This is a genomic window from Microbulbifer marinus, assembly GCF_900107725.1.
In the GTDB taxonomy this organism is placed as follows: domain Bacteria; phylum Pseudomonadota; class Gammaproteobacteria; order Pseudomonadales; family Cellvibrionaceae; genus Microbulbifer; species Microbulbifer marinus.
The window spans coordinates 1769307-1826977 of the sequence record NZ_FNQO01000001.1; the positions used below are offsets into that span (position 1 = coordinate 1769307).

47 protein-coding genes and 1 tRNA gene (2 of these 48 cut by a window edge) are annotated in these 57671 nt (G+C 59.8%); 17 read left to right on the top strand and 31 right to left on the bottom strand.

All coding sequences use genetic code 11. The features are described 5' to 3' along the window. The 17 genes from BLW36_RS07590 to rlmE form a co-directional block, all read right to left on the bottom strand. A protein-coding gene (locus BLW36_RS07590) for an isopeptide-forming domain-containing fimbrial protein (RefSeq protein ID WP_170833153.1) crosses the window boundary here: on the bottom strand, positions 1–2212 show its 5' portion. The gene continues 6281 nt to the left of window position 1, outside the view; only the first 2212 of its 8493 coding nucleotides appear in the window; the start codon lies at positions 2210–2212; its stop codon lies beyond the left edge, outside the window. Positions 2213–2585: 373 nt separating this feature from the next. Then, entirely contained in the window at positions 2586–3962 is a 1377-nt protein-coding gene (locus BLW36_RS07595; RefSeq protein WP_091386679.1) for an AgmX/PglI C-terminal domain-containing protein, read from the bottom strand. A 9-nt stretch (positions 3963–3971) separates the two neighbouring features. Further along, a complete protein-coding gene (locus BLW36_RS07600) occupies positions 3972–4511 on the bottom strand; it encodes an ExbD/TolR family protein (RefSeq protein ID WP_244506162.1) in 540 nt (179 codons plus the stop codon). Continuing rightward, a complete protein-coding gene (locus BLW36_RS07605) occupies positions 4508–5098 on the bottom strand; it encodes an ExbD/TolR family protein (RefSeq protein WP_091386684.1) in 591 nt (196 codons plus the stop codon). The genes BLW36_RS07600 and BLW36_RS07605 overlap by 4 nt, the downstream gene beginning before the upstream one ends. Next, positions 5098–5880 (bottom strand): MotA/TolQ/ExbB proton channel family protein, encoded by a 783-nt coding sequence (locus BLW36_RS07610; protein WP_244506163.1) that lies wholly within the window; start codon positions 5878–5880, stop codon positions 5098–5100. Before BLW36_RS07610 ends, BLW36_RS07605 begins: the two co-directional genes overlap by 1 nt. 137 nt (positions 5881–6017) lie before the next feature. Beyond that, positions 6018–6326 (bottom strand): hypothetical protein, encoded by a 309-nt coding sequence (locus BLW36_RS07615; protein ID WP_244506164.1) that lies wholly within the window; start codon positions 6324–6326, stop codon positions 6018–6020. Next, a complete protein-coding gene (locus BLW36_RS07620; protein ID WP_244506165.1) occupies positions 6323–6922 on the bottom strand; it encodes a tetratricopeptide repeat protein in 600 nt (199 codons plus the stop codon). Before BLW36_RS07620 ends, BLW36_RS07615 begins: the two co-directional genes overlap by 4 nt. A gap of 9 nt (positions 6923–6931) precedes the next feature. Next, positions 6932–10075, bottom strand: a complete 3144-nt coding sequence (locus BLW36_RS07625; RefSeq protein ID WP_244506166.1) for a tetratricopeptide repeat protein — start codon at positions 10073–10075, stop codon at positions 6932–6934. After that, positions 10072–12105: a tetratricopeptide repeat protein gene (locus BLW36_RS07630; RefSeq protein ID WP_170833154.1), complete on the bottom strand. Its 2034-nt coding sequence runs from the start codon at positions 12103–12105 to the stop codon at positions 10072–10074. Before BLW36_RS07630 ends, BLW36_RS07625 begins: the two co-directional genes overlap by 4 nt. A 2-nt stretch (positions 12106–12107) precedes the next feature. Then, complete coding sequence (locus BLW36_RS07635; protein ID WP_091386686.1) at positions 12108–12617, bottom strand: hypothetical protein; 510 nt, start codon at positions 12615–12617, stop codon at positions 12108–12110. Positions 12618–13095: 478 nt separating this feature from the next. Continuing rightward, positions 13096–13181: transfer RNA gene (locus BLW36_RS07640), tRNA-Leu, on the bottom strand. A gap of 18 nt (positions 13182–13199) precedes the next feature. Beyond that, on the bottom strand, positions 13200–13646 hold the full coding sequence (gene secG / locus BLW36_RS07645; RefSeq protein WP_091386688.1) for a preprotein translocase subunit SecG: 447 nt from the start codon (positions 13644–13646) through the stop codon (positions 13200–13202). Positions 13647–13716: 70 nt separating this feature from the next. Then, positions 13717–14445 (bottom strand): triose-phosphate isomerase, encoded by a 729-nt coding sequence (gene tpiA, locus BLW36_RS07650; RefSeq protein ID WP_091386690.1) that lies wholly within the window; start codon positions 14443–14445, stop codon positions 13717–13719. 119 nt (positions 14446–14564) lie between these two features. After that, entirely contained in the window at positions 14565–15917 is a 1353-nt protein-coding gene (glmM, locus tag BLW36_RS07655; protein WP_091386692.1) for a phosphoglucosamine mutase, read from the bottom strand. Positions 15918–16003: 86 nt separating this feature from the next. Next, positions 16004–16852, bottom strand: coding sequence for a dihydropteroate synthase (gene folP, locus BLW36_RS07660; RefSeq protein WP_091386694.1), 849 nt, complete (start codon positions 16850–16852; stop codon positions 16004–16006). Positions 16853–16930: 78 nt separating this feature from the next. Beyond that, positions 16931–18850 carry an ATP-dependent zinc metalloprotease FtsH gene (gene ftsH / locus BLW36_RS07665; RefSeq protein ID WP_091387060.1) on the bottom strand — a complete coding sequence of 640 codons (1920 nt, stop codon included), beginning with the start codon at positions 18848–18850 and terminating at the stop codon, positions 16931–16933. Positions 18851–19008: 158 nt separating this feature from the next. Then, positions 19009–19629 (bottom strand): 23S rRNA (uridine(2552)-2'-O)-methyltransferase RlmE, encoded by a 621-nt coding sequence (gene rlmE / locus BLW36_RS07670; RefSeq protein WP_091386696.1) that lies wholly within the window; start codon positions 19627–19629, stop codon positions 19009–19011. Positions 19630–19769: 140 nt separating this feature from the next. Here rlmE and BLW36_RS07675 point away from each other — a divergent pair, with 140 nt between their 5' ends. Further along, positions 19770–20072, top strand: a complete 303-nt coding sequence (locus tag BLW36_RS07675) for a YhbY family RNA-binding protein (protein ID WP_091386698.1) — start codon at positions 19770–19772, stop codon at positions 20070–20072. Positions 20073–20109: 37 nt separating this feature from the next. Here BLW36_RS07675 and BLW36_RS07680 read toward each other — a convergent pair whose 3' ends face one another. From BLW36_RS07680 to BLW36_RS07695, 4 genes are all read right to left on the bottom strand, one after another. Then, positions 20110–20490 (bottom strand): hypothetical protein, encoded by a 381-nt coding sequence (locus BLW36_RS07680; protein ID WP_091386700.1) that lies wholly within the window; start codon positions 20488–20490, stop codon positions 20110–20112. A 2-nt stretch (positions 20491–20492) separates the two neighbouring features. Then, a complete protein-coding gene (locus BLW36_RS07685) occupies positions 20493–22124 on the bottom strand; it encodes a S41 family peptidase (RefSeq protein WP_244506167.1) in 1632 nt (543 codons plus the stop codon). A gap of 66 nt (positions 22125–22190) precedes the next feature. Then, positions 22191–23582, bottom strand: a complete 1392-nt coding sequence (gene pntB / locus BLW36_RS07690) for a Re/Si-specific NAD(P)(+) transhydrogenase subunit beta (protein ID WP_091386702.1) — start codon at positions 23580–23582, stop codon at positions 22191–22193. A 15-nt stretch (positions 23583–23597) separates the two neighbouring features. After that, entirely contained in the window at positions 23598–25148 is a 1551-nt protein-coding gene (locus BLW36_RS07695) for a Re/Si-specific NAD(P)(+) transhydrogenase subunit alpha (RefSeq protein WP_091386704.1), read from the bottom strand. A gap of 902 nt (positions 25149–26050) precedes the next feature. On the opposite strand from BLW36_RS07695, the gene BLW36_RS07700 reads away from it, so the two are divergent. The 10 genes from BLW36_RS07700 to BLW36_RS07745 all read left to right on the top strand — a co-directional run bounded on the left by BLW36_RS07700 (position 26051) and on the right by BLW36_RS07745 (position 38550). Further along, positions 26051–26635, top strand: coding sequence for an ANTAR domain-containing response regulator (locus BLW36_RS07700; RefSeq protein WP_244506168.1), 585 nt, complete (start codon positions 26051–26053; stop codon positions 26633–26635). Between the two features lie 7 nt (positions 26636–26642). Next, a complete protein-coding gene (locus tag BLW36_RS07705) occupies positions 26643–27707 on the top strand; it encodes a CmpA/NrtA family ABC transporter substrate-binding protein (protein WP_091386708.1) in 1065 nt (354 codons plus the stop codon). Between the two features lie 199 nt (positions 27708–27906). Further along, on the top strand, positions 27907–29370 hold the full coding sequence (locus BLW36_RS07710; RefSeq protein WP_091386709.1) for a NarK family nitrate/nitrite MFS transporter: 1464 nt from the start codon (positions 27907–27909) through the stop codon (positions 29368–29370). A 22-nt stretch (positions 29371–29392) separates the two neighbouring features. Then, on the top strand, positions 29393–31108 hold the full coding sequence (locus BLW36_RS07715; RefSeq protein ID WP_244506169.1) for a bifunctional protein-serine/threonine kinase/phosphatase: 1716 nt from the start codon (positions 29393–29395) through the stop codon (positions 31106–31108). 283 nt (positions 31109–31391) lie between these two features. Further along, complete coding sequence (gene nirB, locus BLW36_RS07720; protein ID WP_091386712.1) at positions 31392–33929, top strand: nitrite reductase large subunit NirB; 2538 nt, start codon at positions 31392–31394, stop codon at positions 33927–33929. A gap of 38 nt (positions 33930–33967) precedes the next feature. Continuing rightward, complete coding sequence (gene nirD, locus BLW36_RS07725) at positions 33968–34351, top strand: nitrite reductase small subunit NirD (RefSeq protein ID WP_211567148.1); 384 nt, start codon at positions 33968–33970, stop codon at positions 34349–34351. Between the two features lie 2 nt (positions 34352–34353). Then, complete coding sequence (locus tag BLW36_RS07730; protein ID WP_091386716.1) at positions 34354–37047, top strand: nitrate reductase; 2694 nt, start codon at positions 34354–34356, stop codon at positions 37045–37047. Positions 37048–37141: 94 nt separating this feature from the next. Next, positions 37142–37333, top strand: a complete 192-nt coding sequence (locus tag BLW36_RS07735; protein WP_091386718.1) for a hypothetical protein — start codon at positions 37142–37144, stop codon at positions 37331–37333. A 3-nt stretch (positions 37334–37336) separates the two neighbouring features. Further along, entirely contained in the window at positions 37337–37747 is a 411-nt protein-coding gene (locus BLW36_RS07740; RefSeq protein WP_091386720.1) for a VOC family protein, read from the top strand. A 74-nt stretch (positions 37748–37821) separates the two neighbouring features. Further along, positions 37822–38550 carry a dienelactone hydrolase family protein gene (locus BLW36_RS07745; RefSeq protein WP_091386722.1) on the top strand — a complete coding sequence of 243 codons (729 nt, stop codon included), beginning with the start codon at positions 37822–37824 and terminating at the stop codon, positions 38548–38550. Positions 38551–38663: 113 nt separating this feature from the next. Here BLW36_RS07745 and soxR read toward each other — a convergent pair whose 3' ends face one another. Then, entirely contained in the window at positions 38664–39122 is a 459-nt protein-coding gene (soxR, locus tag BLW36_RS07750; protein ID WP_091386724.1) for a redox-sensitive transcriptional activator SoxR, read from the bottom strand. Between the two features lie 297 nt (positions 39123–39419). Here soxR and BLW36_RS07760 point away from each other — a divergent pair, with 297 nt between their 5' ends. The 3 genes from BLW36_RS07760 to BLW36_RS07770 are packed head-to-tail and all read left to right on the top strand — an operon-like array spanning position 39420 to position 42436. Beyond that, entirely contained in the window at positions 39420–40652 is a 1233-nt protein-coding gene (locus tag BLW36_RS07760; RefSeq protein WP_211567149.1) for an MFS transporter, read from the top strand. Between the two features lie 60 nt (positions 40653–40712). Next, positions 40713–41678, top strand: coding sequence for an ABC transporter ATP-binding protein (locus BLW36_RS07765; RefSeq protein WP_091386728.1), 966 nt, complete (start codon positions 40713–40715; stop codon positions 41676–41678). Then, entirely contained in the window at positions 41675–42436 is a 762-nt protein-coding gene (locus tag BLW36_RS07770; RefSeq protein ID WP_091386730.1) for an ABC transporter permease, read from the top strand. Before BLW36_RS07765 ends, BLW36_RS07770 begins: the two co-directional genes overlap by 4 nt. A gap of 268 nt (positions 42437–42704) precedes the next feature. Here the strand turns inward: BLW36_RS07770 and BLW36_RS07775 are convergent, their stop codons facing one another. After that, entirely contained in the window at positions 42705–43340 is a 636-nt protein-coding gene (locus tag BLW36_RS07775) for a TetR/AcrR family transcriptional regulator (RefSeq protein ID WP_091386732.1), read from the bottom strand. 135 nt (positions 43341–43475) lie between these two features. Between BLW36_RS07775 and BLW36_RS07780 the strand changes: the two genes are divergently transcribed. Then, entirely contained in the window at positions 43476–44594 is a 1119-nt protein-coding gene (locus BLW36_RS07780; protein ID WP_091386735.1) for an efflux RND transporter periplasmic adaptor subunit, read from the top strand. Between the two features lie 197 nt (positions 44595–44791). Beyond that, positions 44792–47965 (top strand): efflux RND transporter permease subunit, encoded by a 3174-nt coding sequence (locus BLW36_RS07785; protein ID WP_091386737.1) that lies wholly within the window; start codon positions 44792–44794, stop codon positions 47963–47965. Here the strand turns inward: BLW36_RS07785 and BLW36_RS07790 are convergent. From BLW36_RS07790 to BLW36_RS07825, 8 genes are all read right to left on the bottom strand, one after another. Then, a complete protein-coding gene (locus BLW36_RS07790; protein ID WP_091386739.1) occupies positions 47907–48809 on the bottom strand; it encodes an MBL fold metallo-hydrolase in 903 nt (300 codons plus the stop codon). The genes BLW36_RS07785 and BLW36_RS07790 overlap by 59 nt on opposite strands. Continuing rightward, the gene (locus BLW36_RS07795) at positions 48806–49621 is read right to left on the bottom strand and encodes a glycerophosphodiester phosphodiesterase family protein (RefSeq protein ID WP_170833155.1); all 816 of its coding nucleotides are present in this window, start codon (positions 49619–49621) and stop codon (positions 48806–48808) included. The genes BLW36_RS07790 and BLW36_RS07795 overlap by 4 nt, the downstream gene beginning before the upstream one ends. A 197-nt stretch (positions 49622–49818) precedes the next feature. Then, positions 49819–50469: a vWA domain-containing protein gene (locus BLW36_RS07800; protein WP_091386743.1), complete on the bottom strand. Its 651-nt coding sequence runs from the start codon at positions 50467–50469 to the stop codon at positions 49819–49821. Then, a complete protein-coding gene (locus tag BLW36_RS07805; RefSeq protein ID WP_091386745.1) occupies positions 50469–51875 on the bottom strand; it encodes a hypothetical protein in 1407 nt (468 codons plus the stop codon). The genes BLW36_RS07800 and BLW36_RS07805 overlap by 1 nt, the downstream gene beginning before the upstream one ends. A gap of 248 nt (positions 51876–52123) precedes the next feature. Next, on the bottom strand, positions 52124–53875 hold the full coding sequence (locus BLW36_RS07810) for an FG-GAP repeat domain-containing protein (RefSeq protein WP_091386747.1): 1752 nt from the start codon (positions 53873–53875) through the stop codon (positions 52124–52126). A 153-nt stretch (positions 53876–54028) separates the two neighbouring features. Then, entirely contained in the window at positions 54029–55135 is a 1107-nt protein-coding gene (locus tag BLW36_RS07815) for an ABC transporter permease (protein ID WP_091386750.1), read from the bottom strand. Next, positions 55132–56088 carry an ABC transporter ATP-binding protein gene (locus BLW36_RS07820; protein WP_211567150.1) on the bottom strand — a complete coding sequence of 319 codons (957 nt, stop codon included), beginning with the start codon at positions 56086–56088 and terminating at the stop codon, positions 55132–55134. The genes BLW36_RS07815 and BLW36_RS07820 overlap by 4 nt, the downstream gene beginning before the upstream one ends. Continuing rightward, positions 56078–56866, bottom strand: coding sequence for an HlyD family secretion protein (locus BLW36_RS07825; protein ID WP_244506189.1), 789 nt, complete (start codon positions 56864–56866; stop codon positions 56078–56080). The genes BLW36_RS07820 and BLW36_RS07825 overlap by 11 nt, the downstream gene beginning before the upstream one ends. Positions 56867–57637: 771 nt before the next feature. On the opposite strand from BLW36_RS07825, the gene BLW36_RS17605 reads away from it, so the two are divergent. Continuing rightward, positions 57638–57671, top strand: partial view of a response regulator transcription factor gene (locus tag BLW36_RS17605; RefSeq protein WP_091387070.1) — the start only. The gene runs 560 nt beyond the window's last position; only the first 34 of its 594 coding nucleotides appear in the window; the start codon lies at positions 57638–57640; the stop codon falls past the right edge of the window.

A 57671-nucleotide genomic window follows, 5' to 3' on the forward strand; every position in this document is an offset into this window, starting at 1 on the left:
CGGTGATGGTTTCTTCCAGAATCAGGTCGGTGGCGGTGCCGCTGTTGCTCAGGTTGTAACTGGTAGTGCCACCGACAACGGCGCTGGCACTGACAAATTCCACATTGGGCGGCAGAGTATCGAGCACATGGACGTCATATAGCGCCACCGGCATCGACGTCGCCGGCACAGTGATGGTGTAGTTGAACACCTCACCAATCGTGACACTGGTATCCGACGGGTTTTGCTTTAGCAGAGGTTGCGGAGAAAAAATGATGACGTCGGTCGGGTCCGCCATCTTCCCCTGACGGTCTGCCTGGTTGAGCACCCCATTTACGTTGGGGTCATCACTGAGCGCTGACAGCGCGTTGCCGCCAGTATTCGCGTCTTGCGCGTCCATCTGCGCCTGGTTGCTGACCAAATCGCCTGTCGTCAGCGTGGCAAGCGTATCCACCTCGAAGGCCACCTCAATCGTAGCGAGGCTGGAACCCGGCACCACATCGAGATCACCGCTGATGGAAAGCAGGCCTGATGACGTATCTACTGTACAAGTGGCAACCGGCGGACAGGTAGTTTGATCGACAGCGGCGGAAGCCAGGTCAAACTTACTCGGATCAAGTTGATCAGTGATTTCGACGTTGTATATGTCCTGGTCGAGATTGAACAACCGCAATGTGTAACGCAGCCTATCGCCGGGCGCAGCGACTGTCGCCGGCGATTCACCGGCGGTGACATTGCTGACGGTTTTCTCGAAGTAGTAGCCGGTCAATGCGGCCGTCACAGAGGCCGCGTCCTCGTGGTCAACCGTGTTCGGAGTGCCATCAGTGCGCAGCCGCGCATACTCGACCCGATCTGGATTGTCTTCGCTGTCGTTGTACCAGAGGGTGGCGGCAGCCGTATTGGTCAGCACATCGCCATCAGTGGGCACGTTGGTCACGCTGTTGAGCTGGCTGCTGTAAGTAATTTCCAGAATCGCATTCGGGGCCAGGCCACCCGCGGTTTTCAGCAGCCCGATGGTCAGCAAGCCAGTCCCCGCATCGTAGGACACCGTATAATCCGTTCCTGCCAGCTGGGTCCCGGCCATTGTTACAGTGATGGGTTGCGTGGTGGGATCAAATTCCCTCATCTCAAGTGGCAATTCGTCCTCGATGACGATGTTCCACGCTGGAGCGCCGCCTACATTCTGTACGCTGAGGGTATAGGTCGGCGTATCGACAAAGTTGACCGCCGTGGAGCTGGTACTTTTGTTCAGCACCAGATCCGGGGCCGAAATGCTCAGAAGCTGGGCAATACCATTTTCACCTGGCAGGGGGTCGTAACGGGTGCCATCGATTACTCGGGCAAATTCCCAGCTAGCAATATTGGTGAAAAGGGTCCCTATTGCGTTATCCGTCGAGTCCTCCAGCATTACCTCAAGTTCAAAATGGACCTGGGCGCCGGCGGGCAGTGTGGCCGGATCACGTATTTCGAACGTCAGCACCCCGGGGTCCTTGTCATTACCGCTATTGCTGACGAGATAATCCGATCCTTGAGACATCGGCGTTATTACGCCACTGGCGCTTTCGTAGTAGGCCCTGATGTCCAGGAGCTCCAGGTCCACACCCAGGGTCGCCAGGGACAGATCGTCCCAAATAGTAATGGAGTCAATATCGTTGAGTGAGCCGGAATCCTGTAAAACCGTGCCAGTAACAGGGTCATAAAGGACTGGCACATCGAGGGTGTAGACAAACGGCACGCCGATGGTGACTGACGATATCGGGGTGCCGGCAAGGTTGGACGCCCGTTTCTCGATCTTTTCAACCGGGATGATCAGGTTCTGGCATCCCTCCCTAACGGTGCTGAAATCCGAACCATTCACCGCCCATACAGAGGCTTTGCCCTCGACGTTGGCGCAGGCAAAATTGCCTCCGAAACAGACATTATCGAAAATGATCAGCGTGCCTTCGGGGGCGCCGGCGAAGTTCAGGGTTGATTCCAGCGGGATATCACAGCTGAAGTTTTTAACGGTACAAGAGCGGTCAATGGACAGCTGATCCGTCGGCGCCATGATTCGCCCGCTGCCATCGGTGGTTGTTTCAAAAGGGCCGTCAATCACGCAGCCACTTGGGGTGCCGGGAAATCCGGGCACCGTCGCAAAATCGGAAACTTTGAAGGAATCCGCCAGCGCCACCTGGCTAATAGGCAGGGACAACAGCAAACCCAGCAGCAGCGGCGTGCAAACTTTAGACAACAATGCGCTACCACTATGGATAAGACCAACAAGCGCACTCGCCCAAGATTTCCGTCCAGTTACATCCGACATCATCGTCACTTATCAGCCGCCGTTTTCAGTTCAAACTCGTGCCTGCGGGCCCGCAGGTGCCAGCGCCGGGCAGACAGTCCCCGGTGGGTGAACTTTATTCAGATGAGGAATCGGCGGCCGTGAAGCAGGTCATAATTAGCGTCTTGGCAGGGAAATTTTTTTATGTTTGCCAAGTGGTTCTCAGGGAAACTTGAGGTAAATTATGAAGTTGTGGACCGAAGCTGTTCGAGGGTCAGATAGCCGCCCCCGGAAGTGAGTCGATACAACCCCTCTCCCGCATACGGGAGAGGGGTATCCGGCCCGACTAGCCCGCCGGCAGGAAGTCGATCGGGTAGAGGATCGTGATGGTCGGCACACCGGCTTTCGGGCCGAAGTTAAACCGTTTCACCCTCGCTACGATCTTGGCGTTCAGCGTCGGGGAGTCCATATCGCTGGACTCGACTTTCGCCAGGGATACCGAGCCGTCCGGCTCGATGGTGATCTTCAGCACCATCTTGCCCTGCAGGGCCGGGTTGTTGCGCAGCTCGCGATTGTAGATGCGGTACAACGTGGCCTTGTAGCGGTCGAAGACGATCTGGATCTCCTCGTCGGTCCGTGACGGGCCGGCACCATCGCTGAGCGGCCTGTCCTCACCGGCGAAGTCACCTTCGGTACCGATGGAACTCTCCACCCGCGAGAAGGCGACGCCCGACAGCGCCGTACCGGTGCCACCCACATTGCGGCTGAGGCTGGCAGTGTTGATGCCACCACTGCCCGCCTTGGCGGCCGCCGTGATAAGCGAGCGCTGACTGCGGTTCTCCTTCTTGCCGGCGGTACTGAGCTGGGTCTGCTGGCCGAGACGGTTATCCAGGTCATCCTCAATGAGATCCTGGAAGTTGTCCTTGAAGGCCAGCACGCCGGCGCGCTCGGCTTTCTTGCGCGCCTGCTTCTTCTCGACTTTGGAGGGCTTGGGATCCTCTTTGGCCACCTGCTGCTTCGGCTCGGGCTTCTTCTCGTCCTGCTTCGGCTTCGGTTTCTCCGGCTCCGGCGGCGGCTTGGGCTTGGTCTTCTTCTCGATCACCAGCTTGGCCAGGCGCTCGGGAATCTCCACCACTTCATCCTTGTCCGGCTCGGGGACTTTCCACAGCGGCACCAGATAACCGAGCATCAGGGCCAACAGTAACGATACCAGCACACAGCGGCGGAAGCGGCGCTCGTCCTCACCCTGCTTGTGCCAGGGCATGACCATCGGGCGGAGGTCGCCCTGTTCGAACTCGCGCGTGACCTCGAATTCGAACTGCGCCTCCTCCTCGCGGCGACGCAGCTGGTCCGCGCGCTCGTCCAGCTCGAAGATTTCCTCGTTACAATCCTCGATCTTGTCGAGCACGCGGCGGCGCCGCTCCTGCAGCAGATCGAGATTTGCGTTGTAGACACTGACGGTGTGCTGGATGCGCCGAATGACGGTCTTGGACGTATCTTCGCGGTAGTCGTCGGCCCAGAACAGCTCGCCGGCACCGGCCTCCTCCAGCTTGCCAAGGCGTTCGGAAATTTCGTCGAGCAGCTGATGCTTGGATTCATCCTTGCGCAGCTCGTTCAACTTCTCGTCGATCAGCTGCTGCTCACCTTCGAGCATGCGAATACGGCGGCGAACCGCTTCCAGTTCGCCGCTGACCGCTTGCTGTTGTTGAAGAAAATTACTCACAGACTTCCATTAACCTTGCGATGCTTTCTGAATTACCGCCAGAGAGACTTTGGTGTATCCCGCATCAGTACAGCTGGACATCACTTTTTTGAGCAAACTGAACGGGATGGTCCTGTCTGCGAGAATATTCACTTCCGGAGGTAGCTGCTCAGGCACTTCTTCACCCTCTGCGACGATCTCCTGCTGCTCGGCCTGAGCGACGGTGATGGCCTTGCCCATCTCGAGGAGCATGGCCTCCTTGATGGCCTGGATTATGGTTTCTTCACTGTTGATCACCTCTTCGGTGGCAATCACTGGCTTGGCCTCAACCAGAATTTCTTTGTCCGTCACCATCAGGGTTACGGTTTCCCGCGGCTTGGATTCCACCACTGAGTCAGGCAGCGTAATAACCTTCGGTGGCTCCAGCGCCTCGTTACTGGAAGTGTTGGTCAGCAGGAAGAACACCAGAATGGTGAATACATCCATCAGTGACGTCAGGTTCATGCCTGAGGTTTTCTTGCGCTTGTGGCTGCGCGCCATGCGCTTCATGCGTCGGCTTTCATGTTTCACGGCGCATCTCCTATGGAAATATCCGGGAACAGCTCCACCCGCTCCACCGCTTCAGGATCCTCTGGATCGGCACTTTCAGGACGCACTTCCGCACCGCGCACGGCGTCCATGACGCCGACCAGGTGCTCATAGGCTATGTCCGGTTCCATCAACAGGATGGAATCGGTCTTGTCCGGATAGCTGGCTTTCACCTGCAGCAAAAATTTGCTCAATTTTTTCAGATCGTAAACTTCTTCCGTGGGCAGCACCGCCAGACTCTCCCCGCCTGTAGCGGGCCCCTCTGCCGCCGTCTCCACTGCAGCCACTTCGCCTTCAGGCCCAGTATTCAGGTTGGGGAAGCGCGCTATCACCTTTTCCCCATCGCTGATCTCGAGGGTATCCTTGCGCACCACCACTTCCACAGTGATCTTGGGCTCATCCGGCGCACCGCCGCCGGCGCCGCTCGGCATGTTCAGCTCAAGGATGGTTACCCGTGAAAATACTGCCGATACCAGCAGGAAAGGCACCAGCACCACCATCAGATTCAAGAAGGCGGTGATGTCCAGCTCCGGGGCTTCTTTGTTTCTCCCGTGGCGCCGACTTCTCATTACACTTTTTCCACTTGCTGTTCTTCGGCGGCGTTTTCGGTCTCGTCACCGTCTGCAGTCACTTCGTCGTTTGTCACAGAATCGGTTTGGCTCTGCTCAGCAGCGGACTTATCGGCGTCGGCTGCAGGAGTATCGATCTCGTGACGGCGACGTGTAGAGGTGGAAATCAGGTTCAGAGCCTTCACAGATACCATTTCCAGGCTATCGATAATCTCTCCAGTCAGGGAGTTCAGCAGGGCATGCACAATCAGTAGCGGAATACCGGTCATCAGACCGAAGGCGGTGGTGTTCATCGCCACGGAGATACTGGCGGACAGCAGGTCAGCCTTTTCTGCCGGGTTGGCATTGGCTACGGCGGTGAAGGCCTCGATCAGACCCATAATGGTACCGAGGAGGCCGAGCAGCGTGGCGATATTCGAGAAGAGCGCCACATAAGGCGTGCGCTTTTCGAGCTGCGGAATAATTTCCATCATGCTCTCTTCCATCGCAATTTCGATATCCTCGCGGCGGCGCACGGTACCCTGGCGAGCAAGCCCCATGGACAGCACCTTGCTCACGCTGGTGTTGTCCTGCTTGACCAGATTGCGCGCGCGGTCGAAATCGCCAGAGGCGAGCACCGGCTGTAGCTTGTCCCACATGGCGCGGTTGGTGTGGCGCTCGTATACCAGGCGGATATAGCGTTCGATCGCCACCGCACTACCCAGCGCGGCAACCAGGAGAATGGGGTACATGAAAGTACCACCAGTCTGGAAGAACGCGATTACGCTATTGAAAAAGTCCATTACAAACCCTCTTTAAAAGTACCGCTGTAATTTTTGTCGAATTGTTGGTTAGGCGTGCGCGGCACACCTTGATATTTTTTAGTTCTACCCGGCGAGCCTGCTCGTACTCTCACCTGCGCCTTGCGCCCTGCTGGGACTTATTCGCCGGAAAGGCTCAGCTCGTAAAATTCCAGTTCACGCATGAAGACCTCTTTATCCAGAGGCTTCAGCTTGTCATCCATGAGGCTGGAAACCAGATCGCTCTCCACGCCCACCTCGGAACTCTTCCACGGCACGATATAAAGCGACTTGGGAGCTTCCTTGTTGCCGATAATCGAGATGCCGGACAGCTCCTTGACTTTGGTATCGACTTTTTTGCCATTGGAAGTTTCGGTTTCTGCCGATAAACCCGACATCCCGAGCGCAAAGGCCACAAATAATACGATCTGTAATTTTCTCAGTATCACTTGCCCGCTCTCCTCTTCAGGTCAGCCAACCAGATGGACACCTCTTTGTCTTCCGGATCAAGGCTCAGGTACTGTTGGAATTGTGCCAGAGCGCATTGAAGATCTTGCAGATAGAGATCACACAATATGCCCAGGTTTTTGATTAGAGGCAGGTAATCCGGATTCTTGGCCAGCGAATTCACATATAGCTTTCGCGCCTCGGCGAAACGGCCCTGCTTGCGGTACAGCACCGCCAGCTCATTGGTTGCCACCGGGTGCTGAGGATCCAACTCCAGCGCGTGCAAAAAGGCCTCCTCGGCATTCTTCTCGTTACCGCTCTTGTAGTAAGCGATACCAAGATTGATATAGGGCGCCGGCAGTCGTTTTTCCCGCTCCACGACGGACAGCAATAACTCGATGGCCGCCGGGAAATTTTCATTGCGCAGGTATTCCAGTGAACGCTCGAAGTCGCGGTTGACGCTCCCCGATACGCGCACCGATGAATAATCAGACACCCGACCACCGCTCGTGGGCGTGCTGGCACAAGACGCCAGCAACAAACCGAGGGAGAGCACCGCCAGCCTTTGCATGATTTTTTGCATTGACATCAGACTCATATAAGTTCCTTACCCTTCCCCACCCGACAGGGCAGCGTCGGCACTCGCCTGCTCGGGCGCCGGCGCCATCGGTACTATGGTCGGTAAATATTCACCGGCATCCTCGGCCCGTGCGTAGCGCGCGGGCACCAGGTTGGCGAGCTTGCCGATACTCTTGTCAATCCAGGCGTTGTAGATGCCCATGCCCAACAGCTCGACATTCTTCTCGTGCACCGAAATGGCCTTCTCTTCGAACGGATAAATCTGCTCTTCAAGTGCCAGCTCGTATTCCTCGAGTTCCAGCGGGCTCAGATTGCTGGGCCGCTCGGAGTCTTTCAGTGCCCTGCTGAAGTGCAGATAGATCTCTGCCAGGTAATAGGTAGCAGCGGCAGTGACATCAGCCACCTGGTAATCAATCAGGTCCGAGTAGGCGCTGATCGCGGTTTTCATGCGCCGACGCTTCTCGTCCAGGTTGCGTTTGATCGGTTCAACCAGGCGCACCTCGGTAAAGGCATCGAAACTGGGTTCGGCCAGGAGCAGTGCCGCATTGCCCGCAAGGTAGCGGGTGCGGTCATTGCGCTGATTGCCGCCACGCAGTTCAATGCGCACCATTTCTTGCAGCTCATCCAGATAGCGTTGCTGCTCTCCGGCAGCCTTATACAGATCGGCAATTTTCTGGCGGGTTTCCAGTGCCGGCTCCATCGGGCTGGGGAAGAGCTTCACGTAGCGGTGCAACACGGTCAGCGCCTTATCGCTGTCCTTGGCCGCAGTGTAAAGGTCGGCCGCCTGAGTGAGCGCTTCGCGGCGCACGTCCTCATCTTCGGACTCGCGCTCGATACGTTCGAATTCCGCCGCGGCCAACAGCAGCTCGCCGCTCTCCTGGTACACCACCGCCAGTTTTTTGGTGACATCCTTGGCCAGCTTGTGCTGCGGGAAATTACGGCGGAAGCTGTTCAGCACCGCTGCCGCCTGCGTCCAGTCTTTCAGCACTATCAGAGAGGCCGCCGCATCGTATTCGGCGGTGGCCAGCAGGGTCGCACCCGGAGCCACATTGCGAATACGCAGGAAATGACTGGCTGCAGTCGCATGGTCTTCCTGTTTGCGCGCCAGATCACCCTGCTGATAGATAGATGCCGCCAGGTTATCCACCAGGCCGGCGCGATCTTTGGCATCCGTGGCGGTCAGGCTGAGCGCTTGTCCGTAGGCAGCCTCGGCATCGACGAATGCTTCGGTATCAAAGGACGCATGGGCCACCAGTATCCAGGTGGAGCGGCGAATTTCCTGCTCCGCAGCGGGGAACTTCTCCAGTAACAATCTGCCGTTGTGTACCGTCTGCGGGTAGTCCTTCAGTCCGTACAGTTCCTCAACTGCACCGACCATCACCTGCGGCGCCTTCGCATGTTGCGGGAAGGTATCCGCAAACTTGAGGGAAGAGCGGATAATTTCCCGCAGCAGCGGCGTGCGCTGGGCCACTGCGGCATCTTTCAGATTGCTATTCAGGTGTTCACGATAGGCATATACCGCGGCGTAACCCGCTTCGCTGGAATCCTTGTGCGCGGGATATTCATAGGCGGTGCGCTCATACTCCAGTGCCGCGCCATGAAAATCGCGGTTTTCCAGCATCAGACCGGCGAGCTGGTAGTTGATCTCCGGCGCGCGCGGTTTGTCGCTGAAGGACTGCAGGTAGCTGCGATACCAGTGGATCGCCTCCTTATAGTTTTCTGCCTTTTTGTCTTTCAGCTTCTTGTTCTGGTAAGCGGAGTGATAGTGACTCGCCAGATCGATCAGATTGCTTTGCAGGAACTCAACCACTTCGCCATATTCGTTGATATCGAATACGGTCCAGTACTGCGCATTGAGTGCATAGGTGGTTGCGAACTCCTTCTTCGCATCCAACACCAGCTTGGGGAATCCGCCCTGCTTGTAAATCTCGATAACGCGAATCGAAAAATCTGCCGATACTTTGTGCAGTGGATTGCGCTCAACGAATGCATTGTAGGATTTCGCCGCATCCTGGTAGCGGCGCTTGTCGAGGTAATATTCACCTAGGTGGCTGTACACCAGCGACTCGTACTGACGCTGCCCCTTACGGGCGAAATAGTCGACGACCGACTCTGCGCCGCCCTGATAGGAAAAACTCAGGCTGACGACGCGGAAGGTATCCTCGATATGTTTACGCTCGACCTCGTTGGTCGTTTGCTCGAAATCGTAACCCTGGGAAACTTTGTAATCGAGCATGGCGATGTAATCGTCCAGCGCCATCTCGTACATATCCTGCTTGAATAGCGACCAGCCGCGCTTGTACAGCGCCAGCTCGTAGAAACTCGAGGCTACGCCGATATCGATAACCTTGCCGTAGGCTTCCTCCGCATCCAGGTATTTCTTGCGCGTGAAGTAGTACTCGCCGAGACGGAACCAGGATTCATCGATGTGACGCGAGTTAGGGAATTTGGCCACCAGTTCCCGCAACACATCCACCGCGGCGTCGATCTGTCCGGTTTCCTCGTAAGCACGGGAAAGCTGGTACATCACCTGGTCGTTGCGATCGTATAGGGGATACTTGGCGAGCAAGTCCCGGTACAGCTTGATGGCTTCACGGGCATTGGCTGACAGCATCGCGTCGGGGTCATCGCCAGGAACCACCAACGGCGTATCGTCGGACGCGATCTCGATGCTCGCACTGGCACGCGCCTCGAAATCGCGGTCGGATTCCTGCGGGCCGCCGGCGTCACTTCCCGCCTTTGACACCTGGTCGGGGGCGATGGGTGATCGCGCAGTAGCCGGCGCATCCAGCCGCGTCGACGGCGCGGCCGCATCAGCATCAATGGAGACCACGGCACCGCTGGTCGCGGGAGCACTCACCGCACTATCAATGGCGGCCTCCTCGGCGCGGTGGGCCTGCTTGATTTTCAGGTCAGCGATACGCCGCATCGCCTCTGGTGTGAGGCTGGATTCCGGGGTTTCCTGCAGGTACTTCTGGTAACTGGCCAGAGCCTTTTCCAGACTGCCGTCGATATGCTCCTCTTTGATTTCTATATCGACTTTCTGCAGGCTGCCAATGGTCTTGCCACTGTTGACGGCACAGGCATTGAGCAGCAGCGCCATGGAGGCCGCGGTTGCGCAGCGACGCATAACAATGGCACTTACCAGTGTGCGTTCGGTAAAGGGTTTCACTGCTCACCCCCCTCATCCGACGGCTCTTCCAGTTCCGGTGGATTGTCCTGCGGCAGCGGTTCGGGCTGATTAGCGCGGTGCTGCTCGATCTTCATCTGGTCGACACGCTGCTCCTGCAACTCGTTTGCCCGATCATAGCTATCGGCGAGAGCGAAGCGGGCCTTGATCTGGTAGCTCTCCAGCTGCGCGCGGCGGCGGTCCAATTCGTTGATCGCCAGAGTCTCGAGCATATTGCCCTGCCGGGCCATCAGGGCTTCCAACCGACCCTGAGTATTCTGAATCTGCGCACGCAGGCGGGTGATGGTGTCGTTGTAACCGGTATAGCTGTGGGTTGCGGCCTGACGGCTGCGCACATAGGCCTGATACACAGTCTGCAATTGCTCGATTTCTTCGTTCAGCTCCTGCAGGTGCTTGTAAGCCTCCGTCAGTCGCTGATCGTACTCAGTCGACAGGCGCCAGCTGAGCACGCCTTCCAACCGCGCCAGCCGCTGCCGGGTTTCCCTGGTAAAACCACCCGGGTTTTGGGACATCAGCAGGTGTAATCGCCGCAACTGCAGGCGCAGCTGCTGCTCCTCCGCCTTGGCCAGGTATTCCGGGCGGCGGGTGACCAACATCTGCTCGATGCGGCTGGCGAATTTGTCGCGCTGTTCGATACGGAGCTTGATGCGCGCGTCCAGCTCGCGGAACTTCTTGTCGAGCCCCGGCAGCAGCGGCTCGTAGTAAGCGCGGCGCAGCTCGATGATGTCCTCGTACGCCGTCAGGCTACCCAGCCACTCTTCATTGCGTTCAAACAGGTCATTGAGGTCGCGATAGTTGCGCAAAAACTCCTGGTAATCGTTGGATGCCATCAGGTCGAGCAGGTAGTGGGTCTCCGGCGCATCGGGAAGCTTGCGCAGAGCGACCACCCAGTTTTTCACCTGCGTGGCCTCCTTGCGGCGCAGCGCCTCGAGGAAATTCCCTTCGCGGATGCTTTTGATGGACGCGGTCAGCGTGTCAATTTCATTGCCGAAGGCGTCCAGCGCGCGGCCGTAATTGATTGCCGCGGTACTGTGCACATCCAGTTTGCCGTAGGCATAGGGCACCGCCAGCATCGCTTCCTGCACCGAGCTATTGGTGCTCTTGCGCTCCTGCAGTAGCTTCCAGGGCACCAGTGCGCGATCGTAACGTCCGGCCTTGGCTTCTACCCAGCCAGCGCCGAGCAGGGCGCGGTTGGAGAAGGGGCCCTCAAGATTGACCCGATCGAAATAGGGTCTTGCCAACCCCAACTGATCGGTTTCCATCAGGTAGGAGCCAAGCAACAGGTTGGTCTTGTCGTACAGCGCCTGCTTCGCAGCATCGGAGCTGCGCTGTTTACCCAGCGCCGTCAGCTCCAGCAGACCACGCTCTTCCTGCCCGGCCTTCAACTGGGCGATACCGAGGTTGTATTCGACGAAGCCGTCCAGCGACGCCTCACCTTTCAGGTCGCGCAGCAGCTCCACCGCCTCCTCGAAGCGGCCCAGCTCCATATAAACCCGCGCGCGCAGGAACTGCTCATCGGCACGCACACGCTCAGGCACGCGCCCCTCGATCATCTCCAGAGCGTGTAGCGCGTTGCGCGGCTGCTGTTTGTGGTAATGGATTTTCGCCAGGCGATAGGCCGCCTCATTGCGCACCGGCCGCGGAACATTGCCTTTCAGCACCGCCTCGATAGCGCGCCCCGCCTCCCGGTGCATGCGGTAGGAGAGCTCCAGGTCGCCTACGGAAAATTCCGCCTGCCCGAAATGTGCGGTAAACGGATCCAGCTCCGGCTCATCGAGGCGGCGATACTGATTCAGCTCCGTGTCGAGACCGACAATCGCGTCGAAGTAATTCTCCTGGTAGGCCTCGAACATGGCCGCCCCGAAAAACAGGTCTTCGAGCTGCCCTTTCTCAGTGGCAGCGGTGGCGAAAGCCGTGCACAGTGCGAAGGGCAGCGCCGACAGCGCGGCGGCGACCGTCCGCAGCGGCGTCGGAGTAGCGCCGCGCAGCGCGGGTACCAGACGGGAGTACATGGTTACCAGTCCTTGAAGTTAATCGCGGACTCGGTTCCGGCAATTTTGATTTCGACAAATTTCGGGCCCACAGCCTTGTCCACCTTGTAACTGGCATTGGCCCGGACCTCTTTGCCGGATGGTGACTTGCCGACAAAGGTCACCTCGAGGGGATGGCTACCGGTCTGCACGTTGCCGGTGTAGATACGCTGCACCCCGCCTTTTTGCAGGGCTTCTATCTCGCGGAAGGTGTACAGGTGGTGGGCGACAATCTCATTATCCAGCTTGAGCTGTACCGCTTCCAGGTCGAATGGCTGCGCCTCGGCGAGCGAAACGAAAATTGAGACCTGCGTGTTCGAGGGGAAGAGTAATTTTTCCTCCAGCTGCGCGAGTTCGGCAGTCAGATCGATTACGTCTTTTTTAACATCCTGGATCTGCTCGTCCAAGCCGCGGATATCATCCCGGCTGACATTCTGTGCATGTACTACAGCCGCCAGCAGTAACAAGATTGTTATTTGTAGAATTCTAAACATGTTATCTACCTCTGACCCTACCTCTAACAATGAACGCCGGCGACGCCGCGACCTCGGACTGGTCGCTAAGAAATGCCTGTAAACAGGGGACTTTCAGTCAGTAGGATTGTATTGCAATCCGGGTGCAACCAAATGTGAGACAAGTCAAATCTCTCGCATCCCGACGCAACGGTTTTTTTAAACGCAGGAAGGTGATTGTTTTCAGCATGGACGGCATTCAGCTGTGACGCCGGTCGCTCTTTGGCATGCGCTACGACCCAAAAAAGTGAACACGTACGCACTCAGACCCATGGAGCCGCCGCAATTGAGAAAAAACAGACTTGGGGCGATGAAGGGAATCGGCACAGCAGGTCGGACAACCCACCATGAGAAGATGCCCCCAACCGGCTCCAGCCTGCACACCGGTCCGGCACTTGTGGATCCACAGTGCGAATCTGGGACATAAAAAAAGGCACTCGCTTGCGCGAGTGCCTGAAGATGGTGCCCAGGGCGGGACTTGAACCCGCACGAGCTATGCTCACTACCCCCTCAAGATAGCGTGTCTACCAATTCCACCACCTGGGCAAAAACTTTAACGAACTGTTACTGCTGCTCTTCGTCCCCACCTTCTTCTGCGGGAACCTCTGATTCTGTTTCGGCTGCCGGGGCTTCCGCTGCGGGAGCCTCCGGCACGTCACTCGCTTCCGGCTGTGCATCCAGCTGCGGGATATCGCTGTCGATTTCCGGCAACTCGCTCGGAGCGGGCTGCTCGACAGCTGCCGGCACCTGGGGCAGGTCTGCATCGACGTCCGCTTCCGCACCCTGCTTGGCCAGCAGTGCCAGGCCTAGGCTGGTGACGAAGAATACGGTTGCCATGATCGCTGTCAAGCGCGAAAAGAAATTACCACTGCCCTGACTGCCAAATACCGTCTGGGACGCACCCGCACCGAAGGATGCGCCAGCTTCCGCACCTTTACCCTGCTGCAACAGGATCAGGCCGATGATGCTGAGCGCGGTCAGGACGTGTACAACTAAAACCAACTTTTCCATTTTCTGGAAACTCTCTACCTGGGTTCCGCGAACCCGTTATTCAGTATTTTCTATCTCGACAGGCCAACCACTAGCCGGCCGCGCGACAGATTCTGGCGAACTCTTCCGCGTCCAGGGACGCTCCGCCAACCAGGGCGCCGTCGATATCCGCCTGGGCGAACAGCGCTTCGGCATTGGCAGCCTTTACGCTGCCGCCGTACAAGATCTGTACCGCAGCCCCGCTCTCGCCCAGATTCTCGCGAATGAACCGGTGCACTTCTTGCGCCTGCTCCGGAGTCGCCGTCTTGCCGGTACCTATGGCCCATACCGGCTCATAGGCGATAACCGCGCGATCCCAGATATCGCCTTCGGCGGCATCTTTAACCGCCTGCAACTGTGCGGCGATCACATCGAGGGCGCGCCCGTCTTCACGCTCCTGCAGGGTTTCACCCACACACAGGATCGGAATCAGGCCGGCGGCCTGCGCGGCGACAAACTTGCGCGCCACCAGCTCACTGCCCTCTCCGTAGAGACTGCGGCGTTCCGAGTGGCCCACAATCGCGTAATCTACTTTCCAGTCCAGCAGCATCGCTGCAGAAACCTCGCCGGTAAAGGCGCCGGAGGCTTCCTGACTGAGATTCTGCGCCCCTACCGCTATGTCATCCCCGGCCTTCTCTGCAACCAGCGGCAGGTAGGGGTAGGGCGGGCAGATGACCACCGTACAACCCGCGCCTTTCACATCGAGCGCGGTGAAAAACTGCTCGGCAAACTCGCGGCTGCCGTTCATTTTCCAATTAGCTGCTACCAGCGGTGTACGCATGTGTGCTCCTTCAAGGGGCGCAAATCTTAGCGATATTGCCGCCAACATACAACCGGAAATCTGCGACCTGTTGGACCGTCAGCCGGCGGCAAATCCGCCGCCTGGGCAGGCCCGGGAACTCAGCTGTTGCCGACTCTCTCGACGACCGTGGATATCTGCTGCGCCAGTTGCTCCACCTGGGCGCTGTCGCGGCCTTCAACCATGACCCGAATCAGCGGCTCGGTACCGGACGGCCGCAGCAATACGCGACCGCTGTCGGCCAGCTGCGCCTCCGCCTCACTGACCGCCGCCTTTACGTCCGCGTGGTCCAGCACCCCGTCGCGGTGGGCCAGACGCACGTTGATCATGTGCTGGGGCAGCATTTTCATGCGCGCCTTCAGCTCGTGCAAGGGCTCATCGAAATCGCACACCGCGCGCAACACCTGCAGCGCCGAGACGATGCCGTCGCCGGTGGTGGTCGCGTCGGCGCAGATAATATGCCCGGAAGACTCGCCACCGAGGCTCCAGCCATTGGCGTGCATCTTCTCCAGCACATAGCGGTCGCCAACCTTGGCACGCTCGAACGGAATCTGGCGCTCGCGCAATGCCAACTCGAAGCCGTAGTTGCTCATCAGCGTACCGACGACGCCATTGCAACCGCCGAGGAATTGCTGGCGGTGCATGGCGATCATGAACAGCAGCTGGTCGCCGTCTATCAGCTCACCGCGCTTGTCGACAAACAGTACCCGGTCGCCGTCGCCGTCGAAGGCAATACCCAGGTCGGCGCCCTGCTCCAGCACCGCCTGCTGCAGCAGCTGCGGCTTGGTGGAGCCGCACTCCAGGTTGATGTTCAGCCCGTCGGGGCTGACACCGATCGCCGTCACCTCGGCGCCCAGCTCGCGGAATACCTTGGGCGCTATGTGGTAGGTGGCGCCATTGGCGCAGTCCAATACTATTTTCAGCCCCTCCAGGGAGAAGCCCCAGGGCGTGGAGGCCTTGCAGAATTCGATATAGCGCGCGGCGGCGTCATCGATACGCCAGGCCTTGCCAAGGTCGGCCGACGTGGTCATCGGCAGGTCCAACGCCGCTTCAATCTCGTGCTCTACGTGGTCCGGCAGTTTGCTGCCCTCGGCACTGAAAAACTTGATGCCGTTGTCCTGATAGGGGTTGTGAGAGGCGCTGATCACGATGCCCGCCTGGGCGTGGAAGGTGCGTGTCAGGTAGGCGATGGCCGGAGTCGGCATGGGACCGAGCAGGCCCACATCGACACCGGCGTTGATCAGTCCCGCCTCGAGGGCCGCCTCGAACATATAACCGGACACGCGGGTATCCTTGCCGATCAGGATGCTGCGGCGCCCGGAGCGCTTGCCGCCGGCCATCTGCCCTAGCACCTTGCCGGCGGCGTAACCGAGACGCAACATAAAGTCCGGAGTGATTGCCCCCTCACCCACACGGCCGCGGATTCCATCGGTGCCGAAATATTGTCTCGCCATAAATCTTCTCTGCTGTACTGCTGTTATTTTTTCCAATTGGACATGAATCAATAGCACGGGCGCCCACTGCCCCACTATTGGCGTCGCTAACTGTCCGGGTTATCCACTAGCTGCTGCATGTTCAACACATCCACCGTCGCGGCGACATCGTGCACACGCAGGATTTTGGCACCGCGCTGGGCCGCCAGCATCGCCAGCGCGAGGCTGCCGGGCAGACGCTCGTCCACCTCGCGCCGCAGCAGGCGCCCGACCATGGACTTGCGCGACAGGCCGGCGAGCAGCGGGATATCCGATGGCGCCAGCTGCGCCAGGCTCCTCAGCAGGGCCAGATTGTGTTCATCGGTCTTGCCGAACCCGAAGCCCGGATCGAGTATCAGCCGCGCCCGATCAATGCCCGCCTCTTCGCAGGTGCGCATCCGCTCGCGCAGGTAAGCACCCACTTCCGCCACCACATCGTCGTAGTGCGGCGCCTGCTGCATACTGCCGGGCTGCCCCTGCATATGCATCAGGCAAATGGGCAGACCGGAATCGGCAGCAGCCTCGAGCGCCCCCGGACGCTCCAGCGCGCGCACGTCGTTAATCAGCCCGGCTCCGGCGGCAGCAGACGCCGAAATGACCGAAGCGGTACTGGTGTCGACCGAGATAACGGCGTCGAGGTTGGCGCTGATCGCCTCCACCACCGGCACCACCCGATCCAGCTCTTCCTGCTCCGACACCGGCGCAGCGCCGGGCCTGGTGGACTCGCCGCCCACGTCGATGATCGCCGCGCCTTCGCGCAACATCTGCTCCGCGCGCTTGAGTGCCAGGTCCAGGTTCAGCGCGCCGCCGGCATAGTAGCTGCCGCCATCGGAGAAGGAGTCCGGCGTGGTATTAAGGATACCCATCACGACCGGTCGGCTGAGGTCGAGGGTGTTTATGCCACAGGTGAGTTTCATAAGAATTCAGGAATTCGAGAAAGACAAATGCGGACAAGCCGGCCGCCGGCCGGGTTGTCCGCATTCAACATCTTGGGATCAGTGTCCGTTCAGCGGTCCGCCAACCGGGTTGCCCTTGTCCGCTTCTTCGGCGGTTTGGCCGCTGTCGCTATCCCCGGTGGAACTGCTGCCACCGGAACCGAAGTTGTTATCGTGCCAGTCCCGCGGTGGGCGCACCTTGCGTCGCGCCATCAGGTCATCGACCTGCTCCGCGTCCAGCGTCTCGTATTCCATCAACGCGTCTTTCATCGCCTCGAGGATATCGCGATTCTCCTCCAGCAGCTGGCGCGCGCGGTCATAACAGCTGTCGATAATACGGCGCACCTCGGTATCGATCTCGTTGGAGGTATTGCCGGACACCGGATTGCCCTGACCGGGCTGACCGCTCTCGTCCTCACCGTAGTGCAGCGGGCCCAGTTTTTCGGACAGGCCCCACTTGGTGACCATATTGCGCGCCAGCTCGGTGGCCCGCTCGATATCGTTGGAGGCGCCGGTGGTCACACCATCTAACCCCAAGGTCATCTCCTCGGCGATACGGCCGCCGAACAGGGAGCACAGCTGCGACTCGATGGCGCGCTTGGACAGGCTGTACTTGTCCTCTTCCGGCAGGAACTGCGTCACCCCCAGCGCGCGGCCGCGTGGAATGATGGTGACCTTGTGCACCGGATCGTGTTCCGGCACCAGGCGACCGATAATCGCGTGACCCGCCTCGTGATAGGCGGTATTCACCTTTTCCTTCTCGTTCATGACCATGGACTTGCGCTCGGCGCCCATCATGATCTTGTCGCGGGCGCGCTCGAACTCTTCCATGGTCACGGTGCGCTTGTTGGCGCGCGCGGCAAACAGCGCCGCCTCGTTGACCAGGTTGGCCAGGTCGGCACCGGAGAAGCCGGGTGTACCGCGGGCGATGGTCTGCGCGTTCACCTTGTCGTCCAGCGGCACCTTGCGCATATGTACCTTGAGGATCTGCTCGCGGCCGCGGATATCCGGCAGGCCGACGAACACCTGGCGGTCGAAACGACCCGGGCGCAACAGTGCGTGGTCGAGTACGTCCGGGCGGTTGGTGGCGGCGATGACGATCACGCCCTCATTGCCTTCGAAACCGTCCATTTCCACCAGCAGCTGGTTCAGGGTCTGCTCGCGCTCGTCGTGACCGCCGCCGACACCGGCGCCGCGGTGGCGACCGACCGCATCGATCTCGTCGATAAAGATGATACAGGGGGCCTGCTTCTTGGCCTGCTCGAACATGTCGCGCACACGGGACGCACCCACGCCGACGAACATCTCGACGAAGTCAGAACCGGAAATAGAGAAGAAAGGCACCTTGGCCTCGCCGGCAATGGCCTTCGCCAGCAGCGTCTTACCGGTGCCGGGCGGGCCGCACATCAGCACGCCGCGGGGGATATTGCCGCCCAGGCGCTGGAATTTCGATGGATCGCGCAGGAACTCCACCAGCTCCTGTACCTCTTCCTTGGCCTCATCCACCCCGGCCACGTCGGCAAAGGTGGTCTTGATCTGATCCTCGCCCAACAGGCGCGCCTTGCTCTTACCGAACGCCATCGGGCCGGAGCGGCCACCGGCGCCGCCCTGCATCTGGCGCATGAAGAACATGAACACCGCGATAATGATCAGGATCGGGAAGCTGGCCACCAACAGCTGCTGCCAGATGCTGGGAGACTCCGGCTCGCGGCCGACAAACTGCACATTGCTGCGCACCAGCTCGTTGGTGAGCTCGTCGTCGATGATCTGCGGCTGAATGGTCTTGAAGCGGCTGCCATCGGCCTTCTCGCCGGTGATGACCAGGCCGTCCACAAGCACGCTCTTTATCTGGCCCGACTGCACATCCTGTACGAAGTCGGAATAGCTGAGAGCCTCATCCCGTGACTGCGGCTTGAAGTTCTGGAACACCATCAACAGCACCGCTGCGATGATCAACCACAGTACAAGGTTCTTTGCCATATCGTTCAAAGGGATAGCCCTCTCGCTTTAGCACTCACTTTCAAAATCCATCCACACCAGGCATTCACACCAGTATAGGCACGCAGGCATCTGCCTCCGCGCCCCCGGCGCAGGTACGCTTATACCATATCAGGGGCTGCGGCCAGAAATGGCCAGGATCAGCCTTTGAAGCCCCGCGCCACCACATAGACCTCGCGGGAGCGGGGCCTGGATGCACCGGGCTTGCGGGTCACCACGCTGTTATAGCTGCCGCGCAGGTCGCGAATCAGCTCATCGAAACCCTCACCCTGGAATACTTTGGCAACGAAAGCGCCGCCGGGTTTCAGCACCTGGCGCGCCATATCCACCGCCAGCTCCACCAGATACATGGAGGCGGGCTGATCGACGTCGCGTATACCACTCATATTGGGGGCCATATCGGAAATCACAAGGTCCGCCTTGTCCTCGCCGAGCCGCTGCAGCAGTTCGTTGAGCACAGATTCCTCGGTGAAGTCGCCCTGCACGAACTCGACACCGGCCAGCGGGTCCATCGGCAATATGTCCGAAGCCAGCACGCGCCCCTTGTGACCAACCAGTTCCGCAGCCACCTGCGACCAGCCGCCGGGCGCCGCGCCCAGATCGACCACGGTCATGCCCGGCTTGATCAGGCGGTCCTTGGTCTGCAGTTCCTGCAGCTTGTAGCTGGCACGGGAACGGTAGCCCTCTTTCTGGGACTGTTTGACGTACTGGTCGTTAAAATGTTCACGCAGCCAGCGGTGGCTGCTCTTCGATCGGCCCATCGGGTACAATGCCTAAAAATCACAACAGCTTTTGCAGGAGCGGCCCATGGCCGCGATCGAGGGTCACTGAGAACCCGGGACCGATCGCGGCCATGGGCCGCTCGTGCATCGAAATCTACCTAGTGGTAATGGAGTATTGTATGCCTTTAACCGCCGACCGCAAAAAAGCCTTGCGCACCCTGGGCCACAACCTCAAGCCGGTGGTGACCGTCGCCGGCAAGGGACTGACCGAAGGCGTGCTGGAGGAACTGAACCGAGCGCTGGAAGATCACGAGCTGATCAAGGTCAAATTGATGGTGGCCGACCGCGAACTGCGCCACCAGGTGATCGCAGAGCTGTGCGAGAAATCCGGTGCCGAGCTGATCCAGGAGATCGGCAAAATCGCCCTGATCTACCGCCAGGCGCAGAAGCCGGATCCGAGACTGTCGAATTTGCTGCGGTAACTGCGAATTAGGAGCGGCCCGACGGCCGCTCTCCCTTCTACGACTCGCTAACCTCCGGCCGACAAGTCGCTTTGCGCAGCGCCCAGCGCTCCCCATCCGACAGACGCACCAGCCAACAGGCCTCTTCATCCAGCATCAGCTGAAACTTGACCGGCTGCCCGAACTCCCGACCGCTGAGGCGGGGTTGCTGCGGCTTGCGCTCAACAACCAACACGCTCTCTTTGGTCAGCGCGTCCGCGGCCAGCGTCACCGGCACCCCGTGCATCGCCTCGGAGACCAGCTGCTGCAGTTCCGCGCGGACCTCCGGGCCCGGCTCGGCCAGCAGCGCCGGGCGCGGATCACCGTGGGCCGGCTGCGAGCCACAGGCCGTTAGCAACACCAGGGGAGCAATCAGGCACATTAAATCTGCCAGCTTCATGGTTACCTCACCATTATCCGGTTACTGCGCCACGGCTCCTTCGGCACACTGCCGCTGGCAGCGGACAGACGCGCCCCGACCTGGGAATAGGTATAGCCGCTGGCGGGCACATCGCCGCAACTGCCGCTCTCTATATAATTGATTGCCGTGGACAGCCGGGCCTCGTTCTCATCACCGAGCAGACGGGTAAAGTCGTCGGCGATGGCGCAGCCTGGCAGATCGGCCGCCGTGCCGTAGCTGCCGTTGGGCCTGAAGCCATCGGCGTAATCGCCGAAGTCCTTGGCATTGACGCCCTTGAACTGAATCGTCAGATAGGTGGTGCCACAGTTGTCCAGCGCGTAGAAACCGTAGGGCTTGCCGCAGGTCGTCGCACCTATCTGGACCACCTCGACATCCACGCCGCGCAGGCTGTTGATAATCGCCTCACTGGCGGAGCAGGTGTTGTTACCGGTGAGAACGAACAGGCGCGGCAGGTTCAGGGTTGGCAATGCCACACCCGGCTGCACATTGCCAATCCCCAGGGTCTCGTTGTGGAACGGGGTAGGATCCAGCGGCTCCCCGGTTACCGGGTTTGTTTCCGGGTGCTGGTCGTTAAAGGTCATCTGTTCGAACACGCGCCCGAGGGTCACGTCACCGGCGATCATATAGGCGAGTTCACTGGCGATATCCAGATAGCCACCGCCGTTGTAGCGGATATCCAGTACCAGATCGTCGATGCCCTCCGCTTTCAGCTGCTGGACGGCCTCGATCAGTGCCGGTTCGGCAGTGGCGATATGGTCGTTGAATAGCATGTAGCCGACCTTGCGACCCATGGCCGCATCCAGCACCGAAACATTCTGCACCGGATCTGAGGTCACCGCCCGTGCGGTTAGCTCGACGGTGATCGGTTCCGAGGCACCGAGCGGCAACATCTCGAAGATGTGCGTCTCTCCCTCCGTGGACGGCCACATGCCGTCGTTCAGCGTATCGACATCCTCGCCGTAAGCCACATCGACACCGTCGACCGCTAATACTTCCGCACCGCGCCCGATACCGGGCGGCAGTCCTGCCCCGTCTTCGTTATCGGTATAGGCGATTACAGCCTTGCGCGGTGGCGTGGCCTCGATCAGGGCCCACTGAAAACCGTAGCCGACATAGACGCCGGACTGCGTCTGCGACTGCCATTCACTGGTCGGGATCGCATAGTGAAAACGATCCTTCTCCCTGCCCGACACGGTCAGCTCGAAGGTTTTCAACTGATCGAAATATTCAATGGAATCATCGAACTCGGCCGGATTCTTGTCCTCGATCTCGCCGTACCACAGATAGAGGTCATTGCTCATCGAGCGTAGCCAGTTATTCTCGTCCAGCCGCGTTCCCTGCCGGTCGACATAGGCACTGCCGGTGGCGGGATTGGTACCACTGCGCGGGGATACGCACTGGTTGGCGAAGGTTGATGCGGGCAGGAAATTGCCGGGCTCCCAGCTATCGGAGGCTGTGCCGCTACCGGAATCGCCGCTACTGGTGAGGTTATTGCCCGAATTGTCGCCGCCATCGCCTCCGCCACCGCAGGCAGACAGTGCGACAGCCCCGAGTGAGAGACAGGCGGCAAGAATAAGGCGACGGCAGTATGCCCCCATGACTTCGAGCTCCATTTTTTATTCTTTGTCGAAGCCCCGGAGATTACCACCGCCGCCGGAGTCAAGCGAGCAGCTAAGTCGCTAGCCGCTCAGCTTGCCCAACACGCTCTGGAGGCTCTCCTTGGCATCGCCAAACAACATCCGCGCATTTTCCTTGTAGAACAGCGGGTTGGCTACGCCGGCATAGCCGGAAGCCATGGAGCGCTTCAGGATCACCACCTTGCCCGCCTTCCATACTTCCAGCACCGGCATGCCGGCGATCGGGGAACCGGGTTTCTCCACCGCATCGGGGTTGACGGTATCGTTGGCGCCAATCACCAGGGCCAGGTCTGTTTGCGGGAAATCGCCGTTGATCTCGTCCATTTCCAGCACTATGTCGTAGGGCACGTTGGCTTCCGCCAGCAGCACGTTCATATGCCCGGGCAGCCGACCAGCCACCGGGTGGATGCCGAAGCGCACCGTCTTGCCCATCTTGCGCAGCTTGTCGGTCAGGTCGCTGACCGCCTGCTGGGCGTGGGCCACGGCCATGCCGAAGCCCGGCACGATGATGATGCTGTCCGCAGCTTCCAGATCCGCCGCCATCTCATCGAAGTTGGTGGCCACCACTTCGCCGTCGATCTCGCCCTCCGCGACCTCACCGCCGTCGGAACCGAAACCGCCGAGGATCACACTGATAAAGGAGCGGTTCATGCCGCGACACATTATGTAGCTGAGGATCGCACCCGAGGAGCCCACCAAGGCACCGACCACGATCAGCAGGTCGTTGCTGAGCATAAAACCGGTCGCGGCCGCGGCCCAGCCGGAGTAGCTGTTCAGCATCGAGATCACCACCGGCATATCGGCGCCGCCGATCGCCGCAATCAGGTGAATACCGAGCAGCAGCGCGATGGAGGTCATGATCAGCAGGTTGATCACGGTACCAGCGTTCAGGTCGGCGGGAATAAACAGCGCGCCCAGCACCACACAGGCCAGGATCGCCGCCAGGTTCAGCCAGTGCCGCGCGGGCAGCATCAGCGGCTTGCCGGAGATCAGCCCCTGCAGCTTGCCAAACGCAATCACGGAACCGGTCAGCGTAATGGCACCGATAAATATGCCGAGATAGATCTCGGTATTGTGCACTATGTGCTCGGCACCGGTGAGCGACACCCGCGGATCGAGAAAGCCGCCCCAGCCGATCAGTACCGCAGCGAGACCGACAAAGCTGTGCAGCAGCGCTACCATCTGCGGCATCTGCGCCATCGCCACACGCTTGGCCAGCGACAGACCCACTACCGCGCCCACCGCCATCGCGATGGCGACCATCCAGTAGGCGCCGGCGACGATACCGGCGATGGTGGCAATAATGGCCACGGCCATGCCGACCATGCCGTAGATATTGCCGCGCCGCGCCGTTTCGTGGCTGGACAATCCACCGAGGCTCAGGATGAACATCACCGCGGAAAAGAGGTAAGCCATGGAAATCATACCGTTCATTGCTGTTCTCCTCCCCTAGCGACGAAACATTTTCAGCATTCGATAGGTAACAAAAAACCCACCGAAAATATTGATACTGGCCACCAGCACCGCGACAAAGGCGAGCAGTGTCACCAGGCCAGAACCGGTAGCGCCGACCTGCAGCAGTGCACCGACGATGACGATGCCGGAAATCGCATTGGTTACACTCATCAGCGGCGTGTGCAGCGCGTGGGTTACGTTCCAGATCACCTGCCAGCCGACAAAGATCGCCAGTACGAATACGGTGAAGTGGGAGACAAAATCCGGTGGTGCCACCTTGCCGAGCCACAGCAATAGCCCACCGGCCACCAGCCAGAACAACAGGAACGACAAGGGCGATTTTTTCTTCGCGGGCTTTTCTTCGACGACCGCGGACGACTCGGCTTTCTTTTCCGCTGCCGGCTTCGGCTGTGCGGAAATCTTGGGCGGGGGCGGCGGCCAGGTAATTTCCCCCTCTTTGACCACGGTCGCACCGCGAATCACTTCGTCGTCGAAGTTGATATCGATCTCGCCGTTTTTCTCTGGCGCCAGTTCGCTGAGCAGGTGCACCAGATTAGTTGCATACAATCTGGAAGACTGGGTGGCCGCGCGGCTGGGCAGGTTGGTGTAACCGATAATGGTCACGCCGCTCTTGACCACTTTCTCATCGGCTACCGTGTAGTCGCAGTTGCCACCCATTTCCGCGGCCAGATCCACCACAACCGAGCCCTCGGCCATGCTGTCCACCATATCCGCGAGCCACAACTTCGGCGCCGGCTTGCCGGGAATCAGCGCGGTCGTGATAACGATATCCACGTCCTTGGCCTGCTCGCGGAACAGTGCCATTTCTGCGTCGATGAATTCCTTCGACATCTCCTTGGCATAACCGCCGGTGCCGGAACCCTCCTCCTCGATTTCCACCGTGAGGAATTCCGCGCCCATGGACTCAACTTGTTCACGTACCTCGGCGCGGGTATCGAAGGCTCGCACCACGGCGCCCATGCCCTTGGCGGTGCCGATAGCGGACAGCCCGGCAACACCGGCGCCGATCACCAGCACCTTGGCCGGCGGTATCTTGCCCGCTGCAGTAATCTGGCCAGTAAAGAAACGGCCAAAATTATGTGCCGCCTCGATGACCGCGCGATAACCGGCAATATTGGCCATGGAGCTGAGTGCGTCCATTTTCTGCGCGCGGGAAATTCGCGGGACTGACTCCACTGCCAGGGCATTAATTTTCTTGTCGGCGAGTTTCTTTAACAGGTCGGCATTCTGTGCCGGCTTGAGGAAGGCCACCAGTGTCACGCCCTCGGGAATCAGCTCCAGCTCTTCGTCGCTGGGGGCCTGCACTTTCAGCACCAGACCAGCACCATCGAGGCATTGTTTGATATCGTCGCGGATTTCGGCTCCAGCTTCGACATAGGCCTCGTCATTAAAGCTGGCCTGCGCCCCCGCCCCTTTTTCCACCGCGACGGAAAATCCCAGATCGCGCAAACGTTTCACGCTCTCGGGAGTTGCCGCTACCCGCGCCTCCCCCGGTGCGGTCTCTCTCGGTATGGCTATGATCACCGCTTTGCTCCCTCACAATTGCTGTTATGGATTTACTGCTACATCTACCTCAATTATTTTTATTGGTCTGACCAATTGGCAAAAGAAGTGAGTGTAAACCTACAGCGCAGTGATGAAAAGAGGTGCAGACTGATAGCGGTGATTAGTCTTGTTTATATCGGGCTTTAAAAAAACAAAAAATTTTACAGCTTATGCAAGCTATCAAACCTGAAAGGGATAAAAAAATAAGCGCGCAAATTGTAGCTGTAACTTTTTGATAGGCTGACTGAAGCTTCCGGTCAAATGAAGTTGGCCTGCGCTTTCCCAATGAACTCCTACCGCCGTCCGTTTTAATTGCTGCCGGGTACTGAATGCCAAACCTAAAAAACGGAATGTCCATTTATCACCAATATGCGCACAAGCCTGGACAGGACCTGACACTCAGCGATGGGTGCGCATTGAATCGATTCTAGGTGGAGTGACTGACTCGTCAGGTAGCCAGTGAAGAGAGTCCTGCAAACGATACCCACAAACTAACGATAAGGGTGAGCAGTTCATGGCGGGCTGCAATCTCAGCAAAGCCAGATATTTCGCACAAAAAAAGAAAAGCGCGCCAGGAAGTCCTACTGCGCTCCTCTCGTCAAATAATCCTTAAGTCACTGAGATCGCTATCTCCAGGCTCGACGGTACAACAGCGCACCAAATTTGGCCTCCAAACCAAAGTCTTGCACCACAACAGTGCGACTAGTGACAGCTAACCTGATAAACAGCTACAAGACAGACCGGTTGGGCACGGTATTTGCCCAATTGGCACAAGTCTTGATTACTAATTTGTATTGGCAAAGAAGCCCGGCTGCACCGACGAGTGGGCCGGGCTTTTTTGTCTCCGCGCGCAATCGCAACAATCAGATTTCAGCAGAGCAATGAATAGAACCCTCGACATCATGCTTGTCGACGACCAGCCCCAGCGCGCGCAAATGGTGTGTGAGCGCTTGCGTGCGGCCGGCTACAACCTGCTGGCGCAACTGAACAGCGCCGAGGGCCTGCTGTACCAGGTGGAAAAGTATCGGCCGGATATCGTGCTGATCGATATCGAGTCGCCGGATCGCGACATCCTCGAGAGCCTCGCCGTCATCAACCGCCAGGCCCCCACCCCGGTGGCCATGTTCTCCGCGCGCGGCAACGCCGACTTCATCACCCGTGCCGTCCAGTCCGGCGTCAGCGCCTATATGGCGGAGGGTCTGACCGCTGAGCGGGTGGCACCAGCCATCGAAATCGCCATGGCCCAGTTTCGCAGCTACCAACAATTGCGCCTATCCCTGGAGCGCACCCAGCAGCAACTGGATGAGCGCAAAGCCGTCGAACGGGCCAAGGGACTATTGATGGCCAAGAAAAATCTCAGCGAGGAAGACGCGCACAAGACACTGCGCAATCTCGCCATGAACAGCAATACCACCATGCGCGCCGTAGCGGAACAGATCATCCACCTCTTTCACCCCGGAAACTGAGCCGAGTATGTCCACGCCCCTGAGACCGGAAAAAAACCGTATCAAATTGCTCTATCTGCGCCTGACCGACAGCGCGCCGCTCATCGTTGCGCAGGAACTGGGTTTTTTTACCCGTTTCGGTCTCAACGTAAAGCTACAACGGGAGACTTCCTGGGCGACGCTGCGTGACAAGCTGATCGGCGGTGCCGCCGACGCCGCCGCCATGCTCGCGCCCATGCCACTGACGATCGCGCAGACCTTGCCCCAGTGCAGCGAAAAGCTGCTCAGCGGACTCATTCTCAGCTGCAACGGCAATGCGATTACCCTGGGCACCTCCCTGTACAGCAAGCTATCGCTAGCGGCTGAAGACTGCGATGCCGCAGCCGTCGGCCGTGCCCTGAGAAACTACATCCGCAACAGGGGCAATGAAGTTCCGATCCGGCTCGCCACCGTCTACCCCTTTTCCAGTCACACACTGCAGCTGCGCCACTGGCTGCGCGCGGCCAGGATAGATCCCGACCGCGACCTGCAAATCCTGGTGCTGCCGCCGGAACAGATGGTGGATAGCCTGCACCGCGGCGACATAGACGGTTACTGCGTGGGCGAGCCGTGGAACACGCTGGCCGCGCAACGAGGTATCGGCGTCATCGCCACGCCCTGTAACAACCTGTTGCCGGCCATGCCGGAAAAAGTACTGGCCGTCACCGCGAGTTGGCACCACGCAAACCCGGCCGCCCACCTGGCCCTGCGCGCCGCACTGTTGCAGGCCTGCAACTGGCTGGCGGATCGTAGTCAGCGCCGCGATGCCACCGCACTGCTGGCACGGCAGGAATACCTGGATCTGCCGCAGGAACTGCTGACACCATCGCTCAGCGATCAACTGTACCGCTACCAGGGAGCAGAAGCGGCGGCGAATCCTGGCTGGCACCTCTTCGCCCACAGCGACAGCGATCAAGGCCGCCCGACCACAGAAAAAGCCCGACAGTTGCTGGAACAATGCGGCGATTTTTCGCCGGTCACCGAAGGCGCCGAGCAGGCTTTTCGCGGCGACCTGCACCAGCAGACGGTGGAATTTCTGCAGCGACAGAAATAGTGGCACATTAATTGAATAGCTTTTACTGAAAAGAAAGATTCGTTATGCAGTAGCCTGTCTACCGGCGAATCCGTAGCGGCGAATCCAGTGTTCGCCCGTTCGAGCATACGGACAACGAAGTCCACCGGCAGCGGCCATCAGGCCGTACCCGTGGGCTTTTTTTGTGCCCGCGGCAATACACCAACAACAGGAAATGCGCATGTCCAGTGATAGCCTGAACCTGTTTTCCTTCCGCGGGAAAATCAAAGTACTCCACCTGACCTGGGTGGCCTTCTTCATTACCTTCTTTGCCTGGTTCAACCACGCACCGCTGCTGATGGCGATTGCCGACAGCCTGTCGTTAACGAAAGACCAGGTGAAGACACTGTTGATCCTGAACGTGGCGCTGACGATACCCGCACGTATTGTCATCGGTATGTTGACCGACAAGTACGGCCCGCGGCTGACCTACTCACTGCTGCTCGCAGTCGGCAGCGTTCCCTGCTTTATCTTCGCCCTCGCCGACAATTTTGCGCAGGCCGCGCTGGGTCGCTTCCTGCTCGGCTTTATCGGTGCCGGCTTTGTCGTCGGCATTCGCATGGTGTCCGAATGGTTTCCGGCCAGGCAGCTGGGTACCGCCGAGGGCATTTACGGCGGCTGGGGTAACTTCGGTTCCGCCGCCGCCGCCATGAGCCTGCCCACCATTGCGCTGCTGTTCGGCGGCGAAGACGGCTGGCGTTATGCCATCGGTCTCACCGGTGTATTCGCGCTGGTCTACAGCTTTATCTACTACGCCTCCGTCACCGACACCCCCAAGGGCTCCACCTACTTCAAGCCGAAAAAAATCGGCGCGATGGAAGTCACCAGTCCGGGGGATTTCGTGCTGCTGTTGATCATGAAAGTACCAATGTATGCGGCACTGGCGCTGCTGACCTGGAAGCTGTCCGCCGGTGTTGGCATTATTTCCGGCTTCTGGGCCGCGGTAATTTATTCCGGGCTCGTGTTGCTCTACCTTCTGGATGCGAAAAAAACCTTCAGCATCAACCGCGAGATGTTCAGTAACCCGCCCGCGCCGATTCACCGCTACAAGTTCAAACAGGTCGCGGTGCTGAACCTGCTTTATTTCGCCACCTTTGGCTCCGAACTGGCGGTGGTCTCCATGCTGCCGCTGTTTTTTTCCGAAACCTTTACACTGGATCCGGTCAAAGCCGGCCTGCTCGGTTCCGCCTACGCCTTTATGAACCTGATGTCGCGACCGGCGGGCGGCCTGATCAGCGACCGCTGCGGACGCAAACCCACGCTGCTGATCCTGACCGCGGGCCTGGCAGTCGGCTACTTCAGCATGAGCCTGATCGACGCCCAGTGGCCGCTGTATCTCGCCGTCGGCGCGGCGATGGCCTGCTCCTTCTTCGTACAGGCCGGTGAAGGCGCCGTGTTCGCCGTGGTGCCGCTGATCAAACGTCGCCTGACCGGACAGATTGCCGGTATGACCGGCGCCTACGGCAATGTCGGGGCCGTGTTCTACCTGACAGTGCTGAGTATGGTTTCCTATCAGACCTTCTTCCTCGTCATCGCCGCTACTGCCGTGCTCGGCTTCGTCGCACTGTTGATGCTGGAAGAGCCTGAGGGCCAGATGGCCGAGGTGTTGCCGGATGGCAGCGTGTCGCTGATCGATGTCGCCTGAGTCTGAAACAGTCGCTCGCCGATTGGCGGGCGAGCCGGCGGCCGGCCGCGGTGATGCACTCGCATTCTGCAGCGCATCGACGGCCGGCCGTCGCCGACACAACGACGACGCCTGCGCGATCTGCAATCCGCACGACACCGAGCTGTACCGCCGGGGCGCCCTGGCGGCAGTGGCCGATGGTGTCGCCAGCGCCGAGGCCGGCGGCGAGGCCGCGCGCGCTGCAATCAGTGGCTTTCTGTCCGATTACTACAGCACCCCGGAAACCTGGTCGGTAAAGCAGGCGGCGGCACGGGTACTGCACTCCCTGAACAGCTGGCTCTACCGCCAGGGTGGCGGCGGAGAGATCCGACAGAGCTGGCTCACCACTTTTTCCGCCGCAATCTTCAAGGGCAGCAGCGCACACCTGATCCATATCGGTGACTCGCGCATTTATCGCTGGCGCGACGGCCGGCTCGAGTGCCTGACCCGCGATCACAGCCGTACGCTGGGGCCCGGCCGAACTTTCCTCAGCCGCGCGCTGGGCATGGATGCCCATGTGGAAGTGGACTACCGCTGCGAGGCACTGCGTCCCGGCGATATCTACCTGATCTGCAGCGATGGTGTGCACGACTACCTGCCGCCGGAAATGATCACTGACATACTGACCGACAGCGGCGACGCCGCGGCCCAGGCACTCGTCGATGCGGCCATGTCCTGTGCTTCGACCGACAACCTTAGCGCAGCGGTCTGCAGGGTTCAGAGCGTCGCGATGCCGAGCGATGACGACCTGCTAAATCACAATCGACATCTGCCTTTTCCGCCGGACCTGAGCCCCGGTAACAGGATGGACGGTTACCTGATTCTGCAGGAGCTGCACGCGAGCAGCCGCAGTCAGTTGTACCTGGCGCGGGACATGGAAACCGACGAGCTGCGTGTACTCAAGACACCGTCGATCAACTTCTGCGATGACCCCGCCTATATAGAGCGCTTTATTGCCGAGGAATGGACCGGTCGCCGCCTGGACCACCCCGGCATCATCAAGATATTTCCGCCCGACCCCAAGCGGCAGTTTCTCTATCATGTATTCGAATACGTCGACGGCCAGAACCTGCGACAATGGATGCAGCTGCACCCGGCGCCATCGGTACAACAGGTTCGCGAAATGATCGGCCAGCTGGTCAGTGGCCTGCGCCGCCTGCAGAGAATGGAAATCGTGCACGGTGACCTGAAACCGGAAAACATCATGGTCGGCGCTGACGGGCGCCTGAAACTGATCGATCTGGGCGGCGCCGACGGACCCGGCCTGCGCGAGCGGCAGCTGCTCAGCCACGATGCCCCGCCCGGCAGTAAAAATTACGCCGCGCCGGAATATTTCTTCGGTGACAGTCCCAGCCACCGCGCCGACATTTTCTCCCTCGGCGTGATCGCCTACGAACTGCTGACCGGCCACTACCCCTATCGCGAGCGCTTCGGCAGCCGCCACTACCAGTTGAAAAGCTATGCCGGTCTTCGCTACGTCAGCGCCTGTCAGTACCGGGATGATATTCCCGACTGGATAGATGCGGCACTGCAAAAGGCCTGCGCCCCCGACCCCAGAAACCGCTATCCGGCGCTATCGGAATTTGTGCGGGACCTGCAGACACCCAGGCCGGAATTTTTGCGCAGACACCAGCAGCCGATGATGGAGCGCAATCCGCTGCTGTTCTGGCAACTCGTGGCGCTGTTACTACTGCTCAGCCACCTGCTGCATTTCCTGTAATCCTGCCGCCCGCAAATAACCAAACGTAAAGCACCAACAGGGGGCGCGACCAATTAAAGCGCACCAAATTGCCGCAGCAGAATCCTGCGGGCCTGCCGCCTACCGCTGTAACTGCGGGCAAATAGCGGTTGGCACAGAGTTTGAATAGATTTTTGTACCAACACAATTTATCCCCAAGCGAGGCAACGGCGCCTGGACTCTTCGGCAGAAGAGGAGGCGCCCGTGCCACATCGCCCCGCCCCTCCCTGCCGATCACACAGAACGAGATACGGCAGGAACTCAAATGACTGAAGCAAGCGTTAAGCAAAAACTGGTCGTCATCGGCAACGGCATGGTCGGCCACCATTTTCTCGAACAGCTAGCGGCGCGCCCGGAGCGTGAAGCGTTCGAGGTCATCGTCTTCTGTGCCGAACCCAGACCCGCCTACGACCGGGTGCACCTGTCGGAATACTTTGGTGGACGCTCCGCCGACGATCTGGCGATGGGCAAGATCGAGCAATACCGGCAATGGGGTTTTGAAATACAGCTGAATGACGCTGCCGTGGAGATTGACCGCGACAACAGGACGGTGACATCCGCCAGCGGCATCGTAACAGACTACGACCGCCTGATACTCGCCACCGGCTCCTATCCGTTTGTGCCGCCGATCCCGGGTCACCAACACGAGAAGTGTTTCGTCTACCGCACCATCGAAGACCTGGATGCGATTCGCGCGGCCGCCAGCGGCGCCCGCTCCGGCGTGGTTGTCGGCGGCGGCCTGCTCGGCCTGGAAGCGGCCAACGCGCTTAAGGCGCTGGGATTGGAAGCCCATGTAGTGGAGTTCGCCCCGGGTTTGATGTCGGTGCAGCTGGATGCCGGTGGCTCCGAATTGCTGCAGAACAAGATTCAGGACCTGGGCGTCACCGTCCACACCAGCACCGCCACCGAACTGATCGAGGAAGTGGATGGCCGCCTGCGCATGTGCTTCAAGGGCGAGCGGGAACTGCTGACCGATCTGATCGTGTTCTCCGCCGGCATCCGCCCCGAGGACAAGCTTGCCAGAACTGCGGGGCTCGCGATCGGCGAACGCGGCGGTATCGTCATCGATGAATCCTGCCGCACGTCCGATGCAAACATTTTCGCCATCGGCGAGTGTGCCCTCTATGACAACCGCATCTTCGGCCTGGTTGCCCCCGGCTATACCATGGCCCGCACCGCGGTGGCACAGCTGTGCGGCGAGTCCTCAAGCTTTACCGGCGCCGACATGAGCACCAAGCTGAAACTGCTCGGCGTACAGGTGGGATCCATCGGGGATGCGCACGGCCGCGCGGAGGGCGCCGCGGCGATTACCTTTGTCGACGAACAGAGCGGCGTGTACAAGCGCATGATCACCGATGCCGACGGCAAGAAACTGCTCGGCGCAGTGCTGGTGGGCGACACCGGCGACTACGATCAGCTGCTGCAATACCACCTGAACGATATCGACTTGCCGGAACACCCGGAGCAACTGATATTGCCCACCGCCGAAGGCGCCGCACCGGCGCTCGGTGCCGGCGCACTGCCGGCTACCGCCACCATCTGTTCCTGCCACAACGTCAGCAAGGGGCAGATTGTCGATGCCGTCGCCGGCGGCTGTTGCTCGCTGGCCGAGGTGAAGGACTCCACCAAGGCCTCCACCGGCTGCGGCGGCTGTGCGGCGCTGCTGAAAAATGTCGTCGACGAGGAGCTCGCGGCACTGGGTGTGGAGGTCAACAACCACCTGTGCGCCCACTTCCCGTTCACCCGCCAGGAGCTGTTCCACATCGCACAGGTGGAAGAGATAACGACCTTTGGCGAGCTGCTGGAAAAACACGGCAGCGGCCGCGGCTGTGAAATCTGCAAGCCAACAGTGGCCTCGATTCTCGCCTCCCTGTGGAACGAACACATTCACAAGAAACCGCATGTGGGTCTGCAGGATACCAACGATACCTTTATGGCCAACATGCAGAAGAACGGCAGTTACTCGGTGGTGCCGCGGGTACCCGGCGGCGAGATAACGCCGGACAGGCTGATCGTGCTCGGCCAGGTGGCCAAGAAATACAACCTCTACACCAAGATTACCGGCGGCCAGCGCGTCGACCTGTTCGGCGCACGTCTGGAACAGCTGCCGGAAATCTGGCGCGAGTTGATCGACGCCGGCTTCGAGACCGGCCACGCCTACGGCAAGTCCCTGCGCACGGTGAAGTCCTGTGTCGGCAGCACCTGGTGCCGCTTCGGCGTACAGGACAGCGTAGCCATGGCGCTGGCCATCGAGAATCGCTACAAGGGGCTGCGCTCGCCGCACAAGATCAAGATGGCGGTTTCCGGCTGCACCCGTGAATGCGCCGAGGCGCAGAGCAAGGATGTGGGCGTAATCGCCACCGAAAAGGGCTGGAACCTGTTCGTCTGCGGCAACGGCGGCATGCGTCCGCGCCACGCCGACCTGTTCGCGACGGACATCGACGACGAAACACTGATCAAGTACATCGATCGCTTCTTGATGTTCTATGTGCGCACCGCGGACAAGCTGCAGCGCACGTCGGTATGGCTAGAGAACCTCGACGGCGGTCTCGATTATCTGCGCGAAGTCATCATCGACGACAAGCTGGGGATTGGTGCGGAACTGGAAGCACAGATGGCCAATGTGGTCGGCACCTACCAGTGCGAGTGGAAGACCGCGATCAACGATCCGGAAATGCTCAAGCGTTTCCGCCAGTTCGTCAACAGCGATGAAGCGGATGAAAAGATCGTCTTTGTCGAGGAACGCAGTCAACCGCGACCGGCACGACAGGAAGAGATAGTCCGCATTGCCGAGCCGGCATGAACCGCTTGAATACAGCAATCAATTTTCAGGAGCAAACCATGAATCAAGTTGCCATAACCCGCACCCAGTGGCTGCCGATCTGCCAGCGATCAGATCTGGTTGCCGATTCCGGGGTGTGTGCCCTTGTGGGCGATGCCTTTGCAGGGAGTGCAGAGAAAAAAAGTGTCGCCCTGTTTTTTATTCCGGGCCAGGAGACACAGCTGTATGCCGTGGACAACTGGGACCCGCTTGCGCAGGCGGGTGTTATCGCCCGCGGTTTGGTCGCCGAGCTCGACGGTGAGCTGACGGTTTCCTCGCCGCTGTACAAGCACCATTTTCGCCTCAGTGACGGCGTCTGCGTGGAAGACGAGAGTATCAGGCTCGATGTCTACCCGGTTGCCTTCGACGGCGAAACCGTCTGCATTGCCGTAGATAAATCCTGACAATGACCATCAGCGAAACCTTTCGCGCACACCGGTCGTGCACCACCTGCCCCTATTGCGGTGTCGGCTGCGGGGTGTCGGCCACGGTAGCAAATCGCGGCGCCGAGGATCTGGTGACCGTTGCCGGTGACACGACGCACCCGGCCAATTTCGGCCGGCTCTGCGTCAAGGGTTCCGCCCTGGCGGACACCCTCGGTGAGCGCGGGCGCCTGCTGCGACCGCGGCTGCACGGACGGGAGTGCGACTGGGATACCGCCATGGATTTCATGGCCGGCGAATTCCGCCGTACGATCGACGAGTACGGTCCGCATTCGGTCGCCTTTTATTTGTCGGGCCAGTTGCTGACGGAGGACTACTACGTTGCCAACAAGCTGATGAAGGGGTTTATCGGCAGCGGCAACGTGGATACCAATTCGCGTCTTTGTATGTCGTCGGCCGTGGCCGCTTACAAGCGCGCCTTCGGCGCCGATGCGGTACCCTGCTGTTACGAAGACCTGGAACTGGCGGACCTGGTGGTATTGGTCGGTTCCAATGCCGCCTGGACACACCCGATCCTGTTCCAGCGCATGCAGGCGGCCGGTACCAAACTGGTAGTCATCGATCCCCGCGCCAGCGCTACCAGCGCGATGGCCGATCTGCACCTGGCAATCACTCCGGGTAGCGACGCGGCGCTGTTCAGCGGCCTGCTCAATTACCTGATCGAACAGGGCGAGCTGGACCAGGGGTTTATCGACCAATACACGCAGAATTTTACCGCGGCGACGAGGCAGGCGCGCGACTGGTCACTGCAGCAGACTGCCGCCGCCTGCGGTATCCCGGTGGCGCAGCTGCGGGAATTCTTTCAATTGTTCGCCGCCACGGAAAAGACCGTCAGCTTTTACTCACAGGGCATCAACCAGTCCAGCAGTGGTACCGACAAGAACAACGCGATCATCAATTGCCACCTGGCCACCGGGCGCATCGGCAAACCCGGCTGCGGCCCCTTTTCGATCACCGGGCAGCCCAATGCGATGGGTGGGCGTGAAGTGGGCGGCCTCGCGAACATGCTGGCCGCGCATATGGACTTCACCACCGAGAATGTGGACCGCCTGAGCCGCTTCTGGCGCTCGAACTCTGTCGCGTTAAAACCCGGGCTGAAGGCGGTGGATCTTTTCCGGGCGGTGGAGAGCGGTCAGATCAAGGCCATCTGGATCATGGCCACCAACCCGGCGGTCAGTATGCCCGACGCCGACCGGGTGGCCGCGGCACTGCAAAAGTGCCCGCTGGTGGTCGTCTCCGACTGTGTCGCCGATACGGATACCGCCCGCTGTGCCGACCTGCTGCTGCCGGCGACGACCTGGGGTGAGAAGAACGGCACCGTGACCAATTCCGAGCGGCGCATCTCGCGGCAACGCGCGTTTCTGGCATCACCGGGCGAGACGCGCCACGACTGGGAAATCATCTGCGATCTCGCCACACGCCTCGGTTACGGCGAGCACTTTTCCTACGCGCACCCGGCGGAGATCTTCCGCGAGCACGCCGCGCTGTCCGGATTTGAAAACCGCGGCAACCGCGCTTTCGATATCTCGGCGCTGGCCGACATCAGCCGACGCGAATACGACGCGCTGCGGCCGCGGCAGTGGCCCATCAACAGAGAAAACCCGGACGGCAGCCAGCGACTGTTTGGCGACGGCAGATTTTATACCCAGAGCGGTCGCGCGCATTTCGTACCGGTACAGCCGAGTACACCGCTACAGCGGCGCAGCGATCAATTTCCACTGTGGCTGAACAGCGGCCGGCTGCGCGACCAGTGGCATACGATGACGCGCAGCGGTCGTGCACGGAAGCTGCTAGATCACAGCGAGATGCCGGAGATTCAACTCAACCCGGCAGATGCGGCCGACTACGGCATCGAGGACGGCCAGCTACTCGAGCTGCGCAGCGCGCGCGGACAGATGTGCGGTCGCGCAGCGCTGACTGGGGCGCAAAAGCCCGGGGAACTCTTCGCCCCCATTCACTGGAGTGAAACGCTGGCGCAAAACAGTCGCGTCAGCGCCCTCGCCGAGCCGGTGATCGATCCCCATTCCGGCCAGCCCGAATTCAAGCAGTTGCCGGTGAGCCTGCGGCCGCTGTCAGTCGCAGGCTATGCGACACTGCTGTGCCGGGAAGCGGCTGCCGGGCTCATGCAACAGTGGCTGCTAGAGCAACAGGCCCATCTGGTGCACTGGTATCGCGTGCCGTGCGAAGGCGGCTACCGCTACGAGCTGGCATTGCGTCACGCGCTGGACGGACGCGCGCTGGGGGACTATCTCCTGGCGGAGAGCCAAACCCGCCCACACTGGCAGGATCTGCAATTGCTGACGGGGCAACGCTGGCTGGCACACACACACCAACTGGAACTGCTGGTTTTTGCCGGCAGCGACTGGCGCACGCTGCCAGACCGGCGCGCACTGGAGGAACACCTGGTGCAACCATTGCCCGCGCAGCCAGCACAGCTGCTGCACAATATCGCACCGGGGGCGCAGATAGTGTGCAGCTGCATGCAGGTATCGCGACAGCAGATCGAGGAGGCGATCGACCGCGGTATCGATTCGGTGGAGCACCTCGGAGAAATACTCGGCTGCGGCACCAACTGCGGTTCGTGCAAGCCGGAAATCACCAGTATTCTGTATGCCGCCACCGATAGCGATTGGAGCCGCGGCGAAAACGTCGCCTAAGGCACCTGCTTGTCGCAGCACAAGTCGCGGGTTTGCAATTCCGTGCCGACGCGCTAATGTCCAGTAATCGCCCATAACTAGAACGATTCCCGACATGACCGCCGACACCTGCCATCTTCCCGGCCAAGCCTCCGTGGAACAGGTCCGCGTACAGTTATTGCAAGCCTTCACCCAGCCGGACCCAATCCGCAAGTCCACCGGCCGCGCCGACTATCAACGCGGCTACACTTATCGCGACAGCGGCGACTGCGCTACTGTCGAGCCGTTCGAGAAACCCTTGGTTTAGTTCATGTTACAGATCCAACAGATCGACCACATCGTCCTGCGCGTGAAAGACCTGCAGCGGATGCTGGATTTTTATCAGGGAGTACTGGGCTGCAGCATCGAGCGGGAACAGAAAGATATCGGTCTCTACCAGTTGCGTGCCGGCAGCAGCCTGATCGATCTGGTGCCGGTCAACCAGAGACTGGGCCGTGCCGGCGGCGCGGCGCCGGGCAAAGAGGGCCGCAATCTGGATCACCTGTGTCTGCGTATAGATCCCTTCGATGCCGAAACCCTGATCGCCTATCTGCGCGACAAGGGGATAGAGCCGGGCCCGGTGGAATCCCGCTACGGCGCGGAGGGCGAAGGGCCTTCGATTTATATCGACGATCCGGAGGGCAATACGGTGGAACTGAAGGGGCCACCGTGGCAAAAATAATCGCTGTAAAGGAGAGAATGACGCGGATGTAATGGCGTTATCACGAATGGCATCAATCAAGCGGAGGGAGAACAGTGCACGGCGAAACCGTTGAATACACTATTGGCGCTCAATCATTTACCGGCTACATCGCCTACGACGATAAGGTCACCGGCAATCGCCCGGGCATCTTGGTGATACACGAGTGGTGGGGGCACAACGGCTTCGTGCGCGAACAGGCTGATCGGCTGGCCGCCGAGGGGTATACCGCGTTTGCACTGGACCTGTTTGGCACCGGCCAGCAGGCGGACAACCCGACCGATGCCGCGGAGCTGATGAATACCGCAATGAATACGCCCGGCGCTATCGAAGAGCGTTTCCGCGCGGCCATGGAATGGCTGCAGCAGCACGAGACCGTCGACGCGAGCCGCATCGCCGCCCAGGGCTACTGCTTCGGCGGCGCGGTGGCGCTGAACATGGCGCGGCTGGGCCTGGATCTCAAAGGTGTGGTGAGTTTTCACGGCGCCCTCGGCAGCGACATCAAGGTCCTGCCCGGCGCGATCAAGGCGCAGATTCAGGTCTATACCGGCGGTGCCGACGCATGGATTCCACCCGATGATGTCGCGGGATTCGTACGGGAAATGCAGGAGGCCAACGCCAAATTTGAATTGACCAGCTACCCGGATACCCTGCACGGCTTCACCAACCCCGCTGCCACGGAGCGCGGTAAAAAGTTCGCCGTGCCACTGGCCTACAATGAACTCGCGGCGACAGACGCCTGGAACGGCGCCATGGCTTTCTATCGCAAACTGTTCGGTACGTAGCCCTGATTCTGCAAACTGCCGCTCTGGATATTAAGCCCGGTTGCGCCGCAGCAGTTGGGGCAGTGTTTGCCTAAGCATTAGGGCATGCTAATACTGAACTCGATGGCCGCGACTCAGGCGGGTTTCAGGTACTGGGCCCCGCTGCCCTTCTCCGCCGCCTTGTCTCCCGGATTGCGCAGTGGGCAGTCGTCCACCGACAGGCAGCCGCAGCCGATACACCCTTCCAACCGGTCGCGCAGCTTCGTCAGCTGCTTGATCCGCAGGTCCAGGTCCTCGCGCCAGCGCGCCGACAGCCGCGCCCAGTCCTTGGCATTGGGCGTGCGCCCGTTCGGCAGCGTTGCCAGCGCGTCGCGAATTTCCGCCAGGCCGATACCCACGCTCTGTGCCACCTTGATGATCGCCACGCGCCGCAGGACATCGCGGCCGTAGCGGCGCTGGTTGCCGTCGGTGCGCCAGCTGCTGATCAACCCCTTGCTCTCGTAGAAATGCAGCGTGCTTACCGCCACGCCGCTGCGCTCGGCAACCTCTCCGACCGTTAGCTCCCGGCGCAAGCCGCCGCCCTTTCCCGTCATAGTGAACTCCGATCTGTGGCATAGCGAATTTCTATCGCCCCACAGGATTGACCTCAAGTTAACTTGAGCTTTTACACTGCGCCGCGTTCAAATGCAACCTGACGGAGAAATCACCATGGCAGGGAATAATGAACCGGCAAACAGATTTGGCACCGCGCACGAACAGCGCAGCCACAGTCTTTTCGTTTACCTGGTTGCGGCGCAGGCACAGAGCCTCAGGCTGGCCGCCAGCCTGACAAATACGGATGCGGGGCTGGCGCCCGCCGGTCGCAGTCTCGTCCGCCGGGGGGAGAACCGGTGAAGTCCCTGTCTGTATCCATCGAGCCCTCGACCGCGGCGGCGACCTCGCTGCCGCGCAGGCTGACTTTGCTGTGCCTGGCGGCGCTGACCATCATGTCCGGGGCCACCATCGCGCCGTCGCTGCCGGCACTGCACAGCCATTTCGCCGCGGTGCCACACAGCGAATTACTCACCCGCCTGGTACTGACACTGCCGGCACTGTTTATTGCGGTCAGCGCGCCTGTGGCCGGTGTTCTCTCCGATCGCTTTGGCCGGCTGCGGCTGCTGCAGGCCTCCGTGTTGCTGTACGGACTTGCCGGGCTTTCGAGCCTGCTGCCGGACAGCCTGACGGGCATCCTCGCCGGCCGCGCCCTGCTCGGCGTCGCGGTCGGCGGTACCATGACCTCGGTCACCGCGCTGGTGGGAGATTATTTCTCCGGCCCGGAGCGGGAAGCCTACATGGGGCAACAGGGCGCGTTCATCAGTTTCGGCGGCGTGGTATTTCTGGTCGGTGGCGGCCTGCTGGCCGAACTGCACTGGCGTGCGCCTTTCGCCGTTTACGGGCTCGCGCTGGCGCTGCTGCCGGCGGTAGTGATGTTTCTGTATGAGCCGCGCCGTCACGGTGATTTCGCCAGCGCCGCTGCGACCGGCACGGTTCCGGCGGCAACAAAATTACTGGCGGCACTGTTTGCCACCGCGCTGCTGAACAGCCTCGCCTTTTTCCTGATTCCGACCCAGCTGCCATTTCGCCTGCTGGAAATCGGCGTAAGCCAGCCGAGCCTGACCGGGCTGGCGATCGCCGGCGGCAATCTGATGGGAGCCCTTTCGTCGCTGTTAATCTACCGTCGTATTCGTGCACAACTCGGGCCACTGGGAGTCTTCGCTTTCTGTTTTGCCATCATGTCCGCGGGGCTGATACTGATCGCTGCCGCCACGTCCTTTGGCTCGGTGATAATGGCCACCGCGGTGTACGGTATCGGCATGGGCACCTTGGTGCCGCACCTGTTCACCACCGCCATGCTGCTCGCCGCGGCACAGCAGCGCGGACGCGTAGCCGGCGGCCTGGCCGCCAGTATTTTCTTCGGCCAGTTTCTGTCCCCACTGGTAAGCCAGCCCTGGATCGACCGCTTCGGCCTCGCCAGCAGCTTTAGCCACATGGGTTTGCTTCTGGCAGTGCTGGCGGCGATCGCGGCTGCGATTTTACTGTGGCGTAACTACCATTCCTTTAACCGTTTTTGCGCTAGGATGTAGATCCGCCCGACGCCAATGCGACTAACAAGCCAAATGGAAAACTTTTGCCAAGGAGACTAAGTGGAACCGATTATTTCCGTCAGGGGGCTCGGCAAGACCTACACCGGTGGGTTTACCGCCCTGAAGAATGTGAACCTGGATATCCGGCGTGGAGAAATCTTCGCGCTGCTGGGCCCCAACGGCGCCGGCAAGACGACGCTGATCAGTATTATCTGTGGCATTGTCAATCCCACCAGCGGCAGCGTCAGTGCCAGTGGCCATGACATTCTGCGCGACTACCGCAAGGCGCGCAGTGAGATCGGCCTGGTGCCGCAGGAACTGGCGACCGACTCATTCGAGAGTGTCTGGGCCACGGTGAACTTCAGCCGCGGGCTGTTCGGCAAGGCACCCGATCCGGCCTATATCGAGAAACTGCTGCGCCAGCTATCCCTGTGGGAGAAGAAGGACAGCCGCATCATGGCGCTGTCCGGCGGCATGAAGCGCCGGGTCATGATCGCCAAGGCATTGTCCCACGAACCCAGCATCCTGTTCCTCGACGAGCCCACAGCCGGTGTCGACGTGGAGCTGCGCCAGGACATGTGGGAAATGGTGCGCGGCCTGCGCGAGTCCGGCGTCACCATCATCCTCACCACCCACTATATCGAGGAAGCCGAGGAAATGGCGGATCGAGTCGGCGTCATCAATCACGGTGAGCTGGTACTGGTGGAAGACAAGCACACGCTGATGCAGAAGATGGGCGAAAAAGAGCTCAGCCTGCACCTGCCGGAACCGCTGCAGGCGGTGCCGGAATCCCTGGCAGATCTGCCCCTGAGCCTGAGCGAGGATGGCAGTCAGCTGGTGTACCGTTTCGATATCAAAAGCAGTGATACCGGCATCGCCGAATTGCTGCGCCGCCTGAACGACGCCAATATCGACTTCCGTGATCTGCATACCCGCGAGAGTTCGCTCGAGGAGATCTTCGTCGGCCTGGTGAAGGGTGCACGCAGGGAAAAAGAGCAGCAGTTGACCGGGGAGACACAGGGATGAACTGGTACGGTATTCGCGCCATCTACAAGTTTGAAATGGCCCGCACCTGGCGCACGCTGATGCAGAGTATTGCCTCGCCGGTACTATCCACTTCGCTGTACTTCATCGTGTTCGGCGCCGCCATCGGTTCGCGCATGGGCGAGATCGACGGCGTCAGTTATGGGGCCTTTATTATTCCCGGGCTGATCATGCTGTCGCTGTTGAGCGAGAGTATCTCCAACGCCTCGTTCGGAATTTTCTTCCCGAAATTTTCCGGCACCATCTACGAGGTGCTGTCGGCACCGGTATCGGCCTTTGAGATCGTCGCCGGCTACGTGGGCGCCGCGGCCACCAAGTCGATCATTCTCGGCGCACTGATACTGATCACCGCGCGCTTCTTCGTCGACTACGAAATCGTGCACCCTTTCTGGATGCTGGGCTTCCTGGTTCTGACCGCCGTCACCTTCAGCATGTTCGGCTTTATCATCGGCGTCTGGGCCGATGACTTCCAGAAACTGCAGATAATCCCACTAATGGTCATCACGCCGCTGACCTTCCTCGGTGGCGCTTTTTATTCCATCAACATGCTGCCGGAGCTGTGGCAGAAGATCACCCTGTTCAACCCGGTGGTCTACCTGATCAGCGGCTTTCGCTGGGCTTTTTACGGAGTGGCGGATGTGAATATCGGTGTGAGCCTGGGCATGACCCTGCTGTTCCTGCTGCTGTGCATGACCTCCATCTGGTGGATTTTCCGTACCGGCTACCGTATCAAGACCTGATCTTTGGGGCTCCGATCGGCACTGCTATCGGCAGCCGCCCGGCAAAAAACCTGATCGGTAAATATTTGCCGGGTGGCCGCCGATAGCAGGACCACCACCGAGGTGGATTCACCACTTTACAGATCCATAATCAAGTTATTCGGATAACAAAAGGCGAGGTCCCGCTGCCGGTGGCCTCATGGGGAATAGTTACCGATCAGGTTTTTTCCCATGGGGCCATCGGCAGCGGGACCGGATCGAAGTCATCGGCCAGGCAGCAGGCAATCTGTCAATTGCCGTAAGCACGCAAGAACGATTGCACCACCAGTGCGACACGCGCTCGAATTTCCTCCTCGCTCGGCACCTCACAATTCCCGATCAATACGCGCATATGCCGGCAGCCCATCAGCATGCCGAAAAACTGCTCCGCCGCTACCGCCGGATCGTCGATCTGCAACAGACCCTGCTCGTTGACCCGGCGCAGGAAGCGCTCCATTTCACCCAGGGTGCGCTGGGGGCCGGCCTCGAAGAACAGTCGCGCCATTTCCGGCTCGCGCGGCGCCACCGCGCACAGCAGCCGCATCAGGCGAATGGAATCCTCACTGTCGATCATGCCCAGGAAGGCCGCGCCGATCCGTTTCAGCACCTCTTCCAGTGAGTCACCCTCCTCCAGCGCAAACATCGGCAGCGGCATCTGGTTTTCGCACTTGGCTTCAATCGCCGCGGTAAAGAGCGTCTCCTTATCGGAGAAGTGGCTGTAAACGGTGAGTTTGGATACTCCGGCTTCCGCGGCCACCGCATCCATGCTGGTACCGGCGAAGCCCTGGGTCAGGAACAACTCCTTGGCCGCATCGAGAATTGCCCGGCGTTTGGCCGGATCTTTGGGACGACCGCGGGATGCGACCGGTGCAGTCTGCTCAGACATAGCGCTCCATTTACTGGACTGACGAGTTTAATATATTTACTATACTGCCCAGTATAGCATTGGCCGAGCCGGTCGGCGCCCTTTGCCACCAACGGCCTACCCCGCCAAACCATCAGTAAAGGAAGGGACCCCTTTATGTATCGATCACTTCTGTTTGCGGCGTTGCCGCTCTGCCTGACGCTGGCTGCCTGCGCACCGGCGGAGTCCAGCAGCGACGAGGAGAAGCCGCGCCCCGCAGTCATGGTGCGTCCACAGATCGCCGCGGCGCAGCAGGATGTCTTTCCCGGAGAAATTCACGCCCGCTACGAGCCGGCGCTGGCCTTCCGCATCGGCGGCAAGATCAGCCGACGCCTGGTCGACGTGGGCGACAGGGTAACCCGGGGCCAGCCGCTGGCGGAGCTCAGCGCCGAAGACCTGCAACTGCAACTGGACAGCGCCCGGGCGCAACTGAACTCGGCCGAAGCGGAGTACCGCCTCGCCGGCAGCGAACTGGAACGCTACCGCAAATTGCTCGAGCGCCAGCTAGTCAGCACTTCACAGTTCGACGCGGCGCAAACCCGCTTCGACGCCAGTCGTGCACAGCTCGAGCAGGCACAGGCGCAGCTGCAGGTCGCACGCAATCAGGCCACGTACGCGGTGCTGAAATCACCGCAGGACGGTGTCATTGCCCAGCGCCTCGCCGAAGCCGGACAAGTGGTCGCGGCAGGGCAGGCGGTATTCGCGCTGGCCGCGGACGGCGAACGCGAAGTACGCATCGATCTGCCGGAACAGGATATCGACCGCTTCGCCGTCGGCCAGGAGCTGGCCCTGGAACTCTGGTCGCAGCCGGGACAGTTCTTTCCCGCGCGTATTCGCGAACTCTCCCCCGCCGCGGATCCCGTTTCACGCACTTTTGAAGCGCGTGTGGTGTTTGACAATGAATCCGTCGGCGCCGAGCTCGGCCAGAGCGCACGGGTTTTCGTCAACAACGCGGCCAGCGGACATACCCTGGCAGTACCCATGTCCGCCGTCACCGCCGACAGCGAGCAGCCCTACGTATGGGTACTGGATCCGCTACAACAGATCCTGCGCAAAACACCAGTAACCGTTGGCCGCTATGGTGAAGAGCTGGTGCCGGTACTCGCCGGCCTGCAGCCGGACGACTGGATCGTAGCCGCCGGCACCCATCTGCTGCGGGACGGCCAGGCGGTGCGGCCAGTGGACCGGATGAATCGGCCGATCGATTTAGATCGATCGTTCGCGCAGGAACCATAAAAGAACCGGTTTCAGGTTCTGCGACTTCCACTGAGCCATGCAGGCCGGGCGGGATACCGCTTTTCGGGACCGTATGAGGCATGGATGCCGATTACGAGCGTACAGGGATGTATTCACAGCGTGTCCCGGAAAGCGGTATCCCGCCCGGCCCCACCCTGAAGCCCACACCTTGAGCAACTCAGCCAGGAATAAACACCATGCGTTTCAACCTCTCCGAATGGGCCCTGAAAAATCGCCCACTGGTGCTCTACGCAATGCTCGTGCTCGGCCTGCTCGGCGCCATCTCCTATACGCAGCTCGGGCAGAGTGAAGATCCGCCGTTTACATTCAAGGTGATGGTGGTCAACACCCTCTGGCCCGGCGCCAGCGCCGAGGAAGTGTCCCGCCAGATTACCGAGCGGGTGGAAAAGAAACTGATGGAAACCGGCGACTACCAGCGCATCACCTCCTTCTCCCGTCCCGGTCAGTCCCAGGTGCTGTTCGTCGCCCGCGACAGTATGCGCTCCAGCGAAATTCCCGACCTCTGGTATCAGGTGCGCAAGAAAGTCGGCGATATTCGCCACACCTTGCCAGCCGATATTCGGGGCCCCTTCTTCAACGACGAATTCGGCACCACTTTTGGCAATATCTACGCACTGACCGGATCCGGCTTCGACTATGCACTGAAAAAGGACTACGCCGAACGCCTGCAGCTAGCACTGCAACGCGTCAAGGACGTGGGCAAGGTGGAACTGCTCGGCCTGCAGGATGAGAAAATCTGGGTCGAAATCTCGAATGCCAAGCTCGCCTCCCTGGGTATTCCGATGACCGCGGTTCAGGGCGCCCTGCAGGCGCAAAACAGTGTCGCCGATGCCGGCTTTGTCGAAACCGTCAGCGACCGCGTGCGCATCCGTGTCAGCGGACAGTTCCAGTCGGTAGATGAGATCCGCCATTTTCCCATCACCGCCGGCAACCGCACACAGCGACTCGGCGATATTGCCGAAGTGCGTCGCGGATTCAGCGATCCGCCCCAGCCACGCATGCGCTTTATGGGCGAGGACGCCATCGGCATCGCCGTATCCATGAAGGCGGGCGGCGATATTCTCGAACTCGGCAAAAACCTGGATGCAACCTTTGCCGAGCTGCAGCAGGATCTGCCCCTGGGGCTGGAACTGCACAAGGTTTCGGATCAGCCAGCTGCAGTCGAGCGCGGCGTCGGCGAATTCCTGCAGGTGTTAGCCGAAGCGCTGGCGATTGTGCTGCTGGTCAGCTTCTTTTCCCTCGGCATGCGCACCGGACTGGTGGTGGCACTGTCGATCCCGCTGGTGCTGGCGATGACCTTCGCGTTGATGCACTATTTTAATATCGGCCTGCACAAGATTTCCCTCGGCGCGCTGGTGCTGGCACTGGGATTAATGGTGGACGACGCCATCATCGCCGTGGAAATGATGGCCGTCAAAATGGAACAGGGCCTCAGTCGTCTGAAGGCCGCCGGCTTCGCCTGGACCAGCACCGCCTTTCCGATGCTGACCGGCACGCTGATTACCGCCGCAGGTTTTCTGCCTATCGCTACCGCGCAGTCGGGTACCGGTGAATACACCCGTTCGATTTTCCAGGTGGTCACCCTGTCGCTACTGGCCTCCTGGATAGCCGCGGTGGTGTTCGTGCCCTACCTCGGCGACCGGCTGTTGCCGAACCTCACCCGCCGCGACAGCAGCGGTGAAATCCACGATCCCTACGCAAAACCCTTCTATCGCCGTTTCCGCCGGCTGGTGCAGTGGTGCCTGCGCCACCGCAAGACCGTCATCGTGCTGACCCTGGCCGTATTTGTCGGATCACTGGCGCTGTTCCGCCTGGTGCCACAGCAGTTCTTCCCCTCCTCCGGCCGCCTCGAACTGATGGTGGACCTGAAGCTCGCCGAAGGCGCCTCGCTGCAGGCCACCGAGTACCAGGCAAGACGCCTGGAGGCACTGCTGGAACAGAATGAACAGGTGGAAAACTATGTGGCCTATGTGGGCACCGGCTCACCGCGTTTCTACTTGCCGCTGGATCAACAGCTGCCGGCCGCCAGCTTCGCGCAGTTTGTGATACTGACCCGCAGCGTGGAGGAGCGCGAGGTAGTGCGCCGCTGGCTGATCGAAACCATGCGCGAGGAATTCCCGACGCTGCGCTCGCGTATTTCACGGCTGGAGAACGGTCCGCCGGTGGGCTACCCGGTGCAGTTCCGCGTTTCCGGCGAACATATTGCCGAAGTGCGCAGCCTGGCCCGGGCGGTGGCCGATAAAGTGCGTGAAAACCCGGCGGTGACCAACGTCCACCTGGACTGGGAGGAACCGAGTAAATCGGTGCATCTGAATATCGATCAGGCCCGCGCCCGCACCCTGGGTGTCGACTCCGCCACCCTGTCGCGCGCATTGCAGAGCTCCCTCACCGGTATCGCCGTCAGCCAGTACCGCGAAGGCAACGAGCTGATCGATGTGCGTGTGCGCGGCGATGAACGGGAGCGCCACGCCCTAAGCCAGCTCGGCAACCTGGCGGTACAGACCAGCAACGGGCGCAGCATACCGCTCAACCAGATAGCGACACTGGAATACGGTTTCGAGGAAGGGGTGATCTGGCACCGCAACCGCCTGCCGACCGTGACGGTGCGCGCGGATATTTACGGCACACAGCTGCCGGCGACGGTGGTCAACGCAGTCTGGCCGCACCTGGCCGACATTCGCGCGCAGCTGCCGCCGGGCTACCTGCTGGAAGTCGGGGGCACGGTGGAGGAATCTGCGCGCGGGCAGCGGTCCGTCAATGCCGGTATGCCGCTGTTTGTGCTGGTGGTCATCACACTGCTGATGCTGCAGCTGCGCAGCTTCTCCCTGTCCACGATGGTGTTCCTGACCGCACCGCTGGGCATTATCGGCGTAACCCTGTTCCTGCTGCTGTTCGGCCAGCCGTTCGGCTTCGTGGCCATGCTCGGCACCATTGCCCTAGCCGGCATGATCATGCGCAACTCGGTCATCCTGGTGGATCAGATTCAGCAGGATATCGCCCAGGGACTGAGGCCCTGGGATGCCATCGTCGAATCCACGGTGCGCCGCTTCCGTCCGATTGTTCTGACTGCGCTGACCGCGGTACTGGCAATGATCCCGCTGTCGCGCAGTGACTTCTTCGGGCCGATGGCGGTGGCCATCATGGGCGGGCTGATCGTTGCCACCGCGTTGACGCTACTGTTCCTGCCAGCACTCTACGCCGCTTTCTTTCGTGTTAGAGAAGGGGTGCGGGAGGGCGAAATGCCGCAACTGGAATCACCGCGAATTTTCACCAGGCTAACTGCTGGCCTGGTCAGTTTTTGGCAGTCAGCGAGTCGTAAACTATCCCGGTCCACAGATCCGGCTTCATGAAACCCTGGCCGTATTCTGCATCGTAGTCTTTGGTCGGCCGCGCGGCGATCACGTCCGCGCGGCTGTTGCCGGCATCGATCAGCTTCTGGATGCGGCCGCGCAACTCCACCAGCATATCGCGCTGCTTCTGCAGTTCGGCCCTGTCGCTCAACGGGCCATGGCCGGGAATGATACGGGTCTTGTCATTCGCCATGCCCAGCACCTGATCCATGGTCGCTACGACCCCGTCCACCGAGCCACCGGACGAGAGATCAATAAACGGGTAGTTGCCATTGAAAAAGGTATCGCCCATATGGATCACATTGGCGCGATTAAAGTGCACGATGGCGTCACCGTCGGTATGCGCCCTGTCTACATGCTGCACGCGAACAGTCTCGCCGTTCCAGTGAAAAGTGGTGGCGTCGGTAAACGTAATCACCGGCAAGGCCGCGGCGGGCGAAGGCTCGACCTTGCGCTTGAAGGTCTCGATAAACTGCTCGGTGCTCATACGCTTGCGCACATTCTCATGCGCGACGATCAGGGCCGGAGCCTTACCAAAGTGCTCGTTGCCGCCGGTGTGATCGGCGTGCCAATGGGTATTGATCACGAAACGCAACGGTTCGTCCGTTAGTTCTGCCACGGCCTTTTGAATCTTCGCGCTCAGCGGGGCATATTGGTCATCCACCATAAAGGTACCGTCCTGTCCCACCAGCACTGCGATATTGCCGCCGGCGCCCTGCAGCATATAGAGGCCATCGGCAACCTTCTCGCTGCTGATCTCCACCTTGGCAAAGCGGTCGTCGGCGCCGGCCGCGAAAGGCAGAAGACAGGCGATCAATAAACAAGCGCGGTACATGGTCTTCATTCTGACTCCTGATTGTTATTCTGTTGTTGCAACAGGGTAAGCAGCCTGTCCGGCCTGTCGGATACCAGGCCGTCCAGACCGAGGGCGGTGTAATGCTCCATATCTTCGCGATCGTTGACGGTCCAGGCGGACACGTGCAGATTGAGTTTTCGCGCCGCACGCATAAACCGCCGGGAAAAAACCGGGATGCCATAGTAGCGCATCGGCAATTGCATGGTCTGGTAGGCCGGCCGCAGCAATCTCTCTGCATGCAGCAACTGCGCGGCGAAAAACAGCATTGCATCCAGCGTTGCCGCACCGGTGGCCACCTCAGGACACAGGCGGCGGAAATAATTGATCAGCCCCTGGTGAAAAGAGGAGACGATGACCTGATCGCGTTTCTGCGACCGCCGTAGACTCTCGCACATGGCCTCGGCCGCGCGCCGGTCATTGTTCTTCAGCTCGATAATCATCGGCGTATCCGGCAGCGCGGCAAAGACTTCGTCGATAGTGACTATCTGCAGCGGGTTCTCCCGGTAGGGATAACTATCGCCGTCCCGGCTCCAGTTGTGTCCCATATTCAGCTGGCGCAACTGCTCCAGGGTCATCTCCCTCACGGCACCCTTTCCATTGGTGGTGCGCTCCAGTTGCGAATCGTGTATCAATACCAGGTGGCCGTCTGCGGTGAGGTTGACGTCCATTTCCAGCGCGTCCACCCCCAGCTCGACCATCTTGTGCAGATACAGCAGTGTATTGCCGGGATAGAGGCCGTTACCGGATTCGTCGCCATGGGCGATAACCAGCGGGCCTTTCTTAGGCGGCAGGGACAACATTGACGGCGGCGCCGGGCGCGCCCGCGCGTACAGCCACAGCAGGATAAGTAAAACGCAGAATAGTGATGGCCAGAGCATTGGTCACTTGGTCTAGTCAAACAAAGAGATGCAAGGATCGCGGCCGCGAGCGGCAGCCGGATACGACTGCCGCTTGGTGCGAATTCCGCTGAGCGAAGCCTCGGCGCCTGACGGCCCTGTTACGGCAGTACTTTTCCCAGCCGTTCCAGATCGTTGACCACGCGCCAGCTGCCGCCGCCCTGCTCCACGCGACTCTGCCACTGCTGCAGGCGATCCAGGTATTCGTTGGGATCGATATTGTCGCTGCGCAGCTTGGTCACGTTCAGGGCCACCAGGTTGAAGCCGTCCAGTTGCAGCGGTACGTCGCGGTTGTAGCCTTCCTTCAGCTCCTCCTTCAAATCGGAAAAGATCAGGATTGTCTTGCGACCGGGCTCCTTTTCATTCAGGTACTCTACCGCCTGCAGCAGACCGCCGGTTATATCGGTATAGGCTGCAGGCCTGGTATCCTCGACGAACTGCTGAATCGACTGTTGGAAGGTCTGCTTCTGCCGGTTGGTCACGCTGGGGCGGTCATCGAAGGTGACCTTGGCCTTGATATTTTTTTCGCTGAAACTGCCGGTGTTGATACTCGCCACCGCGAAGGTATCGCCGGGATTCATTTTCGCCAGCGTGTAATTGATCACCTGCTGCGCCTTGTCCAGCTCCTGGGTATAGGTACCGGAGGTATCGATCAGCATATATACGCCCTGGTTACGCGCCACCGGCTCACCACAGGCGGTGAGCAACAGCGCACTGGCGACGGCGATCAGTTGTTTTATCCGGCTGTTCATCAGGCTTCCTCCGCGACTACGGTTTCGTTCGAGCCATTGCGCCAGTTCACAACCATGTCCTCGAGCCACAGCGGCAGGAAAATCACAATATCGTACACACGCACCAGCAGGGAGCCACAGCGCAGCGCCGCGGTACCGGCCAGGCGCAGTGTGACTGACAGCACGCGCAGGAAGAAAGTCGTCAGCAGACCGATGACCGTCCGTGCGGAGGCGATAAAGTTCTCCAGTGGGATGGCGACAAATGTCAGTGCGAAGGGCAGGATAAAGCCCATTCCCATCTGTGCCGCGGTAGTGATCCAGTAGACGCCGCCAACAGCGGCCTCCACCTCGGCGCCTCTAAGCTGCGCGCTGACCGCGAGATCTTCCTGCATCAGGATCTCGCGCATAAAGGCCAGGCCGGCCTCGACGGAAGCGAGGAAAAACAGCAACACGAATGCCGCCCACATCATCCGCGTACGCAATTTGTCGTTGAGCGCACTGATGACCGGAAACAGCCGTGTGATGCGCAGGCACTCCATGACGAACAGGCCCATGGTGATCTCCACCAGGATAATCACCAGCGCCGAAATATCCGCCACCTTGAAGTTGCCGATATAACTGGTACCGCCGACCATCTCAGTCATCGGACGCGCGATCAGGTGAAAGTTGATCAGCGCCCCGCCCACGGCGATCGCCAGCACAAATGTGGCAATAAAGAACTGGCTCAGGGATGACGACGACAGCATACGCAGCGCCCTGTTGCTGCCCTGCTGGATTTCCTCGTAGCGCTCCATATGGCCATCGAGCACCTTGGCGCGGTGTATTACCGAGTCGACGCTCTTATTAACCCGACCGAGGGTGGAAAGCATTGAGCGCCAGCTGGGCATCATGCGTTTCAGCAACTGGTGGCGCTCGCGGGCGGATTCGCGGTAGGCCTCCAGCGCCTTGGCCTCGGCCTTGCGCATCGACTGGTGAATTGTGTCGAGCACGTCGCCAACTACTGGATCACTTTTGGCGGGAATTTCCGCCACTGCCTTGATCGCCTTGGCCCAGTTGGTCGGTTCCGGCGGCACCTCGGCACTGCGTACATAGTCTTCGTCGATCGCGGTCAGCTGCTCGCACAGCTTGCGGTGCAGCGCCGGGTATTGCGCCAGCTCCTTCTTCATCGTGGCTTCAATGCGGTCGAACTCTCGCTCCACATGGCGCTCCGCCGCCTCGCGCCCGGCGGCCAGCAGCACCTCGCGATTTCGCTCCTGCAGGCGCTGCTCGGCGTTCGCCACCGCATTGGCACCCAGGCGCAGGGACTGGTGAAAGAAGCGCGCTAGGGAAAAAATGCCCTGATGTACCGGCTTGCGCGCGACAAACAATGCCAGCAGCGCCAGCAGGAACCACAGCCAGAGCGGCAGGCTATGCAGAAGTTCTGTCATTGTTCTTCTCCTCGGAGCCAGACGGCGGGTGTCTCCACCAATCGTAACAGCACAGGGTCGCACAATCGCCTACTAATTCCCAGATGTTGAAAAAACAATCAAAAAACGGGAAGGAGACCACAGGTCGACCAAAGGCGCCGCTCACAAAGGGGATTCAATCCGGCAGCCGAAGGTTCCATCCTGAACCGTTCGACCGCCGGGTTGACCGAAGAGAGAAGCTGTCGGGAAGGTGGAATAACCGACTGAAATCACTTCACAACGGTAATCGTTACCTGATCTGTCGAGACTTCCCCCAGGTTGTCGGTAATCGCGAGTTCGAAGACCAGTTCAGCCTGTTTCATCGACTTCAATTTGGGCGCAGTAAAGCTGGCGATCGCTGTATTGGCATTAGCCAATGCAACGGCGGGGCCGGATAGCTGGGTCCAACGATAACTGGTGATACTGCCATCGAGATCCACCGACTCGGTGCCATTGAGTTCGACAACACTGTTCTGCTTGACTGTCTGCCCAACGCCGGCGATGGCTACCGGAGCGATGTTTGCTTCGACAATAACGGTGACTGTATCCCTCGCCGTTAACCCGTCGTTATCTTCCACCTCTAGCTCGATCACCAGTTCGATTGTGGAGCCGGTGGGCGGCGTCGGGGCGACGAAATTTGCATAACCATCGGCCGAGCTGTTCAATTGGACCGGCGTGCCGGAAACCTGGCTCCAGCGGTATGCGACGATATTGCCGTCGCTATCCGATGACAGGCTCCCGTTTAGCTGTACATAAGCGTTGCCTTGCACAACCAAGTCAGGACCGGCAGCGGCAACCGGTGGTGTCTTGGGTTCAGCCTCAGCGCCCAGCAAGACGACCAGCCCGTGGTTGTAGTCAGCCACAACCACATCCGGTATGCCATCGCTGTTGATATCGCCCACATCCATGCCTTGGCGGTTGTAATGGGAGGCATAGGGCACACTGAACAGCACTTCGTCGGCCAGGGTACCTGCCGGCTCCTGCTCATAAACACCTATGGCATACCAGCCGCCATGCAATACCAGTAGGTCGTCTGTGGCATCTTGATTCAGATCCGCTGCATGAATGGTTTGCGGGACTTCATAGCTGGAAAGGATCTGAGGAGCCTGCAGCAGGCCACTTCCATCCTGATGGAAGATGGCGAGTGATGCCCTTGGCATATTACCGCCAAAGGTCACTGCCACGTCATTAAGACCGTCCGCATTCAGATCGCCGATGGTAACCGCCTGTGTCAGCTCGTCGTCGCCCAGATCATAGAAGACAGCTGGCTGCAGCCCCCCCTCCCCGTCAGACGCAACCACCGCCAGGTTATCGAACGCATAAGATTGTCCACTCATTACCACGATATCGTTGGCGCCGTCGCCATTGATATCGCCAAGTACCATATCGTCGTAGCCACCATGAGGGGCGTAGTGAGTTTCCGGTTCGTGATTGATGCCCTGTTCGCCCTGATAGAAGACGCCGACGGCCTCCCCGCCCCAGCCGATGCCCGCGATATCGTCCAGGCCGTCGCCATTCAGGTCGGCTGCAGCTATGCGCGTGGACATCGGCGTGGCAATAATTTCGGAACTGAAAAGGGTGCCGTCGGTATATTGCAGAAATATCTCAATACGATCGCGGTCAAAACCTACTGCGACGTCCTTGAGCCCATCACCGTTCAAATCGCCAACGGCAATCGACTGCGGCCTATCGGCGGAGGTGTAACTCAATGAATAACTGACAGGGGACTGAAGCTGGCCGAAGTCATCTTGCAGGAACACCTTTAGGTTGTAATCGTTCTCGGGGTCGAAATAGTAAGATGTATTCATCACTACATCGTTACGACCATCGTTATTCAGATCGGCAATCGCCACGGCCTCCGGCCAGGATCCAGTCGAGTAATAAAAATAGGGCTGCAAACTCACCTCCGCCGCAGCCGGAAAAGCAAAAGCAAAAGCAAATAATGCAAAAGATAAAAACCGAGTAATAAATGGAATTTTCACAACACCTCCCTGTTGCCAATTTAACTCGTAAGAAACTCAGAGGAACCTCTGACGTTAGCGTACCCTACCATAAAATATTGGCGGCACAATGAATCCGGTCTCGCTTTATATTTCGAGGATTAAAAAAGAAACTAAGTGGTACTGGAATTTGAATTAATCCAACCGCTTGCGAAAGCGCGCAATCGCAAGTGTCATCATCACAACAATAAATACCAGCAGCGCCAGCCATTCCCGCCATAGTTCACCGAAATCGGCACCGCGCAGCATGATGCCGCGGATCAGACGCAGGAAGTGGGTCAGCGGCAAAATCTCGGCGAGCCACTGTGCCGGTGCGGGCATGCCGTCAAAGGGAAACATGAATCCCGACAACAGAATCGAGGGCAGGAAGAAAAAAAAGGTCATCTGCATCGCCTGAAACTGGGACTGCGCGCGGGTGGAGATCAATAACCCCATACTCAGGTTGGCGAAAATCAATAGAATTGCCGACCAGTAGACATCCCACACACTGCCGCGAATCGGCACCTCAAACAGCAGCATGCCCAGCAGCAGGATCAAACTGGTCTGTATCAGTCCGATAATTCCGTAGGGCAGCACCTTGCCAAGCATTAGCTCGGCACTGCTGACTGGTGTCGCAATCAGCAGCTCCATATTGCCGCGCTCGCGTTCGCGCACTATGGCCACAGAGGTGAACATCACCATGGTCATGGTGAGGATGATACCGATCAGGCCCGGCACGATATTGATCGCCGAAACACGCTGCGGGTTGTAGAAGCTCACCACGCTGATACGTGCCGGTGGCAACGGCACGGAAGACTGACGCGGCTCTGCAGGCATATAAGTCAGCGGCACCTGTGCCAGCTGCTTGGCAGCGCTCTGCACTACCGTATCGCTGCCATCCACCAGCACCTGCACCGCCTCTTCACCGGTCGCGAGGCGCTGTTCGAAATCCTGCGGAATGACCACGCCAACGCTGATCTCACCGCGGCGCAGCATCTCCATCAGCTGCTGGGGACTCCGCGCACTGGCCACCGGCTCGATCACACCGGTAGCCAGCATATCCATTACCAACTGGCGCGAGCCGCTGGTCAGTGCCTGGTCGGCGATGGCTGCCGGCAGGTGGCGCAGATTCAGGTTGATCGCGTAGCCGAACAGCATCAGCTGCATTACCGGAATACCGACAATCATGGCCAGCGTAATATGGTCGCGGCGCAACTGGCGCAGTTCCTTGATCACCACTGCCCAGAGGCGCCGCCAGTTCACGACGGCTCCGCGTTCAGCTGATCCACCGGTTGATTGGTGGCGGCGACGAATACGTCCTCGAGGCTGGGGGCGATCGGCTCCACCACTGCGCTGACACCGGCGTCGGCAAAGGCCTGTTCGACCCGCGCGCCGCAATCGCCGGATTCGTCACACAGTACCCGCAGGCTGTTACCTATCTGCGCGGCACTGAGCACACCCGGCACCTGTACCAACACCCGCTTCGCCTGACGCGGCCGCTCCGCACGCACCTCCAGGGTCCTGCCCTGCAGCGCGCCGGTCAATTCCGCAGGGCTGCCGTCGGCCACCAGGCGGCCGCGATCGAGAATTGCCAGGCGGTGGCAGCGCTCGGCTTCATCCATATAGTGGGAGGAAACCAGGATCGTGGTGCCGGCATCTGCCAGCTCAAACAGTTTTTCCCAGAAATCGCGGCGCGATTCCGGATCCACCGCGCTGGTCGGTTCATCGAGAAAAAGCAATTCCGGCTTGTGGATCACACTGCCGGCCAGTGCCAGGCGCTGCCTCTGACCACCGCTCAAGGTGCCCGCCAACTGGTCGGCGCGCCCCTCGAAATGGTATTCCTGCAGCAGTTCGTCCACTCGCTGCACCGCCTGGCGCCGCGGCATATTCTGCACGGCGGCAAGAAACTCCAGGTTTTCCCGCAGGGTCAGGTCGGCGAACAGGGAAAACTGCTGCGTCATATAGCCTATGTGCTGCCGCAGCTCTTCCGCCTGCTCGGGAATGCGCAAGCCCAGAACTTCAATTTCCCCCGATGTTGGCGTCAACAGGCCGCAGAGCATACGAATACTGGTGGACTTGCCGGAGCCATTGGGGCCGAGGAAGCCGTACACCTGGCGGCGGGTAACGGTGAGATCGACACCATCTACAGCGCGCAGCGCGCCGAAGCACTTGGTCAGCCCCCGCGCGTGAATCGCGATATCGGATTTAGCGGGCATCAGAGCTGTTCCCTGCGCCGGCGAACTCGGCGCGCAGTGGCAACCCTGCGGGCAGATCGACTGCATCCTCCCCCAGCTGGATTTCCGCCAGGTAGCTGAGTCGCGCCACATCGTCACCGATCAATGCATAGTAGGGCGTGAAACTTGGCTCACTGCGAATCATCCGCACCCGGCCGCCGAAAGGCTGCGCGATGCCCTCGATAAATATTTGGGCCTGATCGCCCACCTGCACACCGGGCCGCAATGGCTGCGGAATATAAACGCGGGCATAGGGAGTATCACCGACAAGCATGATCGCCAACGGGCCACCCACCGGCGCCTCGTCCCCGAGCTTGAATGGCAAGCTGTCCAACAGGCCGTTGCGCGGTGCCTGCACCGTGAGTTTCTGCAGCAGCACCGACTGCGCCTCGGCCTGCGCGCGCGCCTGTGCCAGCGCTGCCTCGGCCTGGGCAATTTCCTCACTGCGTGTTCCCCGCTGCAGTTCCAGCAGCGCCGCCCTAGTCAAGTCCACTTGCGCCGCAGCGGCATCTGCCGACGCTTTGGCGCGATCGATGTCCGACTGCGACACATAGTCCTTAGCGCCCAACTCCTTCAGCCGTTGGTAGTTGCGCCGGGCGTCCTCCGCCTCGGCGCGGGCGGCGGCGAGACTGGCCTCGGCACGCTGAATCTCCTCGCTGCGCGGACCATTCCTCAGCTCTTCCAGGAGTGCGGCGAGTCTCGTCACCTCCGCCTCGGTCGCCGCCAGCTGCGCCCTGGTATTGCGGTCATCCAGTTGCATCACTACCTGCCCGGCACTAAGGCGCTCCCCCTCCCGGACCCGAATATCAACAATCTTTTCTGCGGCCGGCGCCGGCAGTGCTATGCGGTCCCACTCGAGTGTGCCAAGCGTCTGCCTGGGCTTCGCCGTACAGGAACCCAACAGGACGAGCAGCACCATTGCGATCAATGTCGCGCCCAACCGGCTGATGAACAACCGGTTTCTTACTGGAAACAGATGGCTATTCAATTGATCGATTGGCTCCACTCCAATATTCGCCCAAAAAACACCGAACCCATTCCTTTTGGTAAATCTGCTATCAATGCATGAGATAGTGGCCGGACCGGGACCGCGGATCAACATATCTCGGCATAGGCTCCGGTTAACCGGCCTTTTCCACGCCAGCCATCGAAACAGTGATACTCACCAGCCAAAGATTATGCCACCCTGACCAGGCGTCTCATTTATCCAAAATGACTCTATTGACCAAGATCTACAAATAATGAAATTGATCCTTAGAAGTCACTATTTAAATGCGGACCTCAGATATAGCTAATATATGTACTTATAGAAAATACGCGATCATCGCCTACACTCCAAATTAACATCACACCCTACTAGTGACTCGACCTATTTTCATCGATTCAAATGGTATTGACCGTCTCCGCGTTCAGCTGATGGAAATAACAAAGTAGTTAGAAAACTCCCAGCAACATGGAGAGGGACAGCAAACAGATTCGGGCCCTGTATTTGGCAACTGAGCTAAGCAAATCGTGGAGAGGTAAGTGGGACATGCCGGTCCTTTTTGTTAGCAATTCCGGCCCTC

Excerpts from the sequence above, each read along its gene's own strand:
- BLW36_RS07710 (WP_091386709.1), top strand. The coding sequence starts at position 27,907 with ATGTCCAGTGATAGCCTGAACCTGTTTTCCTTCCGCGGGAAAATCAAA.
- BLW36_RS07825 (WP_244506189.1), bottom strand. The coding sequence starts at position 56,866 with ATGCAACTGGATGACCGCAATACCAGGGCGCAGCTGGCGGCGACCGAG.
- BLW36_RS07780 (WP_091386735.1), top strand. The coding sequence starts at position 43,476 with ATGTATCGATCACTTCTGTTTGCGGCGTTGCCGCTCTGCCTGACGCTG.
- BLW36_RS07800 (WP_091386743.1), bottom strand. The coding sequence starts at position 50,469 with ATGAACAGCCGGATAAAACAACTGATCGCCGTCGCCAGTGCGCTGTTG.
- BLW36_RS07785 (WP_091386737.1), top strand. The coding sequence starts at position 44,792 with ATGCGTTTCAACCTCTCCGAATGGGCCCTGAAAAATCGCCCACTGGTG.
- BLW36_RS07740 (WP_091386720.1), top strand. The coding sequence starts at position 37,337 with ATGTTACAGATCCAACAGATCGACCACATCGTCCTGCGCGTGAAAGAC.
- soxR (WP_091386724.1), bottom strand. The coding sequence starts at position 39,122 with ATGACGGGAAAGGGCGGCGGCTTGCGCCGGGAGCTAACGGTCGGAGAG.
- BLW36_RS07790 (WP_091386739.1), bottom strand. The coding sequence starts at position 48,809 with ATGAAGACCATGTACCGCGCTTGTTTATTGATCGCCTGTCTTCTGCCT.
- BLW36_RS07735 (WP_091386718.1), top strand. The coding sequence starts at position 37,142 with ATGACCGCCGACACCTGCCATCTTCCCGGCCAAGCCTCCGTGGAACAG.
- nirD (WP_211567148.1), top strand. The coding sequence starts at position 33,968 with ATGAATCAAGTTGCCATAACCCGCACCCAGTGGCTGCCGATCTGCCAG.
- nirB (WP_091386712.1), top strand. The coding sequence starts at position 31,392 with ATGACTGAAGCAAGCGTTAAGCAAAAACTGGTCGTCATCGGCAACGGC.
- BLW36_RS07820 (WP_211567150.1), bottom strand. The coding sequence starts at position 56,088 with ATGCCCGCTAAATCCGATATCGCGATTCACGCGCGGGGGCTGACCAAG.
- BLW36_RS07620 (WP_244506165.1), bottom strand. The coding sequence starts at position 6,922 with ATGAGTCTGATGTCAATGCAAAAAATCATGCAAAGGCTGGCGGTGCTC.
- BLW36_RS07730 (WP_091386716.1), top strand. The coding sequence starts at position 34,354 with ATGACCATCAGCGAAACCTTTCGCGCACACCGGTCGTGCACCACCTGC.
- secG (WP_091386688.1), bottom strand. The coding sequence starts at position 13,646 with ATGGAAAAGTTGGTTTTAGTTGTACACGTCCTGACCGCGCTCAGCATC.
- tpiA (WP_091386690.1), bottom strand. The coding sequence starts at position 14,445 with ATGCGTACACCGCTGGTAGCAGCTAATTGGAAAATGAACGGCAGCCGC.
- BLW36_RS07675 (WP_091386698.1), top strand. The coding sequence starts at position 19,770 with ATGCCTTTAACCGCCGACCGCAAAAAAGCCTTGCGCACCCTGGGCCAC.
- BLW36_RS07795 (WP_170833155.1), bottom strand. The coding sequence starts at position 49,621 with ATGTTGTCCCTGCCGCCTAAGAAAGGCCCGCTGGTTATCGCCCATGGC.
- glmM (WP_091386692.1), bottom strand. The coding sequence starts at position 15,917 with ATGGCGAGACAATATTTCGGCACCGATGGAATCCGCGGCCGTGTGGGT.
- BLW36_RS07610 (WP_244506163.1), bottom strand. The coding sequence starts at position 5,880 with ATGGACTTTTTCAATAGCGTAATCGCGTTCTTCCAGACTGGTGGTACT.
- BLW36_RS07605 (WP_091386684.1), bottom strand. The coding sequence starts at position 5,098 with ATGAGAAGTCGGCGCCACGGGAGAAACAAAGAAGCCCCGGAGCTGGAC.
- BLW36_RS07775 (WP_091386732.1), bottom strand. The coding sequence starts at position 43,340 with ATGTCTGAGCAGACTGCACCGGTCGCATCCCGCGGTCGTCCCAAAGAT.
- BLW36_RS07770 (WP_091386730.1), top strand. The coding sequence starts at position 41,675 with ATGAACTGGTACGGTATTCGCGCCATCTACAAGTTTGAAATGGCCCGC.
- BLW36_RS07630 (WP_170833154.1), bottom strand. The coding sequence starts at position 12,105 with ATGTACTCCCGTCTGGTACCCGCGCTGCGCGGCGCTACTCCGACGCCG.
- pntB (WP_091386702.1), bottom strand. The coding sequence starts at position 23,582 with ATGAACGGTATGATTTCCATGGCTTACCTCTTTTCCGCGGTGATGTTC.
- ftsH (WP_091387060.1), bottom strand. The coding sequence starts at position 18,850 with ATGGCAAAGAACCTTGTACTGTGGTTGATCATCGCAGCGGTGCTGTTG.
- BLW36_RS07680 (WP_091386700.1), bottom strand. The coding sequence starts at position 20,490 with ATGAAGCTGGCAGATTTAATGTGCCTGATTGCTCCCCTGGTGTTGCTA.
- folP (WP_091386694.1), bottom strand. The coding sequence starts at position 16,852 with ATGAAACTCACCTGTGGCATAAACACCCTCGACCTCAGCCGACCGGTC.
- BLW36_RS07705 (WP_091386708.1), top strand. The coding sequence starts at position 26,643 with ATGTCCACGCCCCTGAGACCGGAAAAAAACCGTATCAAATTGCTCTAT.
- BLW36_RS07805 (WP_091386745.1), bottom strand. The coding sequence starts at position 51,875 with ATGACAGAACTTCTGCATAGCCTGCCGCTCTGGCTGTGGTTCCTGCTG.
- rlmE (WP_091386696.1), bottom strand. The coding sequence starts at position 19,629 with ATGGGCCGATCGAAGAGCAGCCACCGCTGGCTGCGTGAACATTTTAAC.
- BLW36_RS07700 (WP_244506168.1), top strand. The coding sequence starts at position 26,051 with ATGAATAGAACCCTCGACATCATGCTTGTCGACGACCAGCCCCAGCGC.
- BLW36_RS07635 (WP_091386686.1), bottom strand. The coding sequence starts at position 12,617 with ATGTTTAGAATTCTACAAATAACAATCTTGTTACTGCTGGCGGCTGTA.
- BLW36_RS07685 (WP_244506167.1), bottom strand. The coding sequence starts at position 22,124 with ATGGAGCTCGAAGTCATGGGGGCATACTGCCGTCGCCTTATTCTTGCC.